This is a genomic window from Kitasatospora sp. NBC_01266 (assembly GCF_036242395.1).
Lineage (GTDB): Bacteria > Actinomycetota > Actinomycetes > Streptomycetales > Streptomycetaceae > Kitasatospora.
On sequence record NZ_CP108458.1, the window covers coordinates 7,091,182 to 7,148,110 of the forward strand.

49 protein-coding genes and 1 pseudogene (2 of these 50 running past the window's edge) are annotated in these 56,929 nt (G+C 72.4%); 26 read left to right on the forward strand and 24 right to left on the reverse strand.

The genetic code is table 11. From position 1 onward, the window contains the following. Positions 1–994, forward strand: the 3' portion of a protein-coding gene (aceB, locus tag OG403_RS30535; RefSeq protein ID WP_329570089.1) for a malate synthase A. It extends 683 nt beyond the left edge of the window; 994 of the gene's 1,677 nt are visible here — the last part of the coding sequence; its start codon lies off the left edge, out of view; it ends in the stop codon at positions 992–994. Positions 995–1,097: 103 nt separating this feature from the next. Continuing rightward, entirely contained in the window at positions 1,098–1,487 is a 390-nt protein-coding gene (locus OG403_RS30540) for an allophanate hydrolase-related protein (protein ID WP_329570091.1), read from the forward strand. A gap of 630 nt (positions 1,488–2,117) precedes the next feature. On the opposite strand, the gene OG403_RS30545 is transcribed toward OG403_RS30540, so the two are convergent. Genes OG403_RS30545 through OG403_RS30560 form a run of 4 tightly spaced genes read right to left on the reverse strand, consistent with a single transcriptional unit; the run spans position 2,118 to position 5,023 of the window. Continuing rightward, entirely contained in the window at positions 2,118–2,540 is a 423-nt protein-coding gene (locus OG403_RS30545; RefSeq protein ID WP_329570093.1) for an NUDIX hydrolase, read from the reverse strand. Then, positions 2,533–3,183, reverse strand: coding sequence for an NUDIX hydrolase (locus OG403_RS30550; RefSeq protein WP_329570095.1), 651 nt, complete (start codon positions 3,181–3,183; stop codon positions 2,533–2,535). The genes OG403_RS30545 and OG403_RS30550 overlap by 8 nt, the downstream gene beginning before the upstream one ends. Positions 3,184–3,209: 26 nt before the next feature. Beyond that, positions 3,210–3,749 (reverse strand): flavoprotein, encoded by a 540-nt coding sequence (locus tag OG403_RS30555; protein WP_329570096.1) that lies wholly within the window; start codon positions 3,747–3,749, stop codon positions 3,210–3,212. Next, positions 3,746–5,023: a helix-turn-helix transcriptional regulator gene (locus OG403_RS30560; RefSeq protein WP_329570097.1), complete on the reverse strand. Its 1,278-nt coding sequence runs from the start codon at positions 5,021–5,023 to the stop codon at positions 3,746–3,748. The genes OG403_RS30555 and OG403_RS30560 overlap by 4 nt, the downstream gene beginning before the upstream one ends. A 509-nt stretch (positions 5,024–5,532) precedes the next feature. On the opposite strand from OG403_RS30560, the gene OG403_RS30565 reads away from it, so the two are divergent. From OG403_RS30565 to gcl, 8 genes are all read left to right on the forward strand, one after another. Further along, on the forward strand, positions 5,533–6,042 hold the full coding sequence (locus tag OG403_RS30565; protein WP_329570098.1) for a nucleoside-diphosphate kinase: 510 nt from the start codon (positions 5,533–5,535) through the stop codon (positions 6,040–6,042). A gap of 85 nt (positions 6,043–6,127) precedes the next feature. Next, positions 6,128–6,427 (forward strand): hypothetical protein, encoded by a 300-nt coding sequence (locus OG403_RS30570; protein ID WP_329570100.1) that lies wholly within the window; start codon positions 6,128–6,130, stop codon positions 6,425–6,427. A gap of 149 nt (positions 6,428–6,576) precedes the next feature. After that, positions 6,577–7,173, forward strand: a complete 597-nt coding sequence (locus tag OG403_RS30575) for a hypothetical protein (RefSeq protein WP_329570102.1) — start codon at positions 6,577–6,579, stop codon at positions 7,171–7,173. Between the two features lie 23 nt (positions 7,174–7,196). Next, positions 7,197–7,958 carry a hypothetical protein gene (locus OG403_RS30580; protein ID WP_329570104.1) on the forward strand — a complete coding sequence of 254 codons (762 nt, stop codon included), beginning with the start codon at positions 7,197–7,199 and terminating at the stop codon, positions 7,956–7,958. Positions 7,959–7,962: 4 nt separating this feature from the next. Next, a complete protein-coding gene (locus OG403_RS30585; protein ID WP_329570106.1) occupies positions 7,963–9,345 on the forward strand; it encodes a hypothetical protein in 1,383 nt (460 codons plus the stop codon). Positions 9,346–9,423: 78 nt separating this feature from the next. After that, positions 9,424–10,164 carry a class I SAM-dependent methyltransferase gene (locus OG403_RS30590; RefSeq protein ID WP_329570108.1) on the forward strand — a complete coding sequence of 247 codons (741 nt, stop codon included), beginning with the start codon at positions 9,424–9,426 and terminating at the stop codon, positions 10,162–10,164. A gap of 34 nt (positions 10,165–10,198) precedes the next feature. After that, positions 10,199–10,987, forward strand: coding sequence for an ATP-binding protein (locus OG403_RS30595; RefSeq protein ID WP_329570110.1), 789 nt, complete (start codon positions 10,199–10,201; stop codon positions 10,985–10,987). A 113-nt stretch (positions 10,988–11,100) separates the two neighbouring features. Beyond that, entirely contained in the window at positions 11,101–12,888 is a 1,788-nt protein-coding gene (gene gcl, locus OG403_RS30600; RefSeq protein WP_329570111.1) for a glyoxylate carboligase, read from the forward strand. Between the two features lie 104 nt (positions 12,889–12,992). On the opposite strand, the gene OG403_RS30605 is transcribed toward gcl, so the two are convergent. From OG403_RS30605 to OG403_RS30635, 7 genes are all read right to left on the reverse strand, one after another. Next, entirely contained in the window at positions 12,993–14,639 is a 1,647-nt protein-coding gene (locus OG403_RS30605; protein WP_329570113.1) for an MFS transporter, read from the reverse strand. Between the two features lie 259 nt (positions 14,640–14,898). Next, positions 14,899–16,281: an 8-oxoguanine deaminase gene (locus tag OG403_RS30610; RefSeq protein ID WP_329570115.1), complete on the reverse strand. Its 1,383-nt coding sequence runs from the start codon at positions 16,279–16,281 to the stop codon at positions 14,899–14,901. Positions 16,282–16,483: 202 nt separating this feature from the next. After that, entirely contained in the window at positions 16,484–17,398 is a 915-nt protein-coding gene (pucL, locus tag OG403_RS30615; protein ID WP_329570117.1) for a factor-independent urate hydroxylase, read from the reverse strand. A 30-nt stretch (positions 17,399–17,428) separates the two neighbouring features. Further along, positions 17,429–17,782, reverse strand: a complete 354-nt coding sequence (gene uraH / locus OG403_RS30620; RefSeq protein ID WP_329570120.1) for a hydroxyisourate hydrolase — start codon at positions 17,780–17,782, stop codon at positions 17,429–17,431. Between the two features lie 136 nt (positions 17,783–17,918). Continuing rightward, complete coding sequence (uraD, locus tag OG403_RS30625; RefSeq protein WP_329570121.1) at positions 17,919–18,449, reverse strand: 2-oxo-4-hydroxy-4-carboxy-5-ureidoimidazoline decarboxylase; 531 nt, start codon at positions 18,447–18,449, stop codon at positions 17,919–17,921. A gap of 186 nt (positions 18,450–18,635) precedes the next feature. Further along, positions 18,636–19,019 carry a helix-turn-helix domain-containing protein gene (locus OG403_RS30630; RefSeq protein WP_329570123.1) on the reverse strand — a complete coding sequence of 128 codons (384 nt, stop codon included), beginning with the start codon at positions 19,017–19,019 and terminating at the stop codon, positions 18,636–18,638. Continuing rightward, positions 19,016–19,312, reverse strand: coding sequence for a thiamine-binding protein (locus OG403_RS30635; protein WP_442911096.1), 297 nt, complete (start codon positions 19,310–19,312; stop codon positions 19,016–19,018). The genes OG403_RS30630 and OG403_RS30635 overlap by 4 nt, the downstream gene beginning before the upstream one ends. 192 nt (positions 19,313–19,504) lie before the next feature. Between OG403_RS30635 and OG403_RS30640 the strand changes: the two genes are divergently transcribed. From OG403_RS30640 to OG403_RS30675, 8 genes and pseudogenes are all read left to right on the forward strand, one after another. Beyond that, positions 19,505–20,347: a hydroxypyruvate isomerase family protein gene (locus OG403_RS30640; protein WP_329570127.1), complete on the forward strand. Its 843-nt coding sequence runs from the start codon at positions 19,505–19,507 to the stop codon at positions 20,345–20,347. Positions 20,348–20,393: 46 nt separating this feature from the next. Beyond that, positions 20,394–21,287 (forward strand): 2-hydroxy-3-oxopropionate reductase, encoded by an 894-nt coding sequence (locus OG403_RS30645; RefSeq protein WP_329570129.1) that lies wholly within the window; start codon positions 20,394–20,396, stop codon positions 21,285–21,287. A gap of 359 nt (positions 21,288–21,646) precedes the next feature. Continuing rightward, positions 21,647–22,792, forward strand: a complete 1,146-nt coding sequence (locus tag OG403_RS30650; RefSeq protein WP_329570130.1) for a glycerate kinase — start codon at positions 21,647–21,649, stop codon at positions 22,790–22,792. A 121-nt stretch (positions 22,793–22,913) separates the two neighbouring features. After that, a complete protein-coding gene (gene allB, locus OG403_RS30655) occupies positions 22,914–24,266 on the forward strand; it encodes an allantoinase AllB (protein ID WP_329570132.1) in 1,353 nt (450 codons plus the stop codon). A 47-nt stretch (positions 24,267–24,313) separates the two neighbouring features. Continuing rightward, positions 24,314–25,381 (forward strand): annotated as a pseudogene (alc, locus tag OG403_RS30660) (allantoicase); the annotation flags it as partial. Positions 25,382–25,697: 316 nt separating this feature from the next. Next, positions 25,698–27,158, forward strand: a complete 1,461-nt coding sequence (locus tag OG403_RS30665) for a catalase (RefSeq protein WP_329570136.1) — start codon at positions 25,698–25,700, stop codon at positions 27,156–27,158. A gap of 249 nt (positions 27,159–27,407) precedes the next feature. After that, on the forward strand, positions 27,408–28,187 hold the full coding sequence (locus tag OG403_RS30670) for an IclR family transcriptional regulator (protein WP_329570137.1): 780 nt from the start codon (positions 27,408–27,410) through the stop codon (positions 28,185–28,187). A 164-nt stretch (positions 28,188–28,351) separates the two neighbouring features. Next, on the forward strand, positions 28,352–28,567 hold the full coding sequence (locus tag OG403_RS30675; RefSeq protein WP_329570139.1) for a hypothetical protein: 216 nt from the start codon (positions 28,352–28,354) through the stop codon (positions 28,565–28,567). 143 nt (positions 28,568–28,710) lie between these two features. On the opposite strand, the gene OG403_RS30680 is transcribed toward OG403_RS30675, so the two are convergent. Further along, positions 28,711–31,716: an AfsR/SARP family transcriptional regulator gene (locus tag OG403_RS30680; protein ID WP_329570141.1), complete on the reverse strand. Its 3,006-nt coding sequence runs from the start codon at positions 31,714–31,716 to the stop codon at positions 28,711–28,713. Between the two features lie 294 nt (positions 31,717–32,010). Between OG403_RS30680 and OG403_RS30685 the strand changes: the two genes are divergently transcribed. Further along, the gene (locus OG403_RS30685) at positions 32,011–35,172 is read left to right on the forward strand and encodes a lantibiotic dehydratase (RefSeq protein ID WP_329570143.1); all 3,162 of its coding nucleotides are present in this window, start codon (positions 32,011–32,013) and stop codon (positions 35,170–35,172) included. After that, positions 35,169–36,467 (forward strand): lanthionine synthetase C family protein, encoded by a 1,299-nt coding sequence (locus OG403_RS30690; protein WP_329570145.1) that lies wholly within the window; start codon positions 35,169–35,171, stop codon positions 36,465–36,467. The genes OG403_RS30685 and OG403_RS30690 overlap by 4 nt, the downstream gene beginning before the upstream one ends. A gap of 133 nt (positions 36,468–36,600) precedes the next feature. Here the strand turns inward: OG403_RS30690 and OG403_RS30695 are convergent, their stop codons facing one another. Next, positions 36,601–37,035 (reverse strand): CBS domain-containing protein, encoded by a 435-nt coding sequence (locus tag OG403_RS30695; RefSeq protein ID WP_329570147.1) that lies wholly within the window; start codon positions 37,033–37,035, stop codon positions 36,601–36,603. Positions 37,036–37,321: 286 nt separating this feature from the next. Here OG403_RS30695 and OG403_RS30700 point away from each other — a divergent pair, with 286 nt between their 5' ends. From OG403_RS30700 to OG403_RS30720, 5 genes are all read left to right on the forward strand, one after another. Beyond that, positions 37,322–38,056 carry a polyprenol monophosphomannose synthase gene (locus OG403_RS30700; protein WP_329570148.1) on the forward strand — a complete coding sequence of 245 codons (735 nt, stop codon included), beginning with the start codon at positions 37,322–37,324 and terminating at the stop codon, positions 38,054–38,056. Positions 38,057–38,306: 250 nt separating this feature from the next. Further along, positions 38,307–39,191, forward strand: a complete 885-nt coding sequence (locus OG403_RS30705; protein WP_329570150.1) for a metal-dependent hydrolase — start codon at positions 38,307–38,309, stop codon at positions 39,189–39,191. A gap of 72 nt (positions 39,192–39,263) precedes the next feature. Further along, complete coding sequence (locus OG403_RS30710) at positions 39,264–40,448, forward strand: PDR/VanB family oxidoreductase (RefSeq protein ID WP_329570152.1); 1,185 nt, start codon at positions 39,264–39,266, stop codon at positions 40,446–40,448. A gap of 3 nt (positions 40,449–40,451) precedes the next feature. Next, a complete protein-coding gene (locus OG403_RS30715; RefSeq protein ID WP_329570154.1) occupies positions 40,452–41,285 on the forward strand; it encodes a M24 family metallopeptidase in 834 nt (277 codons plus the stop codon). Beyond that, positions 41,282–43,003 (forward strand): SDR family oxidoreductase, encoded by a 1,722-nt coding sequence (locus OG403_RS30720; RefSeq protein ID WP_329570157.1) that lies wholly within the window; start codon positions 41,282–41,284, stop codon positions 43,001–43,003. Before OG403_RS30715 ends, OG403_RS30720 begins: the two co-directional genes overlap by 4 nt. Positions 43,004–43,034: 31 nt before the next feature. On the opposite strand, the gene OG403_RS30725 is transcribed toward OG403_RS30720, so the two are convergent. From OG403_RS30725 to OG403_RS30770, 10 genes are all read right to left on the reverse strand, one after another. Beyond that, the gene (locus tag OG403_RS30725; protein WP_329570159.1) at positions 43,035–44,264 is read right to left on the reverse strand and encodes a globin domain-containing protein; all 1,230 of its coding nucleotides are present in this window, start codon (positions 44,262–44,264) and stop codon (positions 43,035–43,037) included. Positions 44,265–44,283: 19 nt separating this feature from the next. Then, the gene (locus OG403_RS30730) at positions 44,284–44,904 is read right to left on the reverse strand and encodes a pyridoxamine 5'-phosphate oxidase family protein (protein WP_329570161.1); all 621 of its coding nucleotides are present in this window, start codon (positions 44,902–44,904) and stop codon (positions 44,284–44,286) included. A 152-nt stretch (positions 44,905–45,056) separates the two neighbouring features. Next, positions 45,057–45,206, reverse strand: coding sequence for a hypothetical protein (locus tag OG403_RS30735; RefSeq protein ID WP_329570163.1), 150 nt, complete (start codon positions 45,204–45,206; stop codon positions 45,057–45,059). A 312-nt stretch (positions 45,207–45,518) separates the two neighbouring features. Next, complete coding sequence (locus tag OG403_RS30740) at positions 45,519–46,628, reverse strand: hypothetical protein (RefSeq protein WP_329570165.1); 1,110 nt, start codon at positions 46,626–46,628, stop codon at positions 45,519–45,521. After that, positions 46,625–47,248: an RNA polymerase sigma factor gene (locus OG403_RS30745; protein WP_329572650.1), complete on the reverse strand. Its 624-nt coding sequence runs from the start codon at positions 47,246–47,248 to the stop codon at positions 46,625–46,627. Before OG403_RS30745 ends, OG403_RS30740 begins: the two co-directional genes overlap by 4 nt. A 239-nt stretch (positions 47,249–47,487) precedes the next feature. Beyond that, positions 47,488–48,669: an XdhC family protein gene (locus tag OG403_RS30750; RefSeq protein WP_329570167.1), complete on the reverse strand. Its 1,182-nt coding sequence runs from the start codon at positions 48,667–48,669 to the stop codon at positions 47,488–47,490. Between the two features lie 140 nt (positions 48,670–48,809). Continuing rightward, a complete protein-coding gene (locus OG403_RS30755; RefSeq protein WP_329570169.1) occupies positions 48,810–50,306 on the reverse strand; it encodes an NCS2 family permease in 1,497 nt (498 codons plus the stop codon). Positions 50,307–50,576: 270 nt separating this feature from the next. Next, positions 50,577–52,937: a xanthine dehydrogenase subunit D gene (gene pucD, locus OG403_RS30760; protein ID WP_329570171.1), complete on the reverse strand. Its 2,361-nt coding sequence runs from the start codon at positions 52,935–52,937 to the stop codon at positions 50,577–50,579. Beyond that, complete coding sequence (locus tag OG403_RS30765; RefSeq protein WP_329570173.1) at positions 52,934–53,422, reverse strand: (2Fe-2S)-binding protein; 489 nt, start codon at positions 53,420–53,422, stop codon at positions 52,934–52,936. Before OG403_RS30765 ends, pucD begins: the two co-directional genes overlap by 4 nt. Then, positions 53,419–54,306, reverse strand: a complete 888-nt coding sequence (locus tag OG403_RS30770; protein ID WP_329570175.1) for an FAD binding domain-containing protein — start codon at positions 54,304–54,306, stop codon at positions 53,419–53,421. Before OG403_RS30770 ends, OG403_RS30765 begins: the two co-directional genes overlap by 4 nt. 528 nt (positions 54,307–54,834) lie before the next feature. On the opposite strand from OG403_RS30770, the gene OG403_RS30775 reads away from it, so the two are divergent. Further along, positions 54,835–56,427, forward strand: a complete 1,593-nt coding sequence (locus OG403_RS30775; protein ID WP_329570177.1) for a PucR family transcriptional regulator — start codon at positions 54,835–54,837, stop codon at positions 56,425–56,427. Between the two features lie 39 nt (positions 56,428–56,466). Here the strand turns inward: OG403_RS30775 and OG403_RS30780 are convergent, their stop codons facing one another. Beyond that, positions 56,467–56,929 carry the 3' portion of an alpha/beta hydrolase gene (locus tag OG403_RS30780; protein WP_329570179.1) on the reverse strand. The gene runs 680 nt beyond the window's last position, so the window shows 463 of its 1,143 coding nt (coding positions 681–1,143); its start codon lies off the right edge, out of view; the stop codon is at positions 56,467–56,469.

Below are 56,929 nucleotides of genomic sequence, written 5' to 3' on the forward strand. Positions count from 1 at the left end.
GGGGCCCTACTTCTACCTGCCGAAGACCGAGAGCCACCTGGAGGCGCGCCTCTGGAACGACGTCTTCTCCCACGCCCAGGAGCAGTTGGGCATCGAGCACGGCACCATCCGGGCCACCGTGCTGATCGAGACGATCACGGCCGCCTTCGAGATGGACGAGATCCTCTACGAACTGCGCGACCACGCCGCCGGGTTGAACGCCGGCCGGTGGGACTACCTGTTCTCGATCGTGAAGAACTTCCGCGACGCCGGCGAGCACTACATCCTGCCGGACCGCAACAGCGTGGGCATGACCTCCCCGTTCATGGCCGCCTACGCCCGCCTGCTGGTGCGGACCTGCCACCAGCGCGGCGCGCACGCGATCGGCGGGATGGCCGCCTTCATCCCCAGTCGCAAGGACCCCGAGGTCAACGCCGCCGCCCTGGAGAAGGTCAAGGCGGACAAGGAGCGCGAGGCCGCGGGCGGCTTCGACGGCTCCTGGGTCGCGCACCCCGACCTGGTCCCGGTCGCCCGCGCCTGCTTCGACGCGGTGCTCGGCGAGCGCCCCCACCAGAAGGAGAACCCGGGCTCCGCCGAGCAGGTGACGGCCGCCCAGCTGCTGGACATCGCCGGGGCCGGCGGCTCCTGCACCGAGGCCGGCCTGCGGAACGCGGTTGCCGTGGGCCTGCGTTACTGCGAGGCCTGGCTGCGCGGGCTGGGTGCGGTCGGGATCTTCAACATGATGGAGGACGCGGCCACCGCCGAGATCTCCCGCTCGCAGATCTGGCAGTGGATCCGCAACGGCGTGGTGCTCGCCGACACCGGCGAGAAGGCCACCGCCGAACTGGCCCGCCGGCTGGTCGCCGAGGAGATGGCGGCGATCAGGACCGAGGTCGGGGACGAGGCGTTCGCGGCCGGCCGGTGGGCCGAGGCGCGTGGACTCTTCGAGCAGGTCTCGCTCGCCGAGGAGTTCGTCGACTTCCTGACGCTGCCAGGCTACGCGCTGCTCGGCTGAGCGCTTCCCGCCGTTCTGTACGGTCCGCCGGGGCGAACGCGCCCCGGCGGACCATTCCGCTGTTCAGCCTTCAATGTCCAGTGTTCGAAGAAAGGCTCCACCGATGGTCCGGATGTTCCTCAACGGCCAGGCGATGCGCGGCGGCGAGTTCCACCCGCTGCTCGGCGACGCGCCCTTCCTCGGGGTGGTCCGCACCGCGCCGGGCCACCGCTTCTTCTCGATCCGGGACACCTGCCCCGGCCTGCTGCCCGACCCGGCGGTGGACAGCGTGATCGAGGGCGAACTGTACGAGGTCAGCCTGGAGTTCCTGCGCGATGTGCTGCTGCCGGGTGAGCCGGGCGAGTTGGAGTTCGGCGTGATCAAGCTGGCGGACGGCAGCGCCTGCTTCTCGATGCTGCTGGCCCGCGGCGAACTCGAGCGCGGCGTGCACAAGGAGATCACCGACTTCGGCGGCTGGCGTCCCTACCTGGCGTCGCTGGGGCGCGAGTTCTGACCTGCGCTATACGGCAGGACGTGGGTCACCTTCAACGCCAGGTGCCTCTGCCTGAAGTGTGGCCCTCAATCCTGCAGGCCCACTGGCCATCCGCGCGTTCAGCGAGCTTCTCCGTCGGCTGTCATTCCAGAGCCCTGTACCGGGCAGAGGTCTGGTTCGCCGGGGAAGAGCGAGGCACTGACAGACGCTCAGCCAGCGCATGCCGAAGCCCGACCTCTCCCGGCAGGCAGCGCGAACTGGCCACCGCTGACTTGGCGGCCGGGGTGCTCACGTGGCGCATCCGCGACGACGCGGGCCTTCTGAGCTCCTCGCCGACGAGCACAGTGGATGGACGGCGCGTCGCGGCAGCGACATCCAGGATCACTGCTCCCGTCCTCACGCCCTCGACGACGCCGAACCCCCAGGGCATTGCGGCACCCGCCAAGGGGGTGGCGATCGGTTCAGCCCGCCGACGATGACGCTGGCAGTCGACTCGAGCCAGCTCGCTCGGCTCGCTGGGCGGTTCGCATCCCAGGCGCGAAAACGCTCCTTGTCCGCAGTTTTGCGGACAAGGAGCGTTCGTCGGCGTGGGACAGCTGGCTCACGCCTCGATCTCTGAGTGCTCGGCCTGACTACCGGTAGCGCAGAAGGTCAGCTGACGGCCGGCCCGATCAGAACGTCATCCAGGTAGCGCTGTACCGGCTCGAACAGCCCGTACGGCACGTAGTCGGCGATCTGATCGTGGGTGACCCAGGCCAGCTCGGCCAGCTCCTCGGTGTCGACCACCGTGGCGATGCCGCTCACGATCTCGCAGGCGCTGTACGACATCTGCCGGCCGGTCTTCGGGTGGATGCGCTCACCGAGTAGCCGAGTCGCCTTGACCGTCAGGCCGACCTCTTCACCAGTCTCGCGGACCGCAGCCGCCTCGGCCGTCTCGCCCGGCTCGATCTCACCGGCCGGGAACTGCCACGACAGCTCACCTTCCTTGACGCGGCGCTGCACCATCAGGACGCGGCCGTCCTGGACCACGATGGCGGCGGCGATGCCCGGCTTATCGGTGATCTGCTCAGTCATGCTGCGGCTCCTCCAGGGCGGCCAGGATGGGCGGGAAGATCGTATCGACGGGGATGAACCGGGGCACCGCGTTTCTCGGAACCCACATCACGTCGGCGTTCTCGACCGTGTCCTGGTTCTGGGCTTCCCCGGCCAGATACTCAGTCAGGAAGTACTCGCACCAGACCCCGGTAGCCGGATGGAGCCGGCCCCCGAGGTCTTGGCGTACGGCGCAGTGAACCCCTGTCTCGGCCAACGTCTCGCGGACGGCCGCCGACGCCGGGTTCCCCCCTGGCTTGATGACGCCTGCGGGGAACTGCCAGCGGATGCCGGCGCTCTCGTCGTCCCGGCGGCAGACGAGCAGCACCTCGGAGCCGCGCACCACTACCGCGATGGCCACGCACAGGGCTTGGCCCGCAGTCTGTGGGCTGGCTTCGGTGGTCAGCAACGCGAACCGCTTCTGCACCGCAGGCGGCGCCGTCTCCAGGATCTGGTCGAGCAACTGCCGCATCTCGGTGCGGGGGACCAGCTCCGGATCGGCGTGCCAGGTCGCCACCGTCCGTAGGCCAATGCCCAGCCGGCCGGCGAACCCCTCGTTGGTGTCGCGCAGTGCCTCTTGGAGCACACAGGCGGACTTGCCCGTCCAGGTCCCCACCACGTCCACCTGCTGCTCCTCCCCGAACTGGCCTGCTACGCCTTGGTCTTGGCTTCGAGTACCGGGCGCAGCAGGCGCAACGGTGTGCTCCAGTCGTACTGGTCACGGCCCCCGCCGGCTTTCGGCTTGTGCGGAACGTAGTCGCCGAACAGCACGCCCATCGCCTTCAGTCGCTCCACGTTGGCCGGGTAGGCCGGATGGGCGGCCTGGGCCGAGTTGACGTACGGCTGGGCGGCCACCGGGATGCCCAGACCGTACGCCTCGGTGAGGATGCCGAGGGCCAGGGTGTCGGCGTGGCCATCCGCCCACTTGTTGATCGTGTTGAAGGTGGCGGGCGCGACCGCGATGGCGTCGGCCGACGGCAGTGAGGCCGGCACCTCGGGCGTGCGCCAGGCCGAGCGGATCGGGTGGCCGGTCTGCTTCTCGATGGCGGCCTGATCGATGAACCCCATTGCGTTCGGCGTCGCCACCACCCCGACCGCCCAGCCTTCGGCTTGGGCGACTGAGATCAGCTGGCCCACGTCGTCGGCGATGCCCGACGCGCACACGACGACGTAGAGGAACGGCTTGCTCAAGGTCGGACTCCCAACTCACGGCTGAACTGGCGTAGCTCCGGCAGGGCACCGCGGCGGTCGCGTGCTGCCATGTCGGCCACCAGCTCCCGGATGTCCGGACGACGCCGGATGTCTTCGGCAGCGTGACGTTCGGCGATGCGCAGGGCGCGGTAGCCCTCGGACAGTTTGCCCTGCTGGTTGAAGGCCCTGGCAAGGTCCACCCACAGTGCCGCTTGTCGTTCCGGCGCTGGGATGCGGCGGTGCAGCAGCGGCCGGGCCGTGTCGATGGCGGCGCCGGCGTCGCCCAGGGCCACCGCAGCGGACGTCCGGTGCAGCGCCACGTTGGTCTGGCTGAAGTTCGCCCAGGCATCCGGGTGGTCGCGGTCGACGTACTGGGCGACTTCGTCGGCCTGGTCCAGCAGCTCGGCTGTGGTGGAACGGTCACCGCCGGTGCTGGCGGCCGTCACCCCGCGCAGCAGCATCAGGCCGAAGGCGGCAAGGTCACCGGGCTCGCGCTGGTCGTAGTGGCCGCCGAGTTGGTCGGCAGTGTGCTGGACCATCGTGACGGCCGGCGCGTGGTGGTGCTCGCGGGCCATAAGGTGGGTCTGGACCCGGACGCTGGACGCCAGCACTATCGGGTTGCCGCTGCGCTCTGCCTCGCTCATCGCCCGCCCGACCGCGAGCCAGGCGTTGCCGTTGTCGCCGAGCTTGATCAACATGCTGACGGTGGTCTGGTAGGCGGTGGCGGCCAGGCTGGTCAGCGTCAGGCTGCCGGGAGTCTCGTGCTGGGTGCGACGCAGGTCGGTGAGCAGTGTCGGCAGCAGGGTCTCGAGTTCGGTGTAGCGGCAGCTGTAGAGGAGGCGCCGGGCCTTCGAGAGCCCGTGACGCAGTGCCGCCTCGGTGAGCGGCTGCCGGTCGGGCAGCATGGCGGCCGTTGGCAGGAGGGCCTGGACCAGATCGAGGCCGGCGGTGTGGGGGCGAGCTGGAACCGCGAGGGCCGCCACGCCGGCAGCCAGGAAGCCTTGACGCTGCATGTCGTCCGTCCTGAGGTCCGCGCTTCTGGGGGAGGTGGTTAGGCCCAGGCTTTCCAGGGGAATGTCGAGCTCCGCCGCGACGGCCCGGAGGACCCGTACGTCGTCGGTGCCGATGCCCTTCTCCAGTCGGCTCAGCTTCGACTGGTGGTAGCCCAGCTTGGAAGCCACGTCGTGCTGCGACCGATCGGCGATCACCCGGGCGCGCCGGATCACCGATCCGATCTGGCGTGCGCCGATGGGCTCCGGTGCCGCCTCCGACATGGCTCCTCCTGCCACCTTCAGTCTGCCTGGCACGGGCCGCGCCGACCGACCTGGATCAAGACGTCATGCACGATCTGCATAGTCCATGCAGGACGCGCGGCGAAGCCAACCGGGCCGCACCTTCATGGAGTTGACTCGGCAGCAGCCGCATCGTTCCGGGAGGAGAGCGCTCCTTGTTGCCCATCCGTCGTCCACCGCCCGCCAGCCTGCTTGCTGCACTCCGAGTGCACCGCCGCCGCACTGTGGCGGCATGGCGCCGGGAGGGTGGCGACTTCAGACTGGGGAGCGTGACCAAAGCTCGCACTTGCACGGACAGTTGCGAGGCCAGTACTGGCTGATTCTAGGCCAGCGCCGGCCGCAGTGGGGGAGCGATCAGGAAGCCCCGCGGTCTGGCGCTCGGCTGGTCGGCTCCGCGAATCGAAAATCGCTTCACCCGCGCAGGTAACCTCAGTGTCGGACGGGCTTGATGCACCGTCATATCGCCACTCTGGCAAGCCGAAAGGGAACAAATGACCGAGGAGAACCAGGCTCAGGTCGAGCGCACGCTCGTGCTTCTCAAGCCCGACGCGGTGGCCCGCGGTCTGGCCGGCCGGATCCTGCAGCGGTTCGAGGACGCCGCGCTCAAGGTCGTCGGCACGAAGATGAAGTGGATGGACGCGGAGTTCACCCGCCGGCACTACTTCGACCTGGAGGAGCGGCTCGGCTCCGAGGTCTACAACCTGACCGCCACCTTCATGCAGCAGGGGCCGGTCATCGCTCTGGTGCTGGAGGGCTACGACGCCATCGCCACGGTCCGGAAGATCGTGGGCAGCACCTACCCGAACCAGGCGCCGGCCGGCACCATCCGCGGCGACTTCTCGCACATGAGTTCAGGGGCGAGCCTGGCCGTGGGCAAGGCGGTGGCCAACCTGGTCCACGCCTCCGGCAACCGCGAGGAAGCCGCGCAGGAAGTCGACCTCTGGTTCGCGAAGGACGAGCTGTTCGACTACAAGACGCTGGCCGAGACCTACATCTACTGATCGGTGGCCGTCCGAGCGTCACCCCGGTGGCGCTGGCCAAGTTCACCACCACAGAACGACCGGCACGAGGAAAGGGCACCGACTGATGACGAACACGACCCACCTGGCTTCCGCGGCCGAGCTGGAGGCCGCGTTCCAGCAGGAGCTGGCGACGGACACCTGGGCGGCGACCGAGACCGCGTACGCCCTGGCGCTGCGGCTGCGCGACGCCGGCGAGTGGGACACCTCGCGCGAGTGGGTCAAGCAGTGCCTCCAACTGCTGGAGGGCTTCCCGTCCGACACCTTGGACCAGGTGGCCACCCGGCGCACCAGCGTTGGCGGTGTGCCGCTGCCGAACTACCTGCACGAGGGCGTGGTCCGCGAACGGTTCGGCGAGCTGGCCTGACGTAACGCACGGTTGGTGGTGCGGCGAGGAGAGCAGCGGCCAGCCGCACCACCATCGAACAACTTCACAGCTACCATCCGGGCCGGCCAGGGATACCTGGCGCCGGCCCGGCCCCATCAGGCATGCCCGAATCAGGAAGGACGACTGCCATGGCCATCGAGATCGAGATGCGCGCCCGCTTCGACAAGGATGCCCACGACGCCCTCGTGGAGCGGCTGACCAAGGACGGCGAAGACCTGGGCCAGGACGACAAGCACATCCACTTCTTCGTGCTGCCGGACCAGCTGCTGAAGGTCACCGACAACCAGTCCGCCGGCACCGCCAAGATCACGCTCAAGGACAGCAGGATCGGCCAGGGCGCGGCCTTCGGCGAGACCGAGTTCCCGATCGCCCGGGACGACGTGCCCAAGGCCGTACAGCTCTTCGCCGCCCTGGGATTCGAGGACGACCGGCACGAAGCCTTCAACTTCCGCCGCAACTTCCTCTTCAGGGGTGTCGAGATCGCGGTCAAGTGGAGCGAAGCGTGGGGCTACCACGCCGAGTTCGAGCGGGTGCTGCCGGGCGACGCTCCGGCCGCCGCCAAGGACGAAGCCACCACCGAGATCATCGACGTGGCCGCCGAGCTGGGCGTCACCCTGATGACCGAAGACGAGCTGGCCGCCTTCACCGCTGCCTTCGAGGCCGAGGAGGCCGCGCGCAAGGCTGCCCGGTCCGTCGAGATCCGGCAGGGCTCCCAACCGTCCTGACCACCGAGGGGGTGGGCTGCACCATGAGCACGACCCACACGGACAGCTTGGTCGAGTTGGCTGCCCGCAAGGAACTGCCGCACCACCAGTTCACCGACGCCGTCACCGTCGAGTGGATCAAGGCCAACCGGCCCGACTTCCCGGTGGCCTGGCCGCCGCCGCTGCGCCCCACCACGAAGGCCCTGATCGAGTCGGCCGCCATCCCCACCCGGTGGCTGGCCCAACCTCAGCTCGCCGACTCCATCCACGGCCACCGGCACGGCCTGCGGACGGCAGTCCTCGCCGCGCTGCTGGCCGACTGGTACGGGCTGAACGAGTCGGACGCCGCCGCCGTGGTCATCGCGGCGGCAGTGCACGACTGCCAGCGGCACCACGACAAGGGCGACCCGGGCCATGGTGGACGGGCCGCGGTCTGGCTGGCCGCCAACGCCGACCTGGTCTGGACGCACTTCCGTCGCCGGCCCAGCCCGAGCGAGGTGATCAGGGCCGCCATCGCCGTGCGGCTGCACGAGGTGGCGTACGAGGCGTTCACCGCCGACGACCGCGTCGACCACACCCGAAACCGGCAGATCTGTGACCTGGTGAAGGTGGCGGACGCCCTTGACCGCTTCCGGCTGCCGAAGCTCTCCTGGTGGCCGAACGCCCGGTACGTCCGAGAGCCGGCCTTCGGCCAGCTCGAACCTCTGGCCTTCGACCTGGTGGTTACCTCGGAGGCGGCCTTCCTGGCCGGCGCCTCCAGCATCGAGGCGGTCCGGTTCGCGGTGGCCGAGAAGGGGCTGGTGTAGGGCCGTGGACTTCGTGGACGCCTACGAAAGCTGGGCCGACGCGCACGCCTTCTTCGGCGCCAGCCTCGTCCCGGAGATGCCTAACCCGGATGATCCGCTCGGCGTGCAGAAGGCGGCCTGGACCGACCGCCTGTCCTCCGGCACCCCCAACGGCCACCTGCTGCGCCGCAACGCGCTGTTCGACTCGCTGGGCAGCGGCGGCAAGCTCCACCTGCTGCACGTCACCCACGCCCTGGAGAAGATCAGCCGGGATGGCGTGCTGTACCCGTCCGGCGGGTGCCTGGTCGGCAGCATCTACTGTGCGCCGCTCACCGAGGCGGACCACGGCTTCCGGCCGCACAACCTCGGCTCGTACGTGCTCACCCGCGAGGCGCCGGCGTTCCTGGCGAAGATCGGGCGGCCGGACCACGAGCCCACGCCGCTGGTCTTCGAACTGGACCTGCCGCCGCAGGCGTACCAGGGGCTGGCCGGGGTGGACTACCTCCGGCTTGGGGCGATCCACCTGGCCATCTACTCCCACCTCGAGTACCTGCTGAGCAAGGGCGAGCGGCACCGGCTGCGCGAGACGGTGGTCAGCCGGGTGAAGAACTCCACCGCCTTCCTCGCGCTGGCCGCCGCCATCGCCTACCAGGGCGCGACCGTGGCGCCCGCGGACTTCCTGCGTCAGCTCGACGCGACGATCCCGCGCCTTCCGATCCTCGGCTACCTGTTCTTCGAGGCCCTGTCCGAGTACGTCATGCTGCACTCCACCAGTTCCCGTACCCGGCGACTGGCCGAACTCGGCGAGTTAAACAACTGGCTCTACAAGGAGCTGCTGTTCGCCGTGCCGGGGATGATCGGCCGGTTCGACCTGGCCAAGTTCCACGTGCCCGATCTCGGCGACACCCTCCGAAAGGTCGACACCACCCTCGACCCGAACGCGGCGGCGGCCTACCTCACCGACCGCATCAGCCACCTGGTGGCCGCCCGCCTCTTCACCGCCGGTCAAGTGCCGGACCGTTGGCGCCACACCAAGTGGGAGTTCGACAGCCTCGCCACCCAGCTCGGGCCGTTGCTCGGCCACCTGATCCACCGCGAGCTGCGCACCTTCGGCCGCTCGCCGGACTTCTACTTCTACTTCGACCAGGTCAAGGCACTCCAAGCCTGGAACTACTGGAACCACCTCGACATCCCGGTGCCCTTCAACGGCACCATCCCCAAGGGCGAGATCGGCATCAACCCGGCCTACCCGGACCTCCAGTACAGCGTCTGGCGCGCGGTCGCCGACGAGGCCGGCAACCTGCACCCGACCGAGCAGCTGGACCTGACCGTCACCCCGCGCCTGGTCGACCTCCGCTCCACCCTGATGCGCAACAACCAGTGGGCCGCTGCGCCTGCGGTCGCCTGATTCCACCTTCGCGACCTTCGCGCCGTAGCTGACGCCCGGTCCCTTCCACCTTCATCACGTGACGAGGAGACGCTTGCCATGCCCCGGGACATTTCCGGCCCACCGTCGATCGACCTGCTCGGTGAACAGATCGCTGCGCTGCTGGCCGACCCCACGCTCAGCCACGGCTTGGCCCGCACCCTGCGCGCCGCCGCCAAGGAAGTCGAGCTGAACCGCTACCACCGGGCCAGCCAGCGCGCCTGGCCGAACGGCTTGGAGCAGCGGCCGGCGAAGGTCCAGATCGGTGGTGGCAGCCACCAGATCGACGGCTTCTTCAACATCGACCTGGTCCCGCCGGCCGATCTGCTCTGGGACGTGCGCGAGGGAATTCCCCTCCGGGACAACACCGTCGAGTTCATGTTCTCCGAGCACTTCCTGGAGCACATCGACTACCCGCGGTCCGCCAAGCAGTATGCCCGCGAGGCCTTGCGGGTGCTCAGCTCCGGCGGTCAGCTGATCACCGGCGTGCCGGACGCGAGCTTCGTGCTGAACCGGTACCCGGCCCCGCCGGAGCAGAGCGCCGAGATGGTCGAGCGCTGGTACGCGAAGCGTGACTGCCGGGAGGACATCAACACCTTCCTCGACCTGATCAACTACGTCTTCCGCGACCAGGACGACGACCCGACCTACAACCCCCACCTCTGGGCCTACGACCACGAGAAGTTGGTCCAGCTGTTCACGGAGGCCGGCTTCACGACGGTGGAGCCCTGGACCTTCGACCCGACCCTGGCCAACCCCAAGCGCGAGTGGGCCAGCGTCTACGTCATCGCCACCAAGTAGGTACTCGGCTCTACCCACGCACCACAGTCACCTCATGCTCGCCGACACACCGAACGCCGTCGGCTGGGCCAGGAAGCACACCCGTGACGTGCTCCGCTGCTGGCAGGCACCGCCAGACCTGATCGACGCCGCGCTGCTGGTGGTGTCGGAGCTGGCGACCAACGCCATCCGGCACCAGGACACCAAGCAGCCCGAGCCGCTGACCTCGGCGGAGCTGACCACGGTGCGGTTGTTCGGCCTGGACCTCCAGCTGCGCGGCCAGGCCGTGTTCGTGGCCCTGCTGGTGGGAGTGCCGGGCAGTCAGCAGCTGGTCGACCTTGCGGCGGCAGTCCATGGCCGTGTCGAAGACGAGTTGCGGCGGCTTGCCGGAGGAGGCGTCAGAAGTCGCCAACCCACACGCCCCTCCCGGTCGTTGACCAGGATGCACCGTCGGTCCGCCCGGCCTGCCCCAACCCCCCGGAGGAGAGTCACACCGATGAGCACCCCCCAAGTGCAGACGCCCGAGCAGCCGTTCAGCAGAATCAAGGTCCGCGTCACCGGCCCGGTCTTCTGCGGCGACGACGTCGCGCTGCTGCGCCGGGACCGCGCCGACACGGGACTTCGAGCTGGAACCTGTCATCGACGAGAACTACACCTGGATCTGAATCGGATGGCACGGGCTTCCCAGCACAGGTGGGGAGCCCGTGCCGGCGGCGGGGCTGGGAGAGGGCCCTCGCACCCGAAGGGTACGTATGCGAATGGTGTATTCGTTCCGAATGGCCGACCGACCGCGAGGCCGCTGATGGATGGATCGCCAATGGCTGTCGCTTCAACGAGTTGTTGAAGATGGACCCCGGAAACCCTTGACGCCCCGTCGGGCTGCCGCCTACCGTAATTTCGCATCCTAAAAGCAATATTCCGCATGGTGGAATACGAGCCGACCGCAGGAGTACCCCGATGCCACGAATGACAGCCGCCCGCGCGGCAGTGGAGATCCTCAAGCGCGAAGGCGTCGAGGTCGCGTTCGGCGTGCCGGGCGCCGCGATCAACCCGTTCTACGCCGCGCTGAAGGCCGGCGGCGGGATCCGGCACACGCTGGCCCGCCATGTCGAGGGCGCCTCCCACATGGCCGAGGGGTACACCCGTGCCAAGGCCGGCAACATCGGTGTCTGCATCGGCACTTCGGGTCCGGCCGGCACCGACATGATCACCGGCCTGTACTCGGCCATCGCCGACTCGATCCCGATCCTGTGCATCACCGGGCAGGCGCCGGTCGCCAAGCTGCACACCGAGGACTTCCAGGCCGTCGACATCGCCGCGATCGCGGGGCCCGTCACCAAGGCCGCGACCACGGTGCTGGAGGCCGCGCAGGTCCCGGGTGTCTTCCAGCAGGCCTTCCACCTGATGCGCTCGGGCCGCCCCGGCCCGGTCCTGATCGACCTGCCGATCGACGTCCAGCTGACCGAGATCGAGTTCGACCCGGAGACCTACCAGCCGCTGCCGGTCTACAAGCCGGCCGCCACCCGGGCCCAGATCGAGAAGGCGATCGGCCTGCTGCTGAAGTCCGAGCGCCCGCTGATCGTGGCCGGCGGCGGGATCATCAACGCCGATGCCAGCGACCTGCTGGTCGAGTTCGCCGAGCTGACCGGCACTCCGGTCATCCCCACCCTGATGGGCTGGGGCGCGATCGCCGACGACCACGAGCTGAACGCCGGCATGGTCGGCGTGCAGACCGCGCACCGCTACGGCAACGCGACCTTCCTGGAGTCGGACTTCGTCCTCGGCATCGGCAACCGCTGGGCCAACCGCCACACCGGCTACAAGCTGGACGTCTACACCCAGGGCCGGACCTTCGTCCACGTCGACATCGAGCCCACCCAGATCGGCCGGATCTTCGCCCCGGACTTCGGCATCGCCTCGGACGCCAAGGCCGCGCTGGAGCTCTTCGTCGAGGTGGCCAAGGAGCTCAGGGCCGCGGGCAAGCTGCCGGACCGCAGCGCCTGGGTGGCCGCCGCCCAGCAGCGCAAGGCGACCCTGCTGCGCCGCACCCACTTCGACAACGTGCCGCTGAAGCCGCAGCGCGTCTACGAGGAGATGAACCGGGCCTTCGGACCGGAGACCCGCTACGTCACCACCATCGGCCTCTCGCAGATCGCGGGGGCGCAGATGCTGCACGTCTACAAGCCGCGCCACTGGATCAACTGCGGCCAGGCCGGCCCGCTGGGCTGGACCATCCCGGCCGCGCTCGGTGTCGCCACCGCCGACCCCGAGACCCCGGTGGTGGCGCTCTCCGGCGACTACGACTTCCAGTTCATGCTGGAGGAGCTGGCGGTCGGCGCCCAGCACCGGATCCCGTACGTCCACGTCCTGGTGAACAACGCCTACCTGGGGCTGATCCGGCAGGCGCAGCTCGGGCTGGACCTCAACTTCCAGGTCAACCTGGAGTTCGAGAACATCAACTCCCCGGAGCTGGGCGTCTACGGCGTCGACCACGTCAAGGTGATCGAGGGCCTGGGCTGCAAGGCGATCCGGGTCACCGAGCCGGACCAGCTGCTGCCCGCCTTCGAGGAGGCCAAGAAGCTCGCCGCCGAGCACCGCGTCCCGGTGGTCGTCGAGGCCATCCTGGAGCGGGTCACCAACATCGCGATGAGCCGGACGGCGGACATCAGCGACGTCACCGAGTTCGAGGAGCTGGCCACCGAGCCGGGCCACGCCCCGACCGCGATCAGGACGCTCCAGGTCTGACCGGTCGCCGCGGCCGGCCGGCCGACAAGCGAAGGCCCGTCGACTCCCCGGTACTCCCCGGGAGTTGACGGGCCTGCTCGCCGTCAGCCGTCAGCCGTCAGCCGTCAGCCGTCGGCCACCTCCTTGGCCACGCCGGACGGGCAGGGGCTGCCCCGGTCGAAGGAGTACCTCCCGGTGATCCGGTAGGTGCCGGGGGACGGCGCGTAGAGCACCGTCCAGTCGCCCTGTTCGGCCAGGCAGCCACTGGCGTCCCCCTGGTCACCGGCGATGCCCAGCCACGGCGACCAGGGCAGCAGCAGGTGCACCGGGCCCGCGCTGGGCACCTGGACGGTCAGCGCGGCCGGCCCGGCCTGCTGCACCACGGCGGGCGGCGCGGCCAGCGGGGTGGCGTCGGTGACCCGGTAGAGCCGCCAGCTGCCGTGCTCCCAGATCTGGTCCAGCCAGGGCTGCCCCGCCGAGACCAGCGCCGCCTCCTCCACCGCCGCGTCGTCCGGCTTGTCACTGGAGAGCGCCACATAGCCCACGCCCCAGCGCCGCAGCCAGGCGTGGTAGTCGGCCGGGGCCAGCTTGGCGGTGTAGAAGAGCGGGTTGCGGGTGACGTCCGCCTGCCGGTTCCAGCCACGGGCCAGGTCCACGTACGGTGCCACGCCGCTGGCCTCCCAGTGCGAGGCCAGCGGGACCACCTCCACCCGGGTGCGGTCCGCGCCGACCGCGTGCAGTTCGCCGATCAGCGCGTTGCCGTCGGCGGTCGCCCGGGCCACCGGAACGGTCACCAGCAGGTCGCCCAGCGTCCGCCCGGCCAGCCAGGCGGCCACCGAGACGAAGCCGACCGCCACCAGCAGCGCCCGACGCCGGGTCAGTCGGGTGTCCAGCAGCACCGCGAGCAGCACGGTGCCCGCGAAGAGCAGGCTGAGCCGCTCGACGTTGCTGCCCACCGGCGAGGGGATCAGCCAGACCAGCACCACCCCGACCGCGTAGACCAGCGCCCCGCGCCGCACCGTCGCCCAGCCGGCCGGCACCAGCGCGGCCACCGCGAGTGCCGCCGCCACCACCGGCGCCGCCGCCCACCAGTCGAACGGCTGCACCCCGTAGAACGGGAAGAGCAGCGAGGTGCCCGCCACCACCACGACCGGGGCCACCGCCAGCGGGTAGCTGTCCCGCCGACGCCCCGTCAGGAAGAGCGCGGCGGCCACCACCTCCAGGAACAGGCCGACCACCGGGCTGCCCATGGTGGCCAGCGCCGCCAGCGCGAAGAGCGCGGTGCCACGCAGCCGGGGGCCGGTGCGGGTGCAGGCGAGCACCGTGGCACCCAGCCCGAAGGCCACCCCGATCGCGAACGTCACCCGTCCTGAGGCGACGTCACACCAGAGGGCGAAGGCCGTCCAGAGCGCCGGCGCCAGCGGTCGGCGCAGACCCGAGCGGGTCAGCAGGGTGGCGGCCAGCGTCGCCGAGGCGGTGCCGGCCAGCATGCCGGTGGTCCGCACCCCGAGCAGGCCCATCAGGTAGGGCGACAGCACGCTGTACGAGGCGGTGTGGATCCCGCCGTACCAGGACAGGTTGTAGGCCGCGTCCGGGTGCTGGCGGGTGAACTCGGTCCAGGCGTACTGGGCCGCCAGGTCGCCCGCGTCGTTGGCCAGAGCCACGGCCCAGACCAGGTGCAGCACCGCGGCCAGCAGGGTCGCGGCGAATACCGGATGGCGCAGCGCGGCGGGCAGGCGGGCAGCGGGAATCGCCGACCCCACGGTGGTCATATGGTCTCTTTCGGCCGTCGAGGAGCGGTGTTCGGTCAGCTGAGCTGAGCTGAGTAGCAGTAACCTACGTCGCCTTCCCGCACGGTACGCCACAGCCCCGGACCCTCGCCGTGGGTCCGGGGCTGCGGTCCGCCCGACCTGACGGTCGGACGGAGTCCGGGTCACGCACCGTCCCTGGGCGGCCCGGAGTCCTGGTTCGCCGACCGGTCTCGGCCGGTCGGTGGTGGTGGTCGGTGGTGGTGGTCGGTCTGTGGCGGCGTCAGCCGCGGGCGGCCAGCTCCTTGGCGGCGCGGGCGCAGGCCAGCGCGATCTGGTCCTCGTTGACGGTGGTCAGGGTGTCCTTCTCGACCACCGCGTTGCCGTTGACGAAGAGCACCGCCAGCGGCGGCAGCGCGCCCATGGTCAGCGCGGCCACCGGGTCGGCGATCGAGGAGTGCATGATCCCGTCGACCTTCCAGAGCGCCAGGTCGGCGAGCTTGCCCACCTCGATCGAGCCGATCTCGTGCTGCCGGCCCAGCACCCGGGCGCCGCCCATGGTGCCCAGCCGCAGCGCGCCGCGCGCGGTCAGGGCGTTGGGGCGGCCGTGCAGCCGGTTGATCAGCAGCGCGTTGCGCAGCTCGGTGCCCAGTTCGCCGGACTCGTTGGAGGCGGTGCCGTCCACGCCCAGACCCACCGGGACGCCGGCCTTCAGCATGTCCGGGACCCGGGCGATGCCGGCCGCCAGCCGCGCGTTGGAGGACGGGCAGTGCGCCACGCCGGTGCCGGTCTCGGCGAACTTGGCGATGTCGGAGTCGTTCATGTGGACGCAGTGCGCCATCCAGACGTCCTCGCCCAGCCAGCCGGTGGACTCGAAGTAGTCGGTGGGGCCCATGCCGAACAGCTCCTTGCAGAACTGCTCCTCCTCGGCCGTCTCCGAGCCGTGGGTGTGCAGCCGCACGCCCTTGCGGCGGGCCAGCACGGCGGCTTCCCGCAGCAGCTCGGTGGAGACCGAGAACGGCGAGCAGGGCGCGATGGCGACGTGCAGCATCGAGCCGAACGAGGCGTCGTGGTAGGTGTCCACGGCCGCCTCGGAGGCGATCAGGATCTCCTCGGTGGTCTCCACCGCGTGGTCCGGCGGCAGGCCGCCGTCCTTCTTGCTGCGGTCCATCGAGCCGCGCAGCGCGGTGAAGCGCAGGCCGAGCGACTGGACGGCTTCTATCGAGGCGCCCAGGATGTCGCCGCCGTCCTTCGGGAACACGTAGTGGTGGTCCGAGGCGGTGGTGCAGCCGGACTTGAGCAGCGCGGCGGCCGAGCCGAGGGTGGCCGCGTGGACCAACTGGTCGTCTATCCGGGCCCAGGTCGGGTAGAGCGCGACGAGCCAGTCGAAGAGGATGTCGTCCTGGGCCAGGCCGCGGGTGATCCACTGGTAGAAGTGGTGGTGGGTGTTGACCAGGCCCGGGGTGATCAGGTGGCCCTCACCGTTGATCCGGCGCACCACGTTGTCCAGCCACTGCGGCGCCGGACCGTTGCCGACCGACTCGATGAGGTTGCCCTTGATCACCACGTGGCCGCGGGTGTACTCGGTGTCCTCGGCGTCGACGGTGGCGATGGCGACGTTCTCGATCACGATCCGCTGGTCGGCGGGCGGGGGCTGGACTGCCATGGTGACTCCTGGGGTGAGGGATGCGCGGGGGACCCGCGCGGTCTGACGGCGCGTGGGGGAGGCGGGAGACGGGCCGTCAGACCGCGCCGGTCCGGCTGGGGGTCACCGCCGTCAGCGGTACTGCGGGACTGCGGTACTGCGGTACTGGAGTCCCGAGGGCGGGACGGCGGAGCGAGAGTCCCTCGGGTGGGCGAACTCCAGGTCAGGCGACGGGTATCACCGGGGTGACGCCCTCGCGGTGCACGGTGCCCTCGATCAGGCCGTACATCCGGTCGGCGGCGTAGTAGACCTCGTTGTCGTTGCTGAGGTCGAAGGGCGACAGGTCGACCAGGAAGTGGTGCTTGTTCGGCAGCTCCAGCCGGACCTCGTCCACCTCGGCGCGGTTGTTCAGCACCCGGGTGCCCATCGCGTGCAGGGTCTGCTGCAGCGAGTAGGAGTAGGTCTCGGCGAAGGCCTCCAGCAGGTGGCGGCGGACATGCTGGTAGGAGCGGTTCCAGTTCGGCTGGGCCTCGTCCGCCCGGCCGCGGTAGGAGTACGCCCAGCGGGCCGTCACCTGGGTGGCCAGGATCCGGTCGTAGGCCTCCTGCAGGGTGGTGTACTTGTCCTTGATGTAGCCCCAGAACTCGGAGTTGGTCGTGTTCAGCACGACCAGGTCCTTGAGACCGGAGATCACCTGGACGATCTCGCCGTCGTAGCCGATCTCGGTGGTGCGGACCTCACCGCCGTCGCGGACGAAGGAGTGGCCGACCTCCTCGGAGCCGATGAAGCGCGAGGTGCTGTCCGGGGTCCTGATCCGGTTCCAGGAGTACTCCTCGATCCGGATCCGGGCGCCGTGCACCGGCGGGGTGTTGTCGACGAAGTGCCGCGCCAGCGTGATGCCGAACGCCTCCGCCGACTCGATGCCGTGCTCCTTGGCGAAGGCGTAGACGGTGTTCTTGGTGGTGTCGGTGGGCAGGCAGTTGGCGTTCGAGCCGGTGAGGTGGACGTCCTCGAAGTCGCCCTGGAGGGCCACCGAGACGTTCAGGTCCTTGATCTCGTGACGGGTGCTGTCACGGTAGACCCGGACGATGCGGTTCTCCGCCTTGCCGTACTGGTTCTGACCGAGCACGTGGGCCATGGCCGTCGGCTCCTTTGCTGTGTTGACCGTCTAGCTTCCGCGGTAGACGGAATATCCGAAGGGGTTCAGCAGCAGCGGCACGTGGTAGTGGTGCTGCGCGGGCGCGACCGTGAAGACGATCGAGACCTCGGGGAAGAACGGCGTCCCGTCCGAGGCGGCCGCGGCGTGATCCGCCGAGCGGTGGTACGCGGCCACATCGAAGCGGAGCCGGACGACCGAGCCCGCCTCCACGGCCGGCAGGTCCTTGACCCGGCCGTCGGAGTCCGTGGCGGAGGTGCCGAGCACCGTCCAGCCACCCTCGGTGTTGAGTGCGAGCTCGACCGGCACACCCTCGGCCGGGCGGCCGAGGCTGGTGTCGAGCACGTGGGTGGAGATGCCAGTCATGGCAGAAGTGACCTTACTGGTGGCGGGAGTGACGATCGATCAGCTGATGGTCCGTCAGATGACTGACGGTACGTCGGTACGCCAGGTACCTCGGTACGCCAGGTACCTCGGTTCGGCCGGCGGTACGTCGGTCGGGTCAGACGACCGGCTCGTCCAGGAGGCGGTTGAGCCGGATGTCGTTGATCCTGCGCAGCTCACCGCGGACGATCTCGGCCTCGGTGGCCGCGTCGTTCGGGAAGCGCTCGCGCAGTGCGGCGAGCATGGTGGCCGCGGTGCGCCCGGTGGCGCAGATCAGGAACACATGGCCGAACTTCGCCTCGTAGGCGGCATTGGCCTGCTGCAGTTCGTCGAGGAGTGTCCGGTCCACTCCCTGGATGCCGGCCTGCTCGCGCTCCGAAGTGGCGTCGCCCGCCTTGGGCTTGCCGATCCGGGCGTGGCCGGCCATCGCGTCGTTCAGGTCGGCGGCCGTCAGGCTCGCCATGGCCGCCGCGTTGGTGGCCAGCAGGGCCGCGCGGTCGGACCAGGGCCGATCGCCGGCGACGGCGGCGGCCCAGCTGGGGCTGGAGCAGACGTCCAGCAGAGTCCGCTCCAGTTCGGCGGCCGGAGCCGCCGCCAGCGCCCCGAGGGCGCCGGGCGCGTCAACTGACGCGTGGGGGTGGTTGGTCACGGGTGGACCTCCTGAAGAGTGGTGCCACCCGCACAAGCTAGATCCACCACCCCCGGCCGTCAACACTTTGTTGAAGCCTTGGTGGTTACGTTTCGAACCGCCGGTGTGATCCGCCCGCTTCCGTGTGCGATCCGCCAAGTGCGCCGGACTCGCCGCTCGGTGAGACTTGCCTGGTCGGCCGGGGTGTCAGCCGCCCTTCGGACCGTCCACCTGGCGGTTGAGGTAGTTGTACACCGTGAAGCGGCTGACGCCCAGGGCGGCGGCGACGGTCTCCACGCCGTGCCGCACGGTGAAGGCGCCGCGCTCCTCCAGCAGGGCGACGACCCGCTGCTTCTCCAGCCGGTCCAGCTCGCTGAGCGGCCGGCCGTCGAACTGCCGGGTCATCTCGGCCAGCAGGCGGTCGAGCGCGCTGCTCAGGTGGGGCAGTCGCACGGCCACCGCCGGTGCGCCGTCCCACTCCAGGATCACGTCGTCGGGCTTGGCCTCGGCGGGGTCCAGGGCGGTGGCGCCGACGGCGTCCAGCAGTGGCTTTATCGCCCGGGTCAGCGAGTGTTCCAGGGCGTCGGTCATGACGTGCCCGCTCCTTCCGGGGAGTCGGGGCCGGTCGGGGCCTCGGGGTTGGCGTCGGCGTCGGCTTCGGGGACCACGCTGACCTGGAAGGAGATCCGGCTGGCGCCGGCCTCCAGCGAGTCGTGCAGCAGTCGGGTCACCGCGCCGAGCACCTGCTCGGCCGCGCCTTCGGCGCTGGTGCCGAACGGGCCGACCGAGACGGCCAGGCCGGCCTCGTCGACCACCCGCCGGGCCGCCACCGCGTGGTCCGGGAAGTTGACCAGTTCGAACGGTTCTGTCGTGAACTCCACCATCAATCGCACGCGCTCACTCTAGCGAGCGGGCGACCGAGGGCTGGGTGGGCGGGACGGTTCGGCCGGCCGGCGAGAGCAGCTGTTTCAACAAACTGTTGTAGAGCCCTTGACACTCCCTCGGGTGCCCGTGGCAAGCTTCCACCAAGCAGAATCCCACTTCCACATTGTGGAAGTGGGAGAGAGAAGTGAAAGGTGAGGGACGTGACAGCCGCTTCCGAGCACAGCTACACGATCAACCTGTCGATCCTGTTCAGTGAGCTCCCGCTCCTGGAGCGCCCCGCCGCCGCGGCCGGTGCCGGCTTCACCAGGGCCGAGCTGTGGTGGCCCTTCGGTACGCAGACCACTCCTGACGCGGCCGAGCTGGACGCGCTGCGCAAGGCCTTCGCCGACGCGGGGGTGCGGCTGACCGGCCTGAACGTGCTGGACGACCTCACCGCGGGCGCCAAGGGCACCGCCTCACTGCCGGCCGAGCGCGAGCGGTTCCGCGAGAACCTTCCGGTGGCCGCCGCGCTCGCCTCCTCGCTCGGTGCCGGAGCGCTCAACGTGCTCTACGGCAACCGGATCGAGGGCGTCAGCGCCGAGGAGCAGGACGCGCTCGCGCTGGAGAACCTCACCCTGGCCGCCGAGGCGGCGCACTCCATCGGCGCGATCCTGCTGATCGAGGCGCTGAACAAGGTGGACGCCCCCGACTACCCGCTGCACACCGCGAAGGCCGCCGTCGAGGTGGTCGACCGGGTCAACGCGGCCACCGGGCTGGGCAACGCGAAGTTCCTCTGCGACTTCTACCACCTGGCCGTCAACGGCGAGGACCTGGTCGCCGTGATCGACAGCTACGCCGACCGGATCGGGCACGTGCAGATCGCCGACCACCCGGGCCGCAACGAGCCCGGCACCGGCACGCTCGACGTCCAGGACCTGCTGGCCCGGCTGACCGCCGCCGGGTACGCCGGCCGGATCGGCCTGGAGTACCGGCCGGCCACCGGGGTCAGCGCCGACAGCTTCGGCTGGCTGCCGCGCGAGCTGCGCGCCCGCTGACCACCCCTTTTCTCGAACTTCCCCCGTAACAAAGGACATTGACGCGATGAGCGCCTCCCGCAAGATCGCCTTCATCGGCCTCGGCATCATGGGCAAGCCCATGGCCGTCAACCTGGTCAAGGCCGGCCACCACGTCACCGGTTTCAACCTGGAGCAGTCCGCGATCGACGCGCTGGTCGCGGCCGGCGGCCACGGCGCGACCAGCATCGCCGACGCCGTCAAGGACGCCGAGATCGTCATCACCATGGTCCCGGCGGACCCGCACGTCGAGCAGGTCATCCTCGGTGAGGGTGGCGTGCTGGAGAACGCGAAGGCCGGCGCGCTGGTGATCGACATGTCCTCGATCACCCCGCAGACCTCGATCAAGGTCGAGGCCGCCGCCAAGGAGAAGGGCATCCGCACCCTGGACGCCCCGGTCTCCGGCGGCGAGGCCGGCGCGATCGAGGCGGTGCTCTCGATCATGGTCGGTGGCGGCGCCGAGGACTTCGCCGAGGCCAAGCCGCTCTTCGACGTGCTCGGCACCACCGTGATCCACGTGGGTCCGGCGGGTGCGGGGCAGACCGTGAAGGCCGCCAACCAGCTGATCGTGGCCGTGAACATCCAGGTGGTGGCCGAGGCCGTGGTCTTCCTGGAGAACGCGGGCGTCGACCTGCCGGCCGCGCTGGACGTGCTCGCGGGCGGCCTGGCCGGTTCCACGGTGCTGAACCGCAAGAAGGCCAACATGATCGGCCGCGAGTTCGCCCCGGGCTTCCGGATCGACCTGCACCACAAGGACATGGGCATCGTGACGGCCGCCGCGCGCGCCGTCGAGGCCCCGCTGCCGGTCGGCTCGCTGGTCGCCCAGCTGGTCGCCTCGGCGCGGGCCAACGGTGACGGCTCGCTGGACCACTCGGCCCTGCTGCGCGGCGTGGAGCGCCTCGCGGGCCGCGAGCTGAAGTAACGAGCTGAAGTAAGGGGCTGCCGCCCCGTTCAGCACAGACTCCTCCTGGTGGCGTGTACCTGTCCGGTCGTGCCCGCGCCACCAGGAGGGCACTTTCGACCAGCGGGCGGGTGTGGGGCTCATCCACTCCCGGACCAACCCGGGGGTTTCCCCGCCCGCTGGTCGTGCCAACCGGTGGTGCCGCGCACTTCGGTCGTGCGCGGCACACCGCCCGACCCCCTCCTGCGCCGAGGGGAGCCTCCCGTACGTCGGAAGCGGGACGGGAGGAACGGCGGGGAGGGGGTCGCAGCCCGTTTCGGCGGTCGCGATTCCGCATGATTGAAAGACCATCAGCTCGTCTCGGAAGTGAGGCCCGCACCATGCCCGCCAACCCCACTCAGGGCCATGTGGTCGTAGCTCCCGACAAGTTCAAGGGCACCCTGGAAGGCGCCGAGGTCGCCGCGCGCCTGGCCGCGGGCATCCGCCGGGTGCGGCCCGGCCTCGAGGTGCGCGAACTGCCGGTCGCCGACGGCGGCGAGGGCACCCTGGCCGCCGCGCTCGCGGCCGGCTTCACCCGGATCCCGGCCAAGGTGGCCGGCCCGACCGGCCTGCCGGTGGACGCCGCGATCGCCGTCAAGGGCGAGGTCGCCGTGGTCGAGCTGGCCCAGGCCGCCGGCCTGGCCCGACTGCCCGGTGGCCGCACCGCCCCGCTCGCGGCCGGCTCCTTCGGGGTCGGCCAGCTGATCGGCCGCGCGGTCTCGCTCGGCGTCCGGCGGATCGTGCTGGGTCTGGGGGGCAGCGCCTGCACCGACGGCGGCGCGGGCCTGGTCCAGGCGCTGGGCGTCGGCCTGTTCGACGCCCAGGGCGTCGAACTGCCGCCCGGCGGTGCGGCCCTGCGCCGGCTGCACCGCCTGGATCCCGGCTCGCTGGCCGACACCTTGGCCGGGGTGGAGATCGTGGTGGCCGGCGATGTCGACAACCCGCTGCTCGGCCCTCGTGGTGCCGCCGCCGTCTACGGCCCGCAGAAGGGCGCGGACGGCGCGGACCTGGTGGTGTTGGAGGAAGGTCTGACCCGCTGGGCCGACGTGGTGCGCGACAGCACCGGCGTGGACTTCCGTGACGCCCCCGGCGCCGGGGCCGCGGGCGGGGTCGGCTTCGCCGCCCTGGCCCTGCTCGGTGCCACCATGCGGCCCGGCATCGAGCTGCTGCTCGAGCTGCTGGGCTTCGACGAGGCCGTGCGTGGGGCACGCCTGGTCGTGACCGGCGAGGGATGCCTGGACGCGCAGACACTGCACGGCAAGGCGCCCGCCGGAGTCGCCGCGGCGGCCACCGGGGCGGGGGTTCCGGTGGCCGCTGTGGCCGGACGGGTCGAACTGGCCGAGGACCAGTGGCGTGGGGCCGGCTTCGTGGCCGCGTACGCGCTGGTCGAGCTGGCCGAACAGCCGGGGGACAGCATCAGCAAGGCGGCGGAGCTGGCCGAGCTGGCGGGGGAGACGCTGGCCCGGGACCTGCTCGGAGCCGAGTAGCGGCGCCTGACTGCCCTGGCTTGGCCAAGAGTTCATCGTATTTTCCTACATTGACGTTTTGTTGAAGGCGGGCCTAGGCTCCGAGCCACTCCCACCGCAGCAGTTGAGCCCGGAGGTCCTGATGCAGCAGTCGACCGTGCTGATCCGCTCCCGTCGCGTGGTCCTGCCCGACGGCGAACGCCCGGCCGACGTGCTGGTCCAGGACGGCCGGATCGAGCGGATCGCCGAGCACGGCTCGCTGCCCGCGCAGGCCGGCGAGCTCACCGACCTCGGCGAGGTCGCCCTGCTGCCCGGCCTGGTCGACACCCACGTGCACGTCAACGAGCCGGGCCGGACCGAGTGGGAGGGCTTCGCCACCGCCACCCGGGCCGCCGCGGCCGGCGGGGTCACCACCATCATCGACATGCCGCTCAACTCGATACCGCCGACCACCACGCCGCACGGCCTGGCGGCCAAGCGGAAGATCGCCGACGGGCAGGCCTGGGTCGACCTCGGCTTCTGGGGCGGGGCGATCCCCGGCAACACCGCTGACCTGGAACCGCTGCACCAGGCCGGTGTGTTCGGCTTCAAGAGCTTCCTCGCCCCGTCCGGGGTGGACGAGTTCCCGCACGTCGGACCCGCCGACCTGAGCGCCGCGCTCGCCGAGCAGGCCCGGCTCGGGGCGCTGGCGATCATCCACGCCGAGGATCCGGCGGTGCTGGACGCCGCCCCGCAGGAGCCCGGCACGCACTACCGCGACTTCCTCGCCTCCCGTCCGGCCGACGCCGAGACGGCGGCCGTGGCCCGGCTGCTGGACACCGCGCGGCGCACCGGTGCCCGGGTACACGTCCTGCACGTCTCCTCCGCGGCCGTGCTGCCGCTGCTGGCCCAGGCCCGCGCCGAGGGCGTCCAGGTCACCGCGGAGACCTGCCCGCACTACCTGACGCTGGCCGCCGAGGAGGTGCCGGACGGCGACACCGCCTTCAAGTGCTGCCCGCCGATCCGCGACGAGTCCAACCGGGACCAGCTCTGGGCGGCGCTGGCCCGCGGCGAGTTCATCGGCATCGTCTCCGACCACTCGCCCTCGACGCCCGACCTGAAGGAGCTTCAGGAGTACGGCGGCAGCGGCGACTTCGCCAAGGCCTGGGGCGGCATCGCCTCGCTGCAACTGGGCCTGGCGGCGATCTGGACCGAGGCCCGCAGGCGCGGCCACTCGCTGGGCGACGTGGTCCGCTGGATGGCCGCCGGCCCGGCCCGACTGGTCGGCCTGGACGGCACCAAGGGCGCGATCGCCGTCGGGTGCGACGCCGACCTGGTCGCCTTCGACCCGGACGCCGCCTTCCAGGTCGACCCGGCCGGGCTGCACCACCGCAACCCGGTCACCCCGTACGCGGGGAAGACGCTGACCGGTGCCGTGCGCACCACCTGGCTGCGCGGGCGGGTGGTGGACGTGCGTGCCGAGCCCTTCGGCCGGCAGCTCCGTCGCACCCGCTGACGCCGCGCGCCCATTTCCCTTCATCACCGCTGAGGAGCGACGACGATATGAGTGACAGTCAGACCCCGGCCGCTCCCTTCACCGAGCTGGTCGACCTCGCCTCCCGGCTGCTGGGCGCCGGCGTGGTGGCGACCAACGAGGACACCTTCGCGGACGCGGAGAACCTGCTGGTCGCCAAGCCCGCCGAGTTCCGCCCGCACACCTTCGGCCACAAGGGCCAGATCATGGACGGCTGGGAGAGCAGGCGCCGACGCGGCGTCAGCGCCGAGCAGCCGCACCCCACCGACGAGGACAGCGACTGGGCGATCGTCCGGCTCGGTGTCGCCGGCCGGATCCACGGGGTGATCGTGGACACCGCGCACTTCACCGGCAACTACCCGCAGAGCGGCTCGGTGCAGGGCGCCTCGATACCCGGCATCCCCTCGGTCGAGGAGCTGGCCGGGGCCGAGTGGACCGACCTGGTGCCGCGCACCGCGCTGCGCGGCGACACCGCGCACGAGTTCGCCGTCCAGGACCCGACCCGCTACACCCATGTGCGCCTGAACATCTGGCCCGACGGCGGGGTGGCCCGGCTGCGGGTGTACGGCGAGGTGCTGCCGGACCCGCGCGACCTGGACGGGCTCACCTTCGACCTGGCCGCCCAGGAGTACGGCGGGGTGGCCGAGGCGGCCTCGGACCGCTACTTCGCCTCCCCGCACAACCTGAACGCTCCCGGCCGCGCCACCGTCATGGGCGAGGGCTGGGAGACCAGGCGTCGGCGCGACAAGGCCAACGACTGGGTACAGATCGCCCTGGCCGGGAGCGGCGAGGTGCTGGCCGTCGAGGTGGACACCACCCACTTCATCGCCAACGCTCCCGGCTGGGCCGACCTGGTGGGCTACGACGCCTCCGGCGGCGGGGATCCCGCCGCCGACCCCGACGGCTGGTTCGAGCTGCTGCCGCGCACCCGGATCCAGCCGGACACCCGGCACCGGCTGCGGCTGCCCGGGTCGTCCGCCGCGACCGGCCGGCCGGTGACCCATGTGCGGATCAACGTCTACCCGGACGGCGGCGTGGCCCGGCTGCGGCTGACCGGCCGGCTCACCGAGGCCGGCCGGGCCGCCCTCGCGCTGCGCTGGTTCGACGCGCTGCCGGGCGCCGAGGCCGCGCGGGCGCTGACCGAGGCGGGGCTGACCGAGGCCGAGGCGCGGAGCCTGGCCGAGGCCCGTCCGCTGGGCGCGCCCGCCGAGGTGACCCGGGCCGTGGCGGCGCTGCGGCCCGCCGACGGGCCGGACGGCACCGAGACCTCGCGGCGGGCCGCCGCGATCTGGCGCCTGCTCGGCGTCTGACCTTTCCTCCCGCCCTTCGCAGAGCTCGCCCGGCCGGTCCCAACGGCTCCGCACCGTCTGCGAACCCGCAACTCCCGTAGCTGCCCGTACCTGAAGGACCCCCATGCCCAAGAACCTCACCACCGAGTCCGGCGCCCCGATCGCCGACAACCAGAACTCGGCCTCGGCCGGCGAGTACGGCCCGCTGCTCATCCAGGACCAGCAACTGCTGGAGAAGCTCGCCCGGTTCAACCGCGAGCGGATCCCGGAGCGGGTGGTGCACGCCCGCGGCTCCGGCGCCTACGGCTACTTCGAGGTGACCGACGAGGTCGCGAAGTACACCCGGGCCGACTTCCTCTCCGAGATCGGCAAGCGCACCGAGGTCTTCCTGCGCTTCTCCACCGTGGCCGGCAACCTGGGCGCCAACGACGCGGTCCGCGACCCGCGCGGTTTCGCGCTGAAGTTCTACACCGCCGAGGGCAACTACGACCTGGTCGGCAACAACACCCCGGTCTTCTTCATCAAGGACCCGCTGAAGTTCCCCGACTTCATCCACTCGCAGAAGCGCGACCCGTTCACCGGCATCACCGAGGCCGACAACGTCTGGGACTTCTGGGCGCACGCCCCCGAGGCCACCCACCAGATCACCTGGCTCTTCGGCGACCGCGGCATCCCGGCCTCGTACCGCCACATGAACGGCTACGGCTCGCACACCTACCAGTGGGTCAACGAGTCGGGCGAGGCGTTCTGGGTGAAGTACCACTTCAAGACCAACCAGGGGGTGCGCTCGCTGGACGGTGCCCAGGCCGCCGAGGTGGTGGGCGGCGACGCCGACAGCCACCAGCGCGACCTGCACCAGGCGATCGAGCGCGGGGTCTTCCCGTCCTGGACCCTGTACGTCCAGCTGATGCCGGTGGCCGAGGCGGCCGAGTACCGCTTCAACCCCTTCGATCTCACCAAGGTCTGGCCGCACGCCGACTACCCGCTGGTCAAGGTCGGCCGCCTGGTCCTGAACAGGAACCCGGAGAACGTCTTCGCCGAGGTCGAGCAGGCCGCCTTCTCGCCGAACAACTTCGTGCCCGGCATCGGTCCCTCCCCGGACAAGATGCTGCAGGGCCGCCTGTTCGCCTACGCCGACGCCCAGCGCTACCGCCTCGGCGTCAACCACACCCTGCTCGCCGTCAACGCCCCCAAGGCGACCGAGGCGAACAACTACGGCCGCGACGGGCTCTCGGCCGTCAACAAGGCCGGGCGCGGCAAGAACTACGAGCCCAACTCGTACGAGGGCCCGGCGCAGACCGACCGGGCACTGGCCGCCCCGGTGGCGCTGAACGGCTACACCGGCGGCTATCCCACCCCGGCGCACACCAAGGACGACGACTTCTTCCAGGCCGGTGAGCTCTACCGCCTGATGTCCGAGGGCGAGCGGAGCCGGCTGATCGACAACCTGGCCGGGTTCCTGGCCCAGGTCGGCCGCGAGGACGTCATCGAGCGGAACCTGGCGCACTTCCACGCCGCCGACCAGGAGTACGGCTCGCGCCTGGCGGCTGCCGTCGCCAAGCTCCGGGCCGGCGACGAGGGCTGAACCGGGCCCGACACCGGCGGGACCACCAGGGCTGACTGACGCACCCTCGGACGGGCCGCTCCTCCCGGGCAGTGGAGGAGGGGCCCGTCGTCCGTTTCCCGCCCCGACGTTTCCCGCCCGGACCGACCGCCTGGCATATGCCATTCGGCCAATACCCGTCACCTGCGGGATTCTCGCCGGACCACTGGGTACGAACACCGCTCGGTGGATAGGCTGGGGAGAATATCCGGGACGGCGGAAGGGGAGGCCATGCCGGCACATGGACAGGGTCATCAAATCACGCTGGACCAGGGCGAGTCCGGCCCGCACACCTCGCTGCGGCGGGCGTTGCGGCTGCTGGAGGCCGCTGACCGCCACCCCTACGGGGCGGGGCTGTCCGACCTGGTCCGGGAGACCGCGCTGCCCGAGCCGGTGGTGCGCGAGCTGGCCGCCCTGCTCTGCGCCGAGGGCTACCTGCAGCCGAGCGACGGCGGTTGGGTGCTGGGCGGCACCTTCGCGATGCTCGGCCAGTACAACCGCGAGCAGCTGATCCGGATCCGGCTGCAGCACAAGCTCACCGAGCTGCGCGACGAGTTGGGTGCCGCGGTCTACTTCAGCCGCTACCACGACGGCGAGCTGCGGGTGGAGGCGGTGGCCGAGGCCGCGCACGCACCCGCCGTCCACGAGTGGGTCGACTTCAAGGCCACCGCCCACGCCAGCGCGATCGGCAAGTGCCTGCTCAGCCAGCTCGACCACGACGGCCGCCTCGACCACCTGGCCCGGCACCCGATCGCCCGGCTCACCTCGCGCACCATCACCGACACCGACCAGCTGATGCACCGCCTGGAGCGGCAGCCCGCCACCCTGCCGATGCTCGACCTGCAGGAGTACGCGCTGGGCACGGTCTGCGCCGCCGTCCCGGTCATCGCCGGCAGCACGGTCGGCTGCCTGGCGATGTCGCTCCCGCTCGACAACGCCCATCGGCTGCGTGCGGCCGCCGAGTTGCTGGCCGAGCGGGCGGCGCCGCTGATGCTCGCGATGGCGGTCTGAGGGCCGACCGCCGGGATCACCCGCCCGGACCGCCTGGCCGACGGTCCCGGGTGTGCTCGGCGGGGGCGTTGATCGGGCGTTGATCGGCTGCTGCGAGGCTCGGCGCAGAACAGCCGGCCGAGCGCGCGAGGCCCGGCCGCACTGCTGATGAAGGGGCACCTTTGATGACGCACCGGACCTGGTCCCTCCCCGCCCGTCTGCGTGGCACCGTGGCCGCCCTGGGCCTGACCGCCGCCCTGGCCGTCGGCGTCACCGGCGCGCTGGCCGTCCCCGCGAGCGCCGCCACGGCCGCTTCGGTGCGGATGGCCCACGCCCCGAAGAAGGACGACTGGAACAGCAGCACGTCCGACCAGTGCATCTCCTGCGTCGTCCGGAACTGATCGCCCCGGCCCACGACCGAGCTCCGCTCGATCGGACACCTCCGGTCGAGCGGCAGCCGTCGGCCCGGCCCAGCCCGGCCCGGCCCGGCCCAGCCCGGCCCAGCCCGGCCCAGCCCGGCCCAGCCCGGCCCGGCTCGGTCGGGTCAGGCCTCGTCCAGCTCGGCCAGCAGCACCGTGACGTCCTCGGCATTGGGCAGCGCCAGCCGTTCGAACAACTCGCGGGCCCGGGTCAGCCGTTCGCGCGCGGCGGCCAGGTCCCCCAGCTGCGCGAGCGCCCGCCCGATCACCACCAGGGCCAGCCCCTGGTCCCGCTCCGCACCGAGCTCCTGGCAGATCTCCAGCGCCGTGCGCGCCTCGCGCAGCGCCTGCCGTGGCCGGCCCATCGCCCGCAGGGTGTCGGCCAGGCGGTAGCGGGCGTGCGCCTCCCGGGCCCGGATGCCGGTGTCGGTGGCGATGGTCAGGCACTCGGTGTACCGCAGCGCGGCCTCCTCGTACCGCCCCAGGTCGTACAGCGCGAGGCCCAGGACGTACAGCCCGTACGCCGTGCCGGGGCTGTCCCGCAGCTCCCGCAGCTCGGGCAGCGCCGCCTCGCAGGCGTCGGCCGCCTCCTGCGCGCGCCCGCTGCGCAGCCGGGACATGGCCGCGTTCACCCGGGTCATCAGCTCGCCCGAGCGGTCGCCCAGTTCGCGGGCCAGCGCGATCGCCTCGTCGTAGCAGGCGATCGCCTCCTGGTAGTGGCGCTGGGAGTGCTCGATCAGCCCCAGGTCGTTGAGCGCCTGACGCAGGATCACCGTGTCGCCCGCCGCCCGGCAGGCCGCCACCGCCCGCCGCGTCTCGGTGCGTGCCTCGCCGAGCCGGGTGGCACCCAGCGCGACGGTGCCGCAGAGGAAGGCGGCCCGGCCCCGCGCACCCTGGTTCCCGGTCAGCGCCGCGGCGTCGGCCAGCGCCCGCGCGGCCAGCGACAGCTGCCCGTAGTGGGCGTCCTGGCTGAAAGCGCTGAGGGCGATCAGCAGGTCGACCGCGGTCGCCAGCCGCGCGCTGCCGGCGGCGTCGGCGGCGGTGGTGCTGGTGCTGGCGCTGGTGGCACCGAGGGCCTCCCCGGCCAGCCGGGCCGCCAGCTCGATCGCCCCTTCGGACTCGGCGGCCACCCAGGCGCGGGCCTGCGGCAGGTTCGCGAACGCCCGGCCGCTCGGCCGGGTGGCCCGCCCGAGCGCGCCCGCGGTGGGATCGCCCGGCACCGCCTGCTGGAGCGCCGCGCACGCGCCGGCCAGCAGCACGTCGAGCAGCCGCTCGGTGGTCCGGGCGGCCTCGTCCACCGCCTCGGCCTCGGAGCGGCGCCGGGCGAAGGCCCGCAGCAGGTCGTGGTAGCGGTAGCGGCCCGGCGCCGGTGACTCCAGCATCGCGACGTCGACCAGGGACTCCAGCAGGTCCTCGGTCGCGCGCTCGTCCAGCGCCAGCACCGCCGCCGCCACCGCGAGCCCGACATCGGGCCCGTCGACCCAGGAGATCACCCGGAACGCGTCCGCCTGAGCGGTGGTCAGCTGCCGATAGCCGAGCTCGAAGGCCGCCTCCACCGCCAGATCGCCGATCCGCAGCTCGTCGATCCGGCGGCGCTGGTCGGTCAGCCGCTCGGCCAGGCCGCGCACCGTCCAGGCCGGGCGGGCCGCCAGCCGGGCCGCCACGATCCGCACCGCCAGCGGCAGGAAGCCGCAGGCCCCGACCAGCTCCAGGGTCTGGGCCCGGTCGGCGGCGAGCCGGTCGGCGCCGATCACCGCGGCCAGCAGGTCGGTCGCCTCCGCCGGAGTGAACACCTCCAGGTCCAGCTGGAGCACCGAGGGCAGCCCGACCAGCCTGGTCCGGCTGGTGACCAGCACCGCACAGCCGGCGGTGCCCGGCAGCAGCGGCCGCAACTGGGCGCTGTCCCGGGCGTTGTCCAGCACGATCAGCAGCCTGCGCCCGTCGGCCATCGAGCGGAACAGCGCCGATCTGGCCTCGACGCCGTCGGGGATGCTCTCCGGCGGGGCACCGAGCGCGGCCAGGAAGGTCGCCAGCAGCAGCTCGGGCGCCAGCGGGTCGGGGCCGCTGCCGCGCAGGTCGGCGTAGAGCTGGCCGTCGGGGAAGGCGGGCCTGGCCCGGTGGGCGGCGTGCAGCGCCAGCACGGTCTTGCCCACCCCGCCCATGCCGGCCACCGCGACGACGGCGGGGGCGCATCCGCCGGTGCGGGTGAGCGCTTCGCGGACCCGCTCGACCTGCGCCGCGCGCCCCGTGAAGTCGGAGACGTCCGAGGGGAGCTGGGCCGGGCGGGGGAGCGCGGGCCGGGCCGGGGCGGAGCCCGTGGGCGCGGCGGCCCGGTCGGCCGGGACGCCCGGGGCCTGCGGTTCGGCCGGAGCACCGACCAGCTCCAGGTCACCGTCCAGGATGCGCCGGTGCAGGCCGGAGAGCTCGGGGCCCGGCTCGACCGCCAGCTGGTCGATCAGCAGTTCCCGGGCCCGGCGGAACACGGCGAGCGCGTCGGCCTGCCGTCCGGCCTGGCAGAGCGCGCGCATCAGCAGCGCGTAGGGACGCTCCTGGAACGGGTAGTCGGTGGTCAGCATGCTCAGCTCGGGGACGCAGCGCGCCCCGTGACCCAGCCGCAGGTCCAGCTCGATCCGCTCGGCCAGCAGCCGCAGGCGCAGCTCGCCGAGCCGGGCCCGCTGGTGCTCCGCGAACGGCCCGGGGATGCCCGCCAGCGGCTCGCCCTGCCACAGCCGCAGTGCCCGGGCCAGCAGCTCGCGGGCCTCCTCGGGGCGTTCGGCGGCGGCGAGCTCGGCCTGCGCGGCCAGCTGCTCGGCCTGGTGCGCGTCCACCGCCCCCGGCTTCAGCAGCAGTTGGTAGCCGTCGCCCAGCGAGACCAGCACCTCGGGGTTCGCCCGGTTCGTCTCCAGCACCTTGCGGCACCGCCAGGCGTAGGTCCGGACCGTGGTGGTCGCCGCCGACGGCGGGTCCTCACCCCAGAGCGCGTCGATCAGCTCGGCCGCGCCGGCCGCGCCGCCCGGGCGCAGCAGCAGGACCGCCAGCATCGCCTGCTGCTGGGGGCTGCCCAGCCGCAGGCTCGCCGAGCCGCGGCTGCCCCGCAGCGGGCCGAGGACCGAGAAATTCAGCTCCTCCATGGCTGCCCTCCAGGCGGCACGCAATCTCCCTCGGCTCGATTGACAGGCACAGGGTAGCCGCCGCCGGACCGCCATCCTATGCGTCGCGCACGTATGTTCCGGTCACGTACCGGCATGTCGCGGGCCAGCTCCGACGATCTTGTTCAACGCGCGTAGAAGGCCTGGTCACCGTACCGCCCGCGCGGGTTGATTCGCTGTTGACCGGCGTTGCCTAGGGTCGATGGCGTCGGAGGCGGGGCCGGCCACCTTTGGCGCCGCAGAGCCCTCGCCGCGCCGCAATCGGGACGGAGCCCCATGCCGCACCTCGCACCCGCCCAGCCCGCCGCCCGCGCGCTGCCCCCCGCCACGGGGATCTTCGCCTGCGCGCGGGTGGCGCTGCTGCGCGCGGCCGTCCGCCCGCCCCAGGGACCGCCGCAGGCCGGGCAGAGCGACCTGGAGCTGCTGCGCGCCGCCGACCACGACCCGCTGCTGCGCGAGGCGATCGCGGTGGCCAGCCCCTCGCTGAGCCGCACCCTGGACCGGATCGCGGCCGATGAGCCGGTCGCCGCCGAGCAGCAGCGCCGGGCCGCCCGCGCGGTGACCCGCTACCAGCTGCGGATGACCGGCCGGGCGACCCCGAGCGGGCTGATGGCCGGGGTCGCCGCGGTCGGCTTCGGTGCGACGCCCGAGGTGCGGTGGGGCTACCAGCACGTCAAGTCGGTGCGCCCGGACCTGGAGTGGCTCACCGCGCTGCTGGACCGCCTGGAGCCGGAACCCGAGGTGCTCGCCGGGCTCCGGCTCACCACCAACGAGTTGTGCCGGCAGCGCGGGGACCGGCTGGTCCTGAACTACCGTCCGATGTCCGGTGCGGCGGACGGCGTCGCGGACGGCGTCGCGGACGGCGTGGCTGACGGCGTGGCTGACGCGGCGGCGGGCAGTTCGGCGGGCGGTGCGGCGGGCGGTGCGGCGGGCGGCGCCGCCGGTCCCGAGGCCTCGGTGCGCCGGACCGAGCTGATCGCCCGGGTCTTCGAGCTGGCCGAGCGGCCGATCGGCTACCCGGAGCTGCGCGAGGCGCTGCTCGCCGGCCGTCCGGGCGCGGCGCCGGCGGCGGTCGACCGGCTGCTCGGCGAACTCGTCCGGGCCCGGCTGCTGCTGACCGACCTGCGGCCACCGCTGGACGCCGCCGACCCGCTGGGGCACCTGCTCGACCGGCTGCCCGACTCCGCGACCGCCCGTGAGCTGGCCGCCGTCCGGCAGGCGCTGGCCGGCTACGCGGACGCCCCGCTGGGCGCCGGGCGGCTGGCCTGGCAGACCGCCACCGCCCGGATGCGCCGGCTGCACCCGACCGACCAGCTGATCCAGGTCGACCTGGCACTCGACGCCGAGGTGCGACTGCCGCCCCAGGTGCGGGCCGAGGCGGAGCAGGCGGCGCACGCGCTGTGGGCGGTCAGCGCCGGGCGGCCGGGCCCGGCGCACCTGCGCGAGTACCACCGTGACTTCCTGGCCCGCTACGGCACGGTGCGCGCCGTGCCGCTGCTGGAGCTGCTCGATCCCGAGACCGGCCTGGGCGCCCCGGCCGGCTACCGGCTGCCCGGTGGCGCGCGGCGGCCGACCGGTGCCGCCGAACTCCCCGACGAGCGCGACCAATTGCTGCTCGCGCTGGCCCAGCAGGCCGCCATGAGCGGTGAGCCGGAGCTGCTGCTCGACGACGAACTGCTCGCCCGGCTCTCCGGCGCCGGCAGCCCGCCGGCCTCCTTCGAGCTGCTGGCCCAGCTGCGCGCCGACGGCGCGACCGAGCTCCAGGAGGGCCGGTTCGAGCTGGTGGTGGTGGGCACCGGGCCCACCGCGGGGGGCAGTGCCGGGCGGTTCGGCGAGTTGCTCGGCCCGGCCGGTGCGGGCTTCGCCGACCTGCTGCGGCAGTTGCCCACTGACAACCCGCAGGCCGTCCGGGCCCAGCTGGTCTTCGCGCCGGCCCGGGCCGGGACCGCGAACCTGCTCCGGGTGCCGCGCAGGCTGGAGCACACCATCACGGTGGCCGAGTTCGCCGACCGGGGCGAGCCGGGCGCGCTCGGCCTGGCCGACCTCGCCGTGGTCGCGGGCCCCGACCGGCTGGCGCTCGTCTCGCGGCGGCTCGGCCGCGAGGTGGTGCCGACCGTCCTCAACCCGCCGGCCACCGAGGCACAGGCGCCGGACGCCGCCCGGCTGCTGGCCGAACTCGCCCGCAGCGGTGAGTCGCCGTGGCCGCGCTGGCACTGGGGCCCGGCCGAGGAGCTGCCCTACCTGCCCCGGGTGCGCCGCGGCCGGACCGTGCTCGCCCCGGCCCGCTGGCGGCCGGACGACCCGGCGCTGTGCCAGGCCGAGACGGGCGCGGCTCAGTGGCAGACCCGCTTCGCGCGCTGGCGCCGGCGCTGGCGGGTGCCGCGGCTGGCCCAGTCGGTCAGCGGCGACCACCGGATCACCCTGGACCTGGACCACCCGCACCACCAGGAGCTGCTGCGCGACGAGTGGGGAAAGCGGCCCGACGCCGTGCTGGTCGAGCTGCCGGCCGGCGGCACCGGCTGGCTGGCGGCCGCCGGGCGCGCCAACGAGATCGCCTTTCCGATGGTCCGCAGCACCCCGGGCCGGTGCGCCGCCCCCGACCTCTCGCCGGCCCGCCCCCGGCCCGCCCACCTGCCGGGATCGCCGTGGCTGGACGCCGAGCTGTTCTGCCCGACGGACCGTCAGAACAAGCTGCTCACCGATCAGTTACCAGCCCTGCTGGCCAGACTGCCGGCCGTGGTGGACCGTTGGTTCTTCAGTCGCCAGTCGGACCCCGAACCGCACCTGCGGCTGCGCTTCCACGGCGACGCCGCGGTGCTCAACTCCCGTCTGCTGCCCGCGCTGAGCAGCTGGGCCAGCGGGCTGCTGGCCACCGGACTGGCCGGGCGGCTGGTCCTGGACGGCTACCAGCCGGAGCTGGAGCGCTACGGCGGACCGAACGCGCTGGCTGCCGCCGAGCGGGCCTTCGAGGCCGACAGCCAGGCCTGCCTGGCGCAGCTGGCGCTGCTGCGGGACGGTCGGCTGCGGCTGGACGCGACCGTGCTGGCGGCGGCCAACTACCTCGACCTGGCCGACCGGTTCGGCGACCCGCGGTTCTTCCTGCGCCCCGGCGCGGCGATCGGGCCGGCCGAGCCGCCCGCCGAGCTGTGGGCGCGGGCGAAGCCGCTGCTCGATCCGGCGGACCGCCCGCGGCGGCTCCGCGCGCTGCCGGGCGGTCCCGAGCTGGTCGAGAGCTGGGCCCGCCGAGCGGCTGCCGTCAGCCACTACCGGGCCCAGCTCGACCCGGCGTGGAGCACTCCCGACGCGGCGCTCGGCGCCCTGCTGCACACCCATCACAACCGCCTGCTGGGCAACGATGCCGCCAGGGAGGGCCGTTGCCTGGCACTCGCCCGCAAGGCCGTCCGCACCCACCACGATCGCCGAAGGGCCCTCGGATGAGGACAACTGCTGAACTGCCGTCGACGCCCGGGCTCGACCCGTTGCGCGAGCGGGCCGCGGCGGCGGTGGCCCGTACCGCCGAGCTGCTCGCCGACCCGACGCGGCCCACCGTGCGGCCGGCCGCCGGGGCCGCCGCGCTCGGCTCGGGTGCGGCCGGTACCGCGCTGCTCTTCGCCGAGCTGGCCCACACCGAGCCGCTCCACCGCCAGGCCGCGCACGCCTGGTTGACCGAGGCGGCGGCCCACGCGAAGGCCGATCGCACGGCGCGGCCAGGCCTCTACCAGGGCGCGCCCGCGCTCTCCTTCGCGATGCACCGGGTGGCGCTGGGCACGGACGACCACCGGGTGGCCCGGGACCGGTTGGGCGGTCAGCTCGGCCTGCTCGCCGAGCGGTTGGCGGCGGCCGAGCTGGGCCGGGCCGAACTCGGCGAGGAGTGCGCCGACCTGGAGGCCTACGACCTGTTCTCCGGCCTGGCCGGGCTCGGCGCCCACCTGCTGGACCGGCACGAGGCGGGGGAGAGCGTCCCGTTGGAGCCGGTGCTGACCGCGCTGGTCGCGCTGACCCGGCCGCTGACCCGGCACGGCCTGCCCGGCTGGTGGGTCGCCCAGGACGTGCGCGGCTACGTGCCCACCGCGCCCCGGGCCGGACACGCCAGCCTCGGTCTGGCGCACGGGGCGCCGGGACCGCTCGCCCTGCTCGCGCTGGCCTGGCGCGCGGGTGTCCAGGTGCCGGGGCAGGGCGATGCCATCGCCCGACTGGCGGACTGGCTGCTGGTCCGGCGCTGGGAGGACGCGGCCGGTCCCTGGTGGCCGGAGTACGTCGAACTGGACGGCCCGTTGGCGGTCCACGCGCCCCGCCCCGCCTGGTGCCACGGCACCCCCGGGATCGCCCGCGCGCTGCACCTGGCCGGCCTGGCGCTGGGCTGCGCGCGCTGGCGGACCACGGCGATCAGCGCGCTGCGCGCCGCGCTGACCCGGCCCGGGCCGCGGGGCCGGCTCACCGACGCCGGGCTCTGCCACGGCTGGGCCGGGCTGCTGCAGACCACCTGGCGGATGGCCCAGGAGAGCGGCAGCCCCGAGTTGGCCGACCAGGTCCCGAGATTGGCCGAGCGGCTGCTCGAACTGCACGACCCCGAAGAGCCGTTCGGCTTCATTCCGGCGGCCCGGTGCGGTGCGCGGACGGACGATCCGGCGGGCTTCCTGACCGGTGGGGTGGGCGCGGCGCTGGCGCTGCACACCGTCGCCACCGGCGTTGCCCCGGCCACGGGTTGGGACCGTGCCCTGCTGCTGGCCTGACGGTTCGGCCCGGCCGTGCTCGCGCGTCCAAGGAGCGGGCCGGGTCCGGCACTTCGGACCCGGCCCGCGACCGCGCGGCAGCCGCGCCACCGCGTCGGGCGGCAGTGCGGCAGTACGTCAGCGCGGCAGTACGTCAGTGCGTCACGAACATGCTGTCCATGAACTCGATGATCTGCTGGTCGGTCAGCTTCTTGGACATCTTGTGGGCGTCCGCCAGGTCCTTCTCGGTGATCATGCCGACCAGCATCCCGTCCTCGATCACCGGCATGCGGCGGATCTGGTGCTGCTCCATCTTCCGCAGCACCGTGTCCATGTCGTCGTCGGCGCGCACGCAGTGCAGGTGGCCGCCCAGGTCCATCGCCGTCATGGTCGACGGATCCTTGCCCTCGGCGATACATCGGGTGACGATGTCACGGTCCGTGATGATGCCCTTGAGCTTCTTGTCCGGCCCGCAGATCGGGAGGGCGCCCACACCCTTGTCCCGCATCATCTTGGCCGCCGCCATCAACGTCTGACTGGCGTCGACGCACTGGGCCCCACGGTGCATGATGTCACGCGCTGTGATCACGATTTCTCTCCTTCCGACGCCGGAGGGTACCGGCTCGTTCACGGTAGGTGTCGATCTCGGGGCTCGCGAGCGGAACCGACGCCGTTCGGCGGCGCCCCGGTCCCGCCCCCGGTCCCGCCCCAGGCGGGCGCTGCGGGGTCCGGCCCGGGGTCAGGTTCTCATCGGGTTCTGCGAATTCCGGGGGACCCGTCTCATCTGCCCTTGCCAACATCTGCGTTGGATGGCGCGGTGTACCGTCTGGGGGTCGACCGCGAGACCATTGCCTTTGCGCTGAACGGAGTATGCCTTGACCCTGAAGACCGTCGTGGTGATCCCGACCTACAACGAGGTCGAGAATCTTCCGCGGATCGTCCAGGAGATACTCGGTCAGGACGTCCCCGGCCTCGGTGTCCTGGTGGTCGATGACGGGAGCCCGGACGGCACCGGAGAGGTGGCCGACAAGCTCGCCGAGACCCACCCCGGCGTGATCGACGTGCTGCACCGGACCACCAAGGACGGCCTGGGTCGGGCCTACCGGGCGGGGATGAGCAAGGCGATCGCGGACGGCGCGGACCTCGTGGTCCAGATGGACGCCGACTTCTCGCACCCGCCGACGGCGCTGCTGCCCATGATCGAGGCCGCGCGGCGGGGCGCCGGACTGGTCATCGGCTCGCGCTACACCCCGGGCGGTTCGCTGGACGAGGCCTGGGGGCTGCACCGCCGACTGCTCTCCCGGTGGGCCAACTTCTACGTCAAGACGATCCTGGGAGTGCCCGCGGCGGACGTCACCGCCGGCTTCAACCTCTGGTCCAAGGGGGCGCTGGAGAGCATCGACCTGGAGCGGGTCGAGTCCAGCGGCTACTCGTTCCAGGTGGAGATGAAGTACCTCGCGTCGCGCGCCGGGGTGCGGATCGCCGAGGTGCCGATCCGCTTCGCGCAGCGGGTCGCGGGGACCTCCAAGATGTCGATCGGTGTCCAGCTGGAGTCGGCCTGGATGCCGTGGCGGCTGCGGGCCAAGCACCAGGGCGGCGTGCAGGCCTGATCCGTTCGGCGGCCCGCGGCTCGGGGCGGCGCGGCGGCAGCGGTTCGACAGGGGCGGGTGACGGCGATGGCCGGCGCCCGCCCCTGTCGCGTGCCCGGGGGCGCGCGGACGTCTCCGGGTGCCTTCGGGCGCGCCTTGATCTCCTTATTAGACTCGATGTCGATAAGAACGGTCGAAACCCTTGTGGCCCGCCATACCCGCCAGTAGTTTGAGGTGCTGCCGCCACACCCGCAGGTCAGGAGGGTCTCCCATGCCCAGAACCGCCCCCGAGGTGCACGCCGACCTCGTGCTGGAGCCGCGCGACGTCAGGTTCGACTGGAGCGCACTGCCGCTGCACTGGATCCCGGACGAGCCGTTCGCCACCCACACGATCAACGTGCTGCACCTGCTGCTGCCCGAGGGCGAGCGCTGGTTCATCAAGGTGTTCAAGGACGCGCTGCCGCTGATCACCGACGAGCAGCTGCGCGAGGAGGTGCTCGGGTTCATCGGCCAGGAGTCGATCCACGCCGAGGCCCACCAGGAGGTGCTCGACCACCTGCTCGCCCAGGGGCTCGACCCGCGTCCGTACGTGCGCCAGATCGCCTGGCTGTTCCAGCGGGTGCTGGGCGAGAAGCCGCAACTCGGCCCCCGGCAGCGGCGGGAGAACATCATCGAGCGGGTGGCCTTCGTCGCCGCGATCGAGCACTTCACCGCCTTCCTCGGCAACTGGGCGCTCAACTCGCCCGGTCTGGACCGGGCCCAGGCCGACCCGACGATGCTGGACCTGCTGCGCTGGCACGGCGCCGAGGAGGTCGAGCACCGCAGCGTGGCCTTCGACCTGATGACCCATCTGGACCCGGGCTACCTGCGGCGGATCCGCGGCATGGCGGTCTCCGGGCCGCTGCTGGTGCACCTGTGGGTGCGCGGGGTGCGGTTCCTGCTGGCGGCCGACCCGACGCTGGAGGGGCGGATCGTGCCGAGCTGGCGCAAGGCGCTGGACGTCTCCCGGCGCGGGCTGCTGCCGGAGCCGATGCAGTCGCTGCGCTCGGGCCTGCGCTACCTCAGGCGCGGCTACCACCCCACCCAGGAGGGTTCCAGCGCCCAGGCGCTGAGCTACCTCGCCACCTCGCCGGCCGCCCGCGCCGCCGCCCGCTGACGCTGCCAGGGACCGCCCGATGCCAGGTAGCCACCCGATGCCAGGGACCGCCCGATGCCAGGGAACCACCCGATGAAGAAGCAGAGCACCCCTTCGCGCGAGACCGCGCCCGCGCCCGCCGCCGTCTTCGGCCGCACCACCCAGCTGGACGTGGAGAACCCGCCGCCGGACCTCTACGGCCGCCCGCAGCCGGACCGCTTCATGCGGGCCGTCACCGCCTTCGGCGACACCTACACCCCCGCGATGGGCCGCCCGCTGCTGCGCCGCAGCCCCCGGCTGCCCGCCCCCCGCGCGCGGGCCCCGCTCTCCCTGGTGGTCACCGCGCACCGCGCGGTCGCCGAGGGGGTCGTCGAGCTGCGGCTGGCCGACCCGTCCGGGGACCGGCTGCCCGGCTGGCAGCCCGGCGCCCACCTGCGGCTGACCCTGCCCTCGGGCCGCGAGCGCCACTACTCGCTCTGCGGCGACCCGGCCGACCGCACGAGCTACCGGATCGCCGTGCGCCTGATCGCCGACGGTGGCGGCGGCTCCCGCGAGATCCACCAGGACCTGCACCTCGGCGCCCGCCTGACGGTGCGTGGGCCGCGCAACGGCTTCGCCTTCTGCGGCGAGCCGAAGCTGCTGCTGCTGGCCGGCGGGATCGGGATCACCCCGCTGCTGCCGATGGCCCGCGAGGCCCAGCGGCGCGGCCTGGACTGGCACCTGGTGCACGCCGGCCGCAGCGAGGCCTCGATGCCCTTCACCGAGGAGCTGCGCGCGCTGGCGGCGATGGGGGTCCCCCCGGCCGGCAGCCGGGGGCGGGTGACCATCCGCACCGAGGACGCCGGGGGTGTGCCGACCGCCGCCGAACTGCTCTCCCTGGCCCGCCCCGGCAGCGCCGTCTACTGCTGCGGCCCGGCCCCCATGCTGGCCGCCGTGCAGGCCGCCTTTGACGCCTCGCCCGCCACCGCGCTGCACTTCGAGCGGTTCGGCGCCGCCCCGGTCCTGGACGGCCGCCCGTTCACCCTGCAACTCGGCGCGGACGGCGAGCGGTTGCCGGTGCCCGCCGACCGCTCCGCGCTCGACGTGCTGCGCGCGGCCAGGCCCGACCTGCCGTACTCCTGCCACCAGGGCTTCTGCGGCACCTGCCGGGTCCAACTGCTGGCCGGCACCCCCGAACACCGCGACCGCCGGCTCACCGCCGAGGAGCGCGCGAGCGGCGCCCTGCTGCCCTGCGTCTCCCGCGCGGCCGAGGGCGAGACCCTGGTCCTGGAGGTCTGACCGATGGCTTTCGGCTACTCCGACCACGACCTCGACCGGTTCCGCGAGGTCCAGCAACTCGCCTACCACTGCGCCGAACAGGTCGCCGCCTGGATCGAACCCGGGGTGACCGAGCGGCAGGCCACCCGGAAGCTGCGCCACTGCCTGGTGGCCGAGGGCGTGGACGACTTCTTCCACGTGCCGTTCGCCTGGTTCGGCGACCGCACCGCCTTCCGGCACTTCCACACCCCGCTCCAGTTCTTCGCCGGCTCCCGGGTGCTCCAGGAGGGCATGCCGTACGTGCTGGACTGCGCCCCGGTGGTGGACGGCTACACCGCCGACATCGGCTACGGCGGCAAGGTCGGCGCCAACCCCGTCTGGGACCGGCTGGCCCAGGACCTCCAGGTCTACCGCGAGTTGATCCTGCGCGAGGTGCGCGCCCGCAAGCCGCTCGACCAGGTCTACGCGGCGGTGGACGCCCAGATCGCCGCGCACGGCTACGACAACCGCCACCAGGTCTACCCTGGGCGGGTGATCGGCCATCAGGTGACCCGCAACACCAGCCGCGCGCCCAAGGGCGTCAACCTCTTCGGCTTCGGCGTGCGCACCCTGCAGACGCTGGGCCGGGAGCTGATCAGCGAGCGCCTGCACGGCCGTTCCCCGCTCTGGGCCGACGGCCGGGCCTCCCGGCACGCGCCCACCCCGGGCCTGTGGGCGGTCGAGCCGCACATCGGCTTCCGCGCGGTGGGCATCAAGTTCGAGGAGCTGCTGGTGGTCACCGAGGACGACGCCTACTGGCTGGACGACGACCTGCCGCACGTGCGGCGCTGGACGAGCCTTGAGGAGGCCGCCGCATGACTGCTCCGGTGACCCGTCGTACGGTCCGCGGCGCGGGCCTCGACCTGGCCGTCTTCGAGCAGGGCGACCCGCTGGCGCCCACCGTGCTGCTGGTGCACGGCTACCCCGACACCCACCGGGTCTGGGACGACGTGGCCGCCGACCTCGCCGCCGACCACCACGTGGTCCGCTACGACGTGCGCGGCGCGGGGGAGTCCTCGGTGCCCGCCGGCCGCGCCGGGTACCGGCTCGAACTGCTGGCCGCCGACCTGTTCGCGGTGGCCGACGCCGTCAGCCCCGACCGCCCGGTGCACGTGATCGCGCACGACTGGGGCTCGCTGCAGTCCTGGGAGGCGGTCACCGAGCCCGGCGCCGAGCGCCGACTGGCCTCCTACACCACGATGTCCGGGCCCTGCCTGGACCACATGGGCTACTGGATCCGGCACCGGCTGCGCCGCCCCACCCCCCGGCACCTGCGCCAACTGCTGGTCCAGGGCGCGCACTCCTGGTACATCACCGCCTTCCACCTGCCCTACCTGGCGCCCGCCTCCTGGCGGCTGGGCCTGGCCCGCGCCTGGCCCAGGGTGCTGCGCGACCTGGAGGCGGTCCGGCCGCGGGCCGGGCATCCCCAGCAGACGCTCCGTCAGGACGCGGTGCGCGGAATCGAGTTGTACCGGGCGAACATGCGCCCCACGCTGCGCCACCCGCGCGAGCGGCACACCGAGGTCCCGGTGCAGCTGATCACGCTGCGCCGCGACCACTACGTCAGCCCGTTCCTCTCCGAGGGCCTGGAGCGCTGGGTGCCCCGGCTGACCCGGCGCGAGCTGAACGCCACGCACTGGTCCGCCCTGCTCGAACAGGGTTCGGTGGTGGCGGGGTTGGCGCGGGAGTTCATCGCCCGGATCGAGACGACCGGCCGACCGCCGGGCCCCGGTGAGCAGGTGGTGGTGATCACCGGCGCCGGCAGCGGGATCGGCCGGGCCACCGCGCTGGCCTTCGGCGAGCAGGGCGCCACCGTGGTGGTCTGCGACCTGGACCTGGCGGCGGCCGAGCGGACCGCCGAACTGGTCACCCTGGTCGGCGGTGCGGGCCACGCCTACCAGGTGGACGTGAGCGACGGCGCGGCCGTGGACGCCTTCGCGCAGCAGGTGGCGATCGAGCACGGGGTGCCCGACGTGCTGGTCAACAACGCCGGCATCGGACACTCGGGCACCTTCCTGCAGACCACCGAGAAGGAGTGGCAGCGGGTGCTGGACGTCAACCTGTGGGGCGTGATCCACGGTTGCCGGGCGTTCGGCGCGCTGATGGTGGAGCGCGGCCGGGGCGGCCACATCGTCAACCTGGCCTCGGCGGCGGCCTACCTGCCGTCCAAGGTGCTCGCCGCCTACGCCACCAGCAAGGCCGCCGTGCTGATGCTCTCCGACTGCCTGCGGGCCGAGTTGGTGGAGAGCGGGATCGGGGTGAGCGCGATCTGCCCCGGCATCGTCAACACCAACATCACCCGGACCTCGACCTTCTCCGGCGTCTCGGCGAGCGAGCAGGCCGCCAAGCAGGACCGGGTGGCCAAGCTGTACGCCCGCCGGGGCTTCCCGCCGGAGAAGGTGGCGGCCGAGATCGTCAAGGCGGTGCGCACCGGCAAGCCGGTGGTCCCGGTGACGGTGGAGGCCAAGGTCGCGCGCTGGGTGGGGCGGATCTCACCCGGACTGCTGCGCCGGGCGGCCCGGTTCAACGCCGGCTGACGGACCGGGCCGCCCGGGCCTCAGACAGACCCTAACGCGACGTCCCGTCGGTGCGGGTGCGCGGCTGCTGGAACGGCGGGATGCCGCCGTCCAGCAGCCCCGAGGTGATGTCCAACTCGGCCGGCGTGGTGCTCAGCTCGTAGTGCAGCCGCTCGGCCGGCACGCCGTCGCGCTGGAACCGCTCGACCATGCTGACCACCATGTCGTCGGGCCCGCTGACGAAGACCTCGTGCTCCACCCAGTGCCCCTGAGCCGGCACCACCTCGGGCAGCCGGCCCACCACCCCCGGGTAGTCGATCTCCTCGGAGATCACCGGCACCAGCAGCAACCGGGGGAAGACGCTGGCCAGTTGCCGCAGGCTGCGCAGGTCGTAGAGGTCGTGGTGGCGCCGCGCGCCGACGAACAGGTGCAGGGTGAGCGGACGGTTGCGCGCGATCATCTCCTCGACCAGCGCCTTCACCGGCGCCAGCCCGGTGCCGCCGGCCACGCAGACCACCCGGCGGGCCGGGCGCTCGGGCAGCGTCAGTGCACCGCGCCCGGGTCCCAGCCGCAGCACGTCGCCGACCCGGGTGTGGTGGACCAGCGTGTTGCTCACCCAGCCCGCCGGGACGGCCCGCACGTGCAGGCTCAGCAGGCCGTCGCGGCGCGGCGCGTTGGCGATCGAGTACGGGCGCCAGACCCGGGGCCAGCGGGCGGTCTCCACCGTGGTGTACTGCCCGGCCCGGTACGGGAACGGGGTGTCGGGGCGCAGCGTCAGCACCGCCAGGTCCGCCGAGCGCTGCTCGTGCGCCACCACCTCGGCCAGCCAGCTCGCCGGACTCCGCCCGTTCTCGGCCTCGGCGGCCCCGCTCATCGCGGTGGCGATCAGGCCGTAGGCCTCGGTCCAGGCCCGCTCGTGGGCGGGCGTCCAGGCCTCGCCGGCGAACCGGCGCAGGGTGCTCAGCAGCGCCGCGCCGACCGCGTCGTAGTGTGCCGCCTGTACCCCGTACTTGCGGTGGTCGCGGCCTAACTGCTCGAGGAAGGAGGTCAGTTCGGCGGGCCGGTCGAGCATTCGGACGGCGCCCGCCAGGGCCCGGAAGAGCCGGTCGCGCTGCAGGTCCATGGCGGGCGGAAAGAGTTCGCGGGCCTCGGGGTGGTGCAGGAAGAGGGTGGCGTAGAAGTGGCCGGTGAGCTTGTCCGCGTGCTGCTGGACCAGCGCGAAGCTCTCCCGGATCAGGGTGAGGTGGTCGGTGGGGCCGGTGTGGTCGGTCTGATCAGTCATGGGATCGCGTGACGCTGGGTCAGTTTCCTTTTCCGCTGGTTTCCTTGGCGCCGAAGAAGTCGCCGCCCTTGCGTCGCGCGTCATCGGTGCCCCAGGCGCGGGTGCGGGGGGCCGGGGCGAACCGGGGGATGTGCTTGGCGCAGTGCAGGTAGGCCTCGTCGATGTCGACCAGCACCCAGTGCTCGGCCCGTCGGCCGGGGGCGGTCTCCAGCGGCAGACCGGGGACCAGCGGGCGCAGTTCGGCGTCCGCCACCACCCGGGCCCGGCCGTTGACGTGCAGGCCGATCACGTCGCGGACGAAGTCGACCAGCAGCAGCCCGACATGGCCGTTCTCGCTGATGTTGCCCAGGCTCGCCATCACCCCGTTGCCCCGGTACTCGGGGTAGGCCAGGGTCCGCTCGTCGATCACGTGCAGGAAGCCGGGCGGGCCGGCCCGGAAGCTGGCGTCGCACTCGCCGTTCGCGTCCGAGGTGGCGACGAAGGCCATCTCCTGCCGGGCGACGAACTCCCGCATCCGCGAGTTGAGGTGGTCCAACACCTGCTCCCGGTAGAAGCGTTCGGCGCGCTCGGTGGTGCCGTGCGCCTGCTGCAGGCGGTGCTCGCCGGTCGAACCGGGATGGTGCAGGAGGTGCTCGGGCATCGGTTCTCCGCGTCTATGTCAAGAGCATGACAATATCTCCCCCGGACGTGCACAACTCTGCTCGAACGCACCCGCGTTCGACCCACCGTGGCACCCTACACGTAGCGCGACGGGAGGTCACCCGCGGGTGCGGTCAGGCTCCGCCGAGGCGTTCAGCGAGCGGCCAGCCGGCCGAGACCGGTAGCCAGTTCCTCGGCGTTCATACAGGGAGTGAGCGAAACCTGGGCGTGCAGGCTCTGCCAGAACGGCTCGCAGGTGGTGACGATCGCGCTCTCGTCGGCCAGATCCACCACGAAGAGCATGTGCCGCCTGCCGTGCTGCGAGGCACACGTCGATGGTCCTTGCCTTCCACCGTAGACCACCGGCTCCACGCCGCTGGGCGACGAGCCTGCAGTGATAGCGATAGCGAGTCCGGGCCCGGGCCCGGCCGACCCCAACCTGGCCGGGCCCGGACTCGCGCCGCGGGGTGACGGACCCGGGGGAGTCCGCTACCCCGCGGCACCGGCGACCGAAACTCATGCACAGTCGGGCCGCCGGAGTTCCGGGAGGGTGGTGTGCCCGGGGAAGCCACCACCCTCCCGGAGTCTGAGGGGGTACTGCTGGGTGCCGCTCGGTCAGGCCGGCGGCCTCCTGTGGTCGGCATCGCCGCCGCCCTGCCCCTGCGGGGTGTGGCCGGCGCCGTCCCCGTCGGACGGGGACCCGGCGCTGCTGCCCTGCTCGGGGGTCGGGGTCGGCGGGTGGGCCTGGACGGACGTGCCGACCGACGGGGTGGCCGCCGGGGGACTCCCCGGCGTGTCCTTGTCGCCCGGACCGCCCTTGCCGCCGTCCTTCTGCAACGCGGCGCAGTACGTCCGGACCCGGTTCGAGCCGCCTGCCGCGCGCATCAGCGGCTCGAACCGGGAGTCACTGGTGCCCGATTGGTCGTCGCCCGGCCACAGGTGGCAGAGCGGCAGCAGAACAGCCGGGCTGTTCGAACCGCCGGGCGTCGACTGCCCGGGCGCGGCGGCCTGGCCGGACGGACCCGCGGCCGAGGCGGCGGCCGTGGGCTGGGCGCTGTCGTCGCCGTTGTCCCCCGGTCCGGGCGAGCCGTCACCCGGACCGTCGGTCGGGTTGTCGGCCGGCCCGCCGGACGACCCGGGGGGCAGCCCTCGTGCGGTGGCCGATCCACTGACCCGGCCGCTACCGGGGCGGGTGGGCCGCGCCGTGCCGACCCAGCTGCTGGCCGAGGCGGCCGACACCGCTCCGGCGGCCACCGTGTTCTCGGAGTGCCCGGTGCTCCCCGCGAACCCGGGGCCGCCCAGCACGCCCGGCAGGTGCCCGGTCCCGGCCGCCACCGCGACCCCGCCGATCGCCGTCACCGCGAACGCTGCCGCGGCGGCCTTCGCACGGAGGAACCGCGTGGGCACGCGGATCCCCTGCGGTGCGCAGCTGGCCATCGGGCGACTCCGGGGTTTGGTCGAGGCGGGTGCGGTGCTGGTGGGCCTGAGGGAACGGGACAGGGACGGTGCGGTACTGCTCTGGCGGGTCACAGCGAGGCGGGCGGCCTCCCGGAACGCGGTCACGGCCGCTTCCTCCCCGGCCAGTTCGCGCGGCGTGGCGGGAGCGGCCGCGGCGGCGAGCAGTCCGGAGAGGGCGCCCGGACCGTCCTGCGTACCGTCCACGGCGCCGGCCAGCAGGTGCTCGGCGGCGTCGCGGTCGATCCGACGGGATCGGTTGGTGCTCATCTCATGTCCTTCAGCGTCGAGGCTCCGGGTTGTGTCACACCTTCGGCAGAATTTTTTTCGGGCCGTTTCGACGGGCCTCGCTGAGCGGGGACGGCGCCGGGCGGATCCAGCAGTTTGGCCAGCCTGCGCAGGCCCCGATGGGCGGCCATCCGCACGGTGCCGGCCCGCTTGCCGAGCACCTTCGCCGCGCTCTCCGCGTCCAGTTGCAGCACCACCCGCAGCAGCACCGCCTCGGCCTGGTCCCTGGGCAGGCCGGCGATCAGGTCCAGCGCCTGCCGGGTCGCCAGGCCGGCCAGCACGCTGGCCTCGGTGTCGTCCCCGGCGGGCAGCTCGAGCAGTTCCTCCACCGGCAGGTCGGCGGTCGGCCGGCGCCGCCGGGCCCGCAGGTGGTCCAGCGCGCGGTTGCGGGCGATGGTCGCCGCCCAGCCCCGGAAGGCGTCGCCGTCGCCGTGGAAGGTGTGCAGGTCCCGGGCTATCTGCAGCCAGGCCTCGGAGGCGATGTCCTCCGCGTCCGAACCGTCCCCGCCGACCATCACCCGCAGGTAGCGCAGCAGCAGCGGCTGCACGGTGCGAAAAACCAGCCGGAACGCCTGCTCGTCGCCGGCCTGCGCCGCCCGCACCGCGTGCCCGAGTCTCTCGGTTCTCTCGGTCTGCGAGGGGTCGACGGCCGGCGAGGTCGGTGGCGGGCCGGCGGCGTCGGCGTACCCGAACTGATCTGCGTTTCGCACCAGGCCATCATCCCCTCTCGCCGGGGCCGGACGTGCGGGATCCCGCCCGGAGTGATCATCCGGACGGGACCTTGTGAGGTCTCCCAGCGGGCGCCGGCCTTTCTGGGAACCGGCTGGGAGCTGACGGAGTGTCAGGCCACCTGACGGGCCTTCGGTGACGTGGCGTCGGCGCGCTCCAGGTCGTGGTGGATCGGGCCGGCACCGGCCGACAGCGGCAGGCAGCCGCCGCCGCGCCGGCCGGCCACGATCTCGGCGGCGACCGCGACGGCGGTCTCCTCCGGCGTGCGGGCGCCCAGGTCCAGGCCGATCGGCGAGCGCAGCCGGGCGATCTCGGCCTCGCTCAGGCCGACTTCGCGCAGCTTGGCGTTGCGCTCCAGGTGGGTCCGGCGCGAACCCATCGCGCCGACGAAGCCCACCGGCAGCCGCAACGCCCGCTCCAGCAGCGGGATGTCGAACTTGGCGTCATGGGTCAGCACGCACAGCACGGTTCGACCGTCCAGCGCGTCGAGCTGCGAGTCCAGGTAGCGGTGCGGCCAGTCGACCACCACCGCGTCGGCCTCGGGGAAGCGCCGTTCGGTGGCGAAGACCGGCCGCGCGTCGCAGACCGTGACGTGGTAGCCGAGGAACTTGCCGATCCGCACCACGGCGGCGGCGAAGTCGATCGCGCCGAAGACCAGCATCCGCGGCTTGGGCACGTAGGACTCGACGAAGAAGGTGACGGTGCTCGCCGCCGTAGGGTCGCAGGGGCGGCCGTCCAGCGCCAGGGTGACCCGGCCGGTCCGGCCGGCGTCCAGCAGCGCGCGCGCCTCGGCGACCGCCGAGCGCTCCAGCGCGCCGGTCGTGCTCGGGCCGCCGGGGGAGAGGGTGCCGTGGTGGGTGTCGGCGGTCACCGCGACGGTGGCGCCGAGCAGGGCGGCCGGTCCCTCGATCGCCCGGACCAGGGCGACCGGGGTGCCCGAGGCGAGGTAGGTGATGCCGGCGTCCAGAGCGGGGTCCGCCCCGGGGACCACCGGCTGGACGAAGACGTCCAGGATGCCGCCGCAGGTCAGGCCGACCGCGAAGGCGTCCTCGTCGCTGTAGCCGAACCGCTCCAGCACCGGCTGCCCGGAGTCGATCGCCGCCCGGCACAGCTCGTACACCGCGCCCTCCACGCAGCCGCCCGAGACGCTGCCGACGGCCTCGCCCGCCGCGTCCACGGCCAGCGCCGCACCGGGGTCGCGCGGCGCACTGCCCGAGACGCCGACCACGGTGGCCACCGCGAAGGAGCGCCCGGAGGCGTGCCAGGCCTGCAACTGCTCGGCGATGTCCTGCATGTCCGTGGCTCCTATCGGTGGTGTCGAGGGTCAGTGGTGGTTCGGCCAGCGGCGGTTCGGTCGGCGGCGGTCCGGCCGGTGGGTGCGACGGCGGCGTGGTGCGGGCGGTCGGCGCCCCCCCCCGCACCACGCCGGTCCCGCTAGTGGACTCCCAACCACTCCTTGACCGGGGTGAGCGCGAAGTAGAGGACGAAGACGGCGGTCAGGATCCACATCAGCGGACCCGGTTCGCGCCACTTCCCCTTGCCGGCCTTGATCACCGTGTAGGAGATCACACCGGAGGCGACCCCCGCTGTGATGCTGTAGGTGAACGGCATCATCGTGCAGGTCAGGAAGGCCGGAATGGCCACGTCGCGGTCCGCCCAGTCGATGTGCCGGGCCTGACTCATCATCATCGAACCGATCACGACCAGCGCTGCGGAGGCGACCTCGACCGGCACGATGCCCGCCAGCGGTGAGAAGAAGAGCATCAGCGCGAAGACCCCGCCGGTGACCGCGGAGGCCAGACCGGTCCGGGCGCCCTCACCGACGCCGGTGGCCGACTCGACGAAGACGGTCTGGCCCGAGGCGCCGAACAGGCCGCCGATCGCACCGCCGGCGCCGTCGATGAACAGCGCCTTGGACAGACCGGGCATCCGGCCCTGCTTGTCGGCCAGGCCGGCCTCGGTGCCGACCCCGATGATGGTGGCCATCGCGTCGAAGAACCCGGCCAGCACCAGGGTGAAGACCGCGACCGAGGCGCTGATCGCGCCCATGCCCTTGGAGCCGAAGGCGCCGAACAGGTCGACGTGGCCGACCAGGCCGAAGTCGGGGGCGGCGACCGGGCTGCCCGGCCAGACCGGCGGCGCGCTGCCCCAGGCCTTGGTGGGGACGTGGCCGACCGCGTTGACCACGAAGGCGAAGGCGGTGCCGACCGCGATGCCGATCAGGATGGCGCCGCGCACGTTGCGGGCCAGCAGCACGAAGATGATCAGCAGCGTGACGGCGAAGCAGATCACCGGCCAGCCGGTCAGCTCGCCCTCGGGGCCGAGCGAGACCAGGGTGGGCCCGCCGCTCTGCACGAAGCCGGCCTTGTGCAGGCCGATCAGCGAGACGAAGAGGCCGATCCCGATGGTGATCGCGTGCTTGAGCGGCAGCGGGATGCCGTTCATGATCTTCTCGCGGAGCCCGGAGACCACCAGCAGCACGATCAGCAGACCGTAGATGACGCACAGGCCGAAGGCCTGCGCCCAGGTGGTGTGCGGTACCACCAGCGCGGAGACCGCCCCGGAGACCGACAGGCCGGCGGCGACCGCCAGCGGCACGTTGCCCACCACGCCCATCAGGATCGTGGTGACGGCGGCGGCGAGCGCCGTCGCGGTGGTGAGTTGGGCGTGGTCGAGCCTGGCGCCGGTGACGTCGGCGCCGCTCAGGATGAGCGGGTTGAGCAGGACGATGTAGGCCATCGCCATGAAGGTGGTCAGTCCGCCGCGGATCTCGTTGCCGAAGGTCGAGCCTCTGGCCGAGATCTTGAAGTACGCGTCCAGGGCGTTCTTCGGGACGGGTGCCTGGGCCGGCGTGGGGGTGCCGGCCTGGGCGGGCCCGTCAACAGTGGTGAGGGCTTCAGTGGTGCCGGGCTCCGTGGGGATCCGGGTCATGTCCACTCCCAAGGTTCATAGGGGGTTGGGGTGGGCGAGCCGACCTGAGGGTCTGAGGGGAGACCGCACAGGGGGACTTGTTCGACTCACGAGGTGCACTCTGTGGTGCCTGCGGTGCGTGAGGTGGAGCGCACCGCTGCAGAGCCCCGGCGTGGGAGAGGCAGCGGGATGGTGCACGGGTGACGCGGTACTTCCGGTGGTGCTGCCCCGGGGCGGTGGGGGAAGACGTCGGCCAACGCCCCGGGGAGGCTGTGGGGGCTGGAGCTGGAGCTAGAGCGTCCCGGTGAGGTGCTCGGGGCGGACCGGGATCCGGTTCAGCGCGATGCCCGTGGCCTGCCGGATCGCGGCGACGATCGAGGGGGTGGCCGAGACCGTGGGCGCCTCGCCGACCCCGCGCAGCCCGTACGGGGCGTTGGGGTCCGGGAGTTCCAGCACGTCCACCGGGATCGGCGGGACGTCCAGGATGGTCGGGATCAGGTAGTCGGTGAAGGAGGCGTTGCGGACCTTGCCGTCCTTGACGATGATCTCCTCCATCACCGCCAGGCCCAGCGCCTGGGTGCAGCCGCCCTGGATCTGGCCGACCACCGAGAGCGGGTTGAGCGCCTTGCCGACGTCCTGGGCCGCCGTCAGCTCGACCACCTTGACCAGGCCCAGCTCGACGTCCACGTCGACCACCGCGCGGTTGGCGCAGAAGGTGTACTGGACGTGGCCGAAGCCCTGCCCGGTCTCCTTGTCGAACGCCTCGGTCGGGCGGTGGTGGTGCTCACGGGTCAGGTCGATCACCTCGTCGCCGAGCAGGTCGACCATCGAGACCAGCACACCGCCGGCCGCCGAGACCACCTTGCCGCCGACCAGGTCCAGGTCGCCCTGCTGCCAGCCGTAGCGCTTGCGGCCCTTGTCGATCAGCGCCGCCTTGACCGCCTCGGCGGCGTACTTGACCGCGCCGCCGGTCATGTAGGTCTGCCGTGAGGCGGAGGTGGAACCGGCCGAGCCGACCTCGGTGTTGGCCGGGTGGATGGTGACCTGCTCGACGCCCAGCTCGGTGCGGGCGATCTGCGCGTGCACCGTGATGCCGCCCTGGCCGACCTCGGCCATCGCGGTGTGCACCATGGCGACCGGCTCGCCGCCGATCACCTCCAGGCGCACCCGGGCGGTGGAGTAGTCGTCGAAACCCTCGGAGAAGCCGACGTTCTTGATGCCGACCGAGTAGCCGATGCCGCGCACGATGCCCTCGCCGTGCGAGGTGTTCGACAACGCGCCGGGCAGCTCGCGGATGTCCAGGTTGGCCAGGTCCAGCGGCGGCGGCAGCGGCATGTCCTTGACCCGCTGCAGCAGTTCGGCGACCGGGGCCGGCGCGTCGATCAGCTGCCCGGTGGGCATCCGGTCGCCCTGCGACATCGCGTTCAACTGGCGCAGTTCGACCGGGTCCATGCCCAACTCGGCGGCCAGCTTGTCCATCTGCGACTCGTAGCCGAAGCAGGCCTGCACCGCGCCGAAGCCGCGCATCGCGCCGCAGGACGGGTTGTTGGTGTAGAGGGCGACCGCCTCCATCCGCACGTTCGGGATGTTGTACGGGCCGTTGCCGAGCGAGGCCGCGTTGCCGACCACCGCGGGGGAGGCGGAGGCGTAGGCGCCGCCGTCCAGCACCAGGCGCACGTCGGCGTAGACCAACTTGCCGTCCCTGGTGGCGCCGTGCTCGTAGCTCATCCTCGCCGGGTGGCGGTGCACATGGCCGAAGAAGGACTCGTCGCGGGAGTAGACGATCTTGACCGGTTTGCCGGTGCGCTGGGCCAGCAGCGAGGCGTGCAGCTGCATCGACAGGTCCTCGCGACCGCCGAAGGCACCGCCGACGCCCGCCAGCGTGAGCCGGACCTTGTCCTCCGGCAGACCGAGCACCGGCGCCATCTGCTGGCGGTCCACGTGCAGCCACTGGGTGGCCACGTACAGGTCGATGCCGCCGTCCTCGGCGGGCACCGCGAGGCCGGACTCCGGGCCCAGGAAGGCCTGGTCCTGCATGCCGACCTCGTAGACGCCCTTGACCACCACCTCGGCCAGCGCCTTCACCTCGTCGGTCACACCCCGGCCGTGGACCAGCTTCTGGCTGTGGCAGATGTTGCCCGAGGCGTGCGAGCGGTACTCGTGCGGCTCGTGCACGTAGCCGTGCGTCCCGGGGTCGAGCGCCTGCTCCTCGGTGGTGATCGGGGTGAGCACCTCGTACTCGACCTTGATCTTCTTCACCGCGCGGCGGGCGGTCTCCGGGTGGTCGGCCGCGACCAGCGCGATCGCCTCACCGTGGTAGCGGACCTTGTCGATCGCCAGCGCCGGCTGGTCCTGGATCTCCAGGCCGTAGTACTTGGAGCCAGGGATGTCCTCGTGGGTCAGCACCGCGTAGACGCCCGGCGTCTTCAGCGCCTCGGAGATGTCCACGCTCAGGATGTTGGCGCGCGGGTGCGGCGAGCGCAGCGCCATGCCCCAGAGCATGTCCTCGTGCCACAGGTCCGAGGAGTAGGCGAACTCGCCCTTGACCTTCAGCGTGCCGTCCGGGCGCAGCGGCGAGCCGCCGATGCCGTGCTTGCTGCCGGTGGTGATGTCCTGCAGGTTCTTCTGGCCCTGGATGGTCCGAGCGCTCATTCCGCGGCCCCCGCCTTCTGGCACGTGCGGGCGGACGCCAGCCGCACCGCGTCCATGATCTTCTCGTAGCCGGTGCAGCGGCACAGGTTGCCGCTGAGCGCCTCGCGGATGTCGGTGTCGCTGGGCTGCGGCAGGCGGTCCAGCAGCGCGTCGGTCTGCACCAGCAGCCCCGGCGTGCAGAAGCCGCACTGCACGGCGCCGGCGTCGATGAACGCCTGCTGGACCAGGCCCAGCTCGCCGCTCTCCTCGGTCAGACCCTCGACGGTGCGCACCTCGCGGTCCTGCACCTGGCCGGCCGCGACCAGACAGGAGCAGACCGGCGTGCCGTCCAGGTAGACCGTGCAGGAGCCGCACTCACCCTGCTCGCAGGCGTTCTTGGAGCCCGGCAGGCCGACCCGCTCGCGCAGCACGTAGAGCAGGCTCTCGCCCTCCCACACGTCGTCCGCCTCGACCGGCTTCCCGTTGGCGGTGAATGTGACCCTCATGCCGCGCTCCTGATCTGCTTGCCGTAGTCGTTCCAGGTCCAGGTGAGGGTGCGGCGGGCCATCACGGCCAGCGAGTGCCGCCGGTACTCGGCGGTGCCGCGCACGTCGTCGATCGGCGAGGCCGCGGCCCGCACCAGCTCGCCGAAGCGCTGGATCACCTCGGTGCCCAGCAGCTCACCGGACTCCCACAGCCCGCGCTCAGCCAGCACGCCCTGCAGGTACTCCTCCGCCTCGACGGCGCGGCGCGGCGTGGGGGCAGCCGAGCCGATACCGGTACCGACGGTGTGGTTCTCGGGGTGCAGCGCGAAGCCGAACGCGCAGACCGCGATCACCATCGCGTTGCGGGTGCCGATCTTCGAGAACTGCTGCGGGCCGTCCGCCACCGGGATGAAGACCGAGCGGATCAGCTCGTCCCGCTCCAGGCTGTTGCGCTTCACCCCGAGGTAGAACTCGTCGATCGGGATCAGCCGGGTGCCGCGCACCGAGCAGGCCTCCACGAACACGTCGCGGCCGGCCGCCAGCAGCGCCGGATGGGCGTCACCGGCGGGCGAGGCGCCGCCCAGGTTCCCGCCGACCCCGCCCCGGTTGCGGATCTGCGGTGAGCCGACCGTGTGCGCCGCACGCGCCAGCCCCGGCAGGGGCTCGGACAGCTCGTCGATGATCCGGGCGTACGGGACCGCGGCCCCGAGTCTCACCACACCGTCGGTGATCGACCACTCGGTCAGCTCGGTGATGCGGTTCAGGTCGAGCAGTGCGGATGGCCGGTGGACGTCGAAGTTCATCTCGACCATCACATCCGTGCCACCCGAGATCGGTAGCGCGGTCGGGTGCTCAGCCTTCGCCGCGAGAGCCTCGTCCCAGGTAGCGGGCCGCAGGAACTCCATGCGGGTGTCTCCTCAAGTCGTCGCCGATCGAACCGATGGGCACTGTGCCCGGAATCCACGAACGCATCGCCCGGTTGGGGGCGCCGGCACGGGATTCTCCGACCTCCGGTGCTCGGACTCGTTGCCGCAGCGTTGCCGGGGTGTCGAGTCCTGGTCACCGGGGCGTGTCCGGCGGCGTGTCAGCCAGTGAACCGCCGTGACGGGGCCCACTGGCAGTCACCGATGGCATGAAGCCCGCGTGTCGAGGCCGCCCGGCATCCTGTACGTTCCTCTAAGGACGATGAAACCGCTGCTGAGCGGTCCACCAGCGGCCGCTTACGACCGTGATCCGGCCGTGACGACGAAGCGACGGGCCCGTGACCGGGACGGGCGCTGATACGGAACACCGAAGGCCCGGGAGTCGGGCACACTGTCACCTCCGACCTGCGCGGATCCGCCCCCGGACGGTTCCCTGCCCGCCCGTTTCGGTTCCGGCTCCCGGTTCTGGCTCTGGGTCCTGACTTTCGGTTCTGACGAAGGAGTCCGCGGATGCGTGTCCGTGACCTGCTCGCCCCCGGTGCCCCGCGGCTTCGGCTGCTCGCGGCCGAGGACGAGCTCGACCGACAGGTCAGCGGTGTGATGACCACGGACCTGTACGATCCGGGCCGCTACCTGCACGGCGGCGAGCTGGTGCTCACCGGCATGCTCTGGCGCACCGGACCGGAGGATTCCGAGCGCTTCGTGCGCACCCTGGCGGCCGGCGGCGCGGTCGCGCTGGCGGCCGGCGAGGCCGAGGTCGGCCCGATCCCCGAGGACCTGATCGAGGCCTGCCGCCGGCACCGGATGCCACTGCTCGCGGTGCCCGACGACATCGCCTTCTCGACCCTGACCGAGTTCATCGGCCGCCAGGTCTCCGCCGACCGGGCGGCGGACCTCGCCGCGCTGGTCGACCGGCACCGGCTGCTGGTCTCGGCGGCCGGCGGCGGCGGGCTGGACGCGGTGCTCGACCTGCTCGGCGGCGACCTCGACCTGGACTGCTGGGTGCTCACCCCCACCGGGCGGGTGGTCGCCGGGCCCGCCGAGCACCTGAGCGCCGAGGACCGCGACCAGCTGGTCCGGGCCCACCTGGCCGCCCAACGCCAGCGCCGCCGCCCCCCGCACCGGGCGCGCCTGGTCTCCGGCTCCTACTCGCTGCTGCCCGCGGCCGCGGACCCGGGCGAGGAGGCGCCGCTGGCCGACTGGGTGCTCGCCATCGCCGGTGACGTCACCGAGTGGACCACCAAGCGCCAGCAGCTCGCCGAGAACCTGGCCAGGCTGGTCGCCGCCGAGCGCAACCGGCGCGACGAGGGCCGCCGGCTGCGGCGCCGGCTGGCCGACGAGGTGCTGACGCTGCTGCGGCGCGACGCCGACCCGGCCGAGATCAGCCGCGCCCTCTACGCCTCCACGGCGATGGCGGTCCGCTACGAGGGCGCGGCACCCGACTCGCAGTCGCCGCAGGGCTCCTGGCTGGTGGTCAGCGCCGAGGGAACGGGCCTGCCCGACGGGGTGGTGCGGTCGATCCTGGAGGAAGCTCTCACCGACGCCTCGGAGCGCGCGCTGGTGGCCGGCACCGGCGCCGGGGCGGTGGTCGTGCTGCCCGCGCCGGCCGCCGCCGTGCCCGCCGACGCGCTGCGCGAGCTGCTCGCGCCGCTGGAGGCGGGCCTGGGCTCGGAGGGGCGGATCACCGTCGGCGTCTCGGCGCCCGCGCTGGAGGCGGGCGGTCTGCGCGGCGCCCTGGAGGAGGCCCGGCACGCCCGCCGGATCGCCGCCGCCCGGGTCGGCCGGGTCTGCGTGGCCGGCCCCGAGGAGCTGGCCTCGCACGTGCTGCTGCTCGCCGCGGTCCCCGACGAGGTGCGCCGGGCCTTCCGCGGTCGGCTGCTCGACAAGGTGATCGGCTACGACATCGAGCACCAGGCCGACCTGGTCCGCACCCTGGAGGCCTTCCTGCGCTCCGACGGCTCCTGGACCCGCTGCGCCGCCCAGTTGCACGTGCACGTGAACACGCTGCGCTACCGGATCGGGCGGATCGAGGAGCTGACCGGCCGTGACCTGTCCCGGCTGGAGGACCGGGTGGACTTCTACCTGGCCCTGGAGCTGGCCTGACGCCCGGTCAGACCAGCTCCAAGGCACGGGTCGGCAGCGTCAGGCGGCGGGCTTGGGCGCCGGGATGATCGTGCTCAGCCACTTGAAGACGTCGGGCACCATCGGCCGCCAGAGCGAGGGGGAGTGCGACCCGGTGGTCAGCACCACCTGCACCGTGGTCGGGGACTTGGCGGCCGCGGCCAGCGCCTGGCCGTCCTCGTAGCCGTCGCCCTTGTCACCGCTCTGGTAGAGCGCGAGCTTCGGCGCGCTGGGCTCGTGCTTCAGGATGTAGAGCGGGTTGGAGGTCTCCTTCAGGGGGCCCTTCGCGGTGAGCGAGGAGGACAGCGCACCGGGGTCGTTGTAGCCCGAAAGGCTGATCGCGGCACGGTAGCGATCGGGGTGCAGCAGCGCCATCCGGTCCGCGCAGTGCGCCCCGGCCGAGTAGCCGGCCGCCGCCCAGCTGTTCGACGAGGGGTCGGCCCGGAAGTTGTCCAGGATCATCTGCGGCACGTCGGTGGAGAGC

Bases quoted from the DNA above. Each gene is read 5' to 3' on its own strand.
- OG403_RS30540 (WP_329570091.1), top strand. From the start codon at position 1,098: ATGGTCCGGATGTTCCTCAACGGCCAGGCGATGCGCGGCGGCGAGTTC.
- OG403_RS30545 (WP_329570093.1), bottom strand. From the start codon at position 2,540: ATGACTGAGCAGATCACCGATAAGCCGGGCATCGCCGCCGCCATCGTG.
- OG403_RS30560 (WP_329570097.1), bottom strand. From the start codon at position 5,023: ATGTCGGAGGCGGCACCGGAGCCCATCGGCGCACGCCAGATCGGATCG.
- OG403_RS30565 (WP_329570098.1), top strand. From the start codon at position 5,533: ATGACCGAGGAGAACCAGGCTCAGGTCGAGCGCACGCTCGTGCTTCTC.
- OG403_RS30570 (WP_329570100.1), top strand. From the start codon at position 6,128: ATGACGAACACGACCCACCTGGCTTCCGCGGCCGAGCTGGAGGCCGCG.
- OG403_RS30575 (WP_329570102.1), top strand. From the start codon at position 6,577: ATGGCCATCGAGATCGAGATGCGCGCCCGCTTCGACAAGGATGCCCAC.
- OG403_RS30580 (WP_329570104.1), top strand. From the start codon at position 7,197: ATGAGCACGACCCACACGGACAGCTTGGTCGAGTTGGCTGCCCGCAAG.
- OG403_RS30590 (WP_329570108.1), top strand. From the start codon at position 9,424: ATGCCCCGGGACATTTCCGGCCCACCGTCGATCGACCTGCTCGGTGAA.
- OG403_RS30595 (WP_329570110.1), top strand. From the start codon at position 10,199: ATGCTCGCCGACACACCGAACGCCGTCGGCTGGGCCAGGAAGCACACC.
- gcl (WP_329570111.1), top strand. From the start codon at position 11,101: ATGCCACGAATGACAGCCGCCCGCGCGGCAGTGGAGATCCTCAAGCGC.
- OG403_RS30605 (WP_329570113.1), bottom strand. From the start codon at position 14,639: ATGACCACCGTGGGGTCGGCGATTCCCGCTGCCCGCCTGCCCGCCGCG.
- OG403_RS30610 (WP_329570115.1), bottom strand. From the start codon at position 16,281: ATGGCAGTCCAGCCCCCGCCCGCCGACCAGCGGATCGTGATCGAGAAC.
- pucL (WP_329570117.1), bottom strand. From the start codon at position 17,398: ATGGCCCACGTGCTCGGTCAGAACCAGTACGGCAAGGCGGAGAACCGC.
- uraH (WP_329570120.1), bottom strand. From the start codon at position 17,782: ATGACTGGCATCTCCACCCACGTGCTCGACACCAGCCTCGGCCGCCCG.
- OG403_RS30630 (WP_329570123.1), bottom strand. From the start codon at position 19,019: ATGACCGACGCCCTGGAACACTCGCTGACCCGGGCGATAAAGCCACTG.
- OG403_RS30635 (WP_442911096.1), bottom strand. From the start codon at position 19,312: ATGGTGGAGTTCACGACAGAACCGTTCGAACTGGTCAACTTCCCGGAC.
- OG403_RS30645 (WP_329570129.1), top strand. From the start codon at position 20,394: ATGAGCGCCTCCCGCAAGATCGCCTTCATCGGCCTCGGCATCATGGGC.
- OG403_RS30650 (WP_329570130.1), top strand. From the start codon at position 21,647: ATGCCCGCCAACCCCACTCAGGGCCATGTGGTCGTAGCTCCCGACAAG.
- allB (WP_329570132.1), top strand. From the start codon at position 22,914: ATGCAGCAGTCGACCGTGCTGATCCGCTCCCGTCGCGTGGTCCTGCCC.
- OG403_RS30665 (WP_329570136.1), top strand. From the start codon at position 25,698: ATGCCCAAGAACCTCACCACCGAGTCCGGCGCCCCGATCGCCGACAAC.
- OG403_RS30670 (WP_329570137.1), top strand. From the start codon at position 27,408: ATGCCGGCACATGGACAGGGTCATCAAATCACGCTGGACCAGGGCGAG.
- OG403_RS30675 (WP_329570139.1), top strand. From the start codon at position 28,352: ATGACGCACCGGACCTGGTCCCTCCCCGCCCGTCTGCGTGGCACCGTG.
- OG403_RS30680 (WP_329570141.1), bottom strand. From the start codon at position 31,716: ATGGAGGAGCTGAATTTCTCGGTCCTCGGCCCGCTGCGGGGCAGCCGC.
- OG403_RS30685 (WP_329570143.1), top strand. From the start codon at position 32,011: ATGCCGCACCTCGCACCCGCCCAGCCCGCCGCCCGCGCGCTGCCCCCC.
- OG403_RS30690 (WP_329570145.1), top strand. From the start codon at position 35,169: ATGAGGACAACTGCTGAACTGCCGTCGACGCCCGGGCTCGACCCGTTG.
- OG403_RS30705 (WP_329570150.1), top strand. From the start codon at position 38,307: ATGCCCAGAACCGCCCCCGAGGTGCACGCCGACCTCGTGCTGGAGCCG.
- OG403_RS30710 (WP_329570152.1), top strand. From the start codon at position 39,264: ATGAAGAAGCAGAGCACCCCTTCGCGCGAGACCGCGCCCGCGCCCGCC.
- OG403_RS30715 (WP_329570154.1), top strand. From the start codon at position 40,452: ATGGCTTTCGGCTACTCCGACCACGACCTCGACCGGTTCCGCGAGGTC.
- OG403_RS30720 (WP_329570157.1), top strand. From the start codon at position 41,282: ATGACTGCTCCGGTGACCCGTCGTACGGTCCGCGGCGCGGGCCTCGAC.
- OG403_RS30725 (WP_329570159.1), bottom strand. From the start codon at position 44,264: ATGACTGATCAGACCGACCACACCGGCCCCACCGACCACCTCACCCTG.
- OG403_RS30730 (WP_329570161.1), bottom strand. From the start codon at position 44,904: ATGCCCGAGCACCTCCTGCACCATCCCGGTTCGACCGGCGAGCACCGC.
- OG403_RS30735 (WP_329570163.1), bottom strand. From the start codon at position 45,206: ATGCTCTTCGTGGTGGATCTGGCCGACGAGAGCGCGATCGTCACCACC.
- OG403_RS30740 (WP_329570165.1), bottom strand. From the start codon at position 46,628: ATGAGCACCAACCGATCCCGTCGGATCGACCGCGACGCCGCCGAGCAC.
- OG403_RS30750 (WP_329570167.1), bottom strand. From the start codon at position 48,669: ATGCAGGACATCGCCGAGCAGTTGCAGGCCTGGCACGCCTCCGGGCGC.
- OG403_RS30755 (WP_329570169.1), bottom strand. From the start codon at position 50,306: ATGACCCGGATCCCCACGGAGCCCGGCACCACTGAAGCCCTCACCACT.
- pucD (WP_329570171.1), bottom strand. From the start codon at position 52,937: ATGAGCGCTCGGACCATCCAGGGCCAGAAGAACCTGCAGGACATCACC.
- OG403_RS30765 (WP_329570173.1), bottom strand. From the start codon at position 53,422: ATGAGGGTCACATTCACCGCCAACGGGAAGCCGGTCGAGGCGGACGAC.
- OG403_RS30770 (WP_329570175.1), bottom strand. From the start codon at position 54,306: ATGGAGTTCCTGCGGCCCGCTACCTGGGACGAGGCTCTCGCGGCGAAG.
- OG403_RS30775 (WP_329570177.1), top strand. From the start codon at position 54,835: ATGCGTGTCCGTGACCTGCTCGCCCCCGGTGCCCCGCGGCTTCGGCTG.